This window comes from Vibrio neptunius (assembly GCF_000967495.1).
GTDB classification, from domain to species: Bacteria; Pseudomonadota; Gammaproteobacteria; order Enterobacterales; family Vibrionaceae; genus Vibrio; species Vibrio neptunius.
Genome location: NZ_JXXU01000028.1, coordinates 1 through 57,671 on the forward strand (window position 1 = coordinate 1; position 57,671 = coordinate 57,671).

Annotated in this window: 45 protein-coding genes (1 of these 45 running past the window's edge); 19 read left to right on the plus strand and 26 right to left on the minus strand. The window is 44.9% G+C overall.

From position 1 onward, the window contains the following. Positions 1-156: 156 nt before the first annotated feature. Positions 157-303: a hypothetical protein gene (locus TW84_RS24385; RefSeq protein WP_157634032.1), complete on the minus strand. Its 147-nt coding sequence runs from the start codon at positions 301-303 to the stop codon at positions 157-159. Between the two features lie 111 nt (positions 304-414). Beyond that, on the minus strand, positions 415-867 hold the full coding sequence (gene yfbV / locus TW84_RS10415; RefSeq protein ID WP_045975594.1) for a terminus macrodomain insulation protein YfbV: 453 nt from the start codon (positions 865-867) through the stop codon (positions 415-417). Positions 868-1,216: 349 nt separating this feature from the next. Here yfbV and TW84_RS10420 point away from each other — a divergent pair, with 349 nt between their 5' ends. The 3 genes from TW84_RS10420 to TW84_RS10430 all read left to right on the plus strand — a co-directional run bounded on the left by TW84_RS10420 (position 1,217) and on the right by TW84_RS10430 (position 5,781). After that, positions 1,217-2,413 (plus strand): acetate kinase, encoded by a 1,197-nt coding sequence (locus TW84_RS10420; RefSeq protein WP_045975595.1) that lies wholly within the window; start codon positions 1,217-1,219, stop codon positions 2,411-2,413. A 120-nt stretch (positions 2,414-2,533) separates the two neighbouring features. Next, positions 2,534-4,678 carry a phosphate acetyltransferase gene (gene pta, locus TW84_RS10425; RefSeq protein WP_045975596.1) on the plus strand — a complete coding sequence of 715 codons (2,145 nt, stop codon included), beginning with the start codon at positions 2,534-2,536 and terminating at the stop codon, positions 4,676-4,678. Positions 4,679-4,773: 95 nt separating this feature from the next. Then, complete coding sequence (locus TW84_RS10430; protein ID WP_045975597.1) at positions 4,774-5,781, plus strand: GGDEF domain-containing protein; 1,008 nt, start codon at positions 4,774-4,776, stop codon at positions 5,779-5,781. On the opposite strand, the gene TW84_RS10435 is transcribed toward TW84_RS10430, so the two are convergent. From TW84_RS10435 to TW84_RS10460, 6 genes are all read right to left on the minus strand, one after another. After that, positions 5,778-6,722, minus strand: coding sequence for a glutathione S-transferase family protein (locus TW84_RS10435; protein ID WP_045975598.1), 945 nt, complete (start codon positions 6,720-6,722; stop codon positions 5,778-5,780). The two genes, TW84_RS10430 and TW84_RS10435, sit on opposite strands and share 4 nt — an antisense overlap. A gap of 158 nt (positions 6,723-6,880) precedes the next feature. Continuing rightward, the gene (gene oppF, locus TW84_RS10440) at positions 6,881-7,873 is read right to left on the minus strand and encodes a murein tripeptide/oligopeptide ABC transporter ATP binding protein OppF (RefSeq protein WP_006959108.1); all 993 of its coding nucleotides are present in this window, start codon (positions 7,871-7,873) and stop codon (positions 6,881-6,883) included. Then, positions 7,870-8,841, minus strand: a complete 972-nt coding sequence (gene oppD / locus TW84_RS10445; protein WP_045975599.1) for an ABC transporter ATP-binding protein — start codon at positions 8,839-8,841, stop codon at positions 7,870-7,872. Before oppD ends, oppF begins: the two co-directional genes overlap by 4 nt. A gap of 47 nt (positions 8,842-8,888) precedes the next feature. Then, positions 8,889-9,791 (minus strand): oligopeptide ABC transporter permease OppC, encoded by a 903-nt coding sequence (oppC, locus tag TW84_RS10450; protein ID WP_004747469.1) that lies wholly within the window; start codon positions 9,789-9,791, stop codon positions 8,889-8,891. 15 nt (positions 9,792-9,806) lie between these two features. Then, positions 9,807-10,727 carry an oligopeptide ABC transporter permease OppB gene (oppB, locus tag TW84_RS10455; protein ID WP_045975600.1) on the minus strand — a complete coding sequence of 307 codons (921 nt, stop codon included), beginning with the start codon at positions 10,725-10,727 and terminating at the stop codon, positions 9,807-9,809. A 135-nt stretch (positions 10,728-10,862) separates the two neighbouring features. Continuing rightward, positions 10,863-12,533, minus strand: coding sequence for an ABC transporter substrate-binding protein (locus tag TW84_RS10460; protein ID WP_045975632.1), 1,671 nt, complete (start codon positions 12,531-12,533; stop codon positions 10,863-10,865). Between the two features lie 629 nt (positions 12,534-13,162). Here TW84_RS10460 and TW84_RS10465 point away from each other — a divergent pair. The 3 genes from TW84_RS10465 (at position 13,163) to TW84_RS10475 (ending at position 18,698) form a co-directional block, all read left to right on the plus strand. After that, the gene (locus tag TW84_RS10465) at positions 13,163-15,466 is read left to right on the plus strand and encodes an Ig-like domain-containing protein (protein WP_240478162.1); all 2,304 of its coding nucleotides are present in this window, start codon (positions 13,163-13,165) and stop codon (positions 15,464-15,466) included. Further along, positions 15,463-16,662, plus strand: a complete 1,200-nt coding sequence (locus TW84_RS10470) for an outer membrane protein transport protein (protein ID WP_045975601.1) — start codon at positions 15,463-15,465, stop codon at positions 16,660-16,662. Before TW84_RS10465 ends, TW84_RS10470 begins: the two co-directional genes overlap by 4 nt. 146 nt (positions 16,663-16,808) lie before the next feature. After that, complete coding sequence (locus TW84_RS10475; protein ID WP_240478163.1) at positions 16,809-18,698, plus strand: tetratricopeptide repeat-containing diguanylate cyclase; 1,890 nt, start codon at positions 16,809-16,811, stop codon at positions 18,696-18,698. A 13-nt stretch (positions 18,699-18,711) separates the two neighbouring features. On the opposite strand, the gene TW84_RS10480 is transcribed toward TW84_RS10475, so the two are convergent. The 6 genes from TW84_RS10480 to TW84_RS10505 form a co-directional block, all read right to left on the minus strand. After that, positions 18,712-19,647 carry an ABC transporter substrate-binding protein gene (locus TW84_RS10480; protein WP_240478164.1) on the minus strand — a complete coding sequence of 312 codons (936 nt, stop codon included), beginning with the start codon at positions 19,645-19,647 and terminating at the stop codon, positions 18,712-18,714. Between the two features lie 82 nt (positions 19,648-19,729). Next, complete coding sequence (locus TW84_RS10485; RefSeq protein WP_045975604.1) at positions 19,730-21,400, minus strand: pyridoxal phosphate-dependent decarboxylase family protein; 1,671 nt, start codon at positions 21,398-21,400, stop codon at positions 19,730-19,732. Positions 21,401-21,427: 27 nt separating this feature from the next. Then, complete coding sequence (locus TW84_RS10490; protein WP_045975605.1) at positions 21,428-23,323, minus strand: methyl-accepting chemotaxis protein; 1,896 nt, start codon at positions 23,321-23,323, stop codon at positions 21,428-21,430. Between the two features lie 327 nt (positions 23,324-23,650). Next, positions 23,651-25,171, minus strand: a complete 1,521-nt coding sequence (locus TW84_RS10495; protein WP_045975606.1) for a M28 family metallopeptidase — start codon at positions 25,169-25,171, stop codon at positions 23,651-23,653. 163 nt (positions 25,172-25,334) lie between these two features. Beyond that, on the minus strand, positions 25,335-26,777 hold the full coding sequence (locus TW84_RS10500) for a serine protease (protein ID WP_045975607.1): 1,443 nt from the start codon (positions 26,775-26,777) through the stop codon (positions 25,335-25,337). A gap of 179 nt (positions 26,778-26,956) precedes the next feature. Further along, positions 26,957-28,840, minus strand: a complete 1,884-nt coding sequence (locus TW84_RS10505) for a methyl-accepting chemotaxis protein (RefSeq protein WP_045975608.1) — start codon at positions 28,838-28,840, stop codon at positions 26,957-26,959. A 434-nt stretch (positions 28,841-29,274) separates the two neighbouring features. Here TW84_RS10505 and TW84_RS10510 point away from each other — a divergent pair, with 434 nt between their 5' ends. The 3 genes from TW84_RS10510 (at position 29,275) to TW84_RS10520 (ending at position 33,111) form a co-directional block, all read left to right on the plus strand. Continuing rightward, positions 29,275-30,456: a lytic polysaccharide monooxygenase gene (locus tag TW84_RS10510; protein ID WP_045975609.1), complete on the plus strand. Its 1,182-nt coding sequence runs from the start codon at positions 29,275-29,277 to the stop codon at positions 30,454-30,456. A 368-nt stretch (positions 30,457-30,824) separates the two neighbouring features. Continuing rightward, a complete protein-coding gene (locus TW84_RS10515) occupies positions 30,825-32,867 on the plus strand; it encodes an NHL repeat-containing protein (RefSeq protein WP_045975610.1) in 2,043 nt (680 codons plus the stop codon). Positions 32,868-32,877: 10 nt separating this feature from the next. Next, the gene (locus TW84_RS10520) at positions 32,878-33,111 is read left to right on the plus strand and encodes a hypothetical protein (RefSeq protein ID WP_045975611.1); all 234 of its coding nucleotides are present in this window, start codon (positions 32,878-32,880) and stop codon (positions 33,109-33,111) included. Positions 33,112-33,138: 27 nt separating this feature from the next. Here TW84_RS10520 and TW84_RS10525 read toward each other — a convergent pair whose 3' ends face one another. Genes TW84_RS10525 through TW84_RS10545 form a run of 5 tightly spaced genes read right to left on the minus strand, consistent with a single transcriptional unit; the run spans position 33,139 to position 38,764 of the window. Further along, on the minus strand, positions 33,139-33,843 hold the full coding sequence (locus TW84_RS10525; protein ID WP_045975634.1) for an ABC transporter ATP-binding protein: 705 nt from the start codon (positions 33,841-33,843) through the stop codon (positions 33,139-33,141). 25 nt (positions 33,844-33,868) lie between these two features. Next, positions 33,869-35,152, minus strand: coding sequence for an ABC transporter permease (locus TW84_RS10530; RefSeq protein WP_045975612.1), 1,284 nt, complete (start codon positions 35,150-35,152; stop codon positions 33,869-33,871). Between the two features lie 3 nt (positions 35,153-35,155). After that, positions 35,156-36,370, minus strand: coding sequence for an ABC transporter permease (locus TW84_RS10535; RefSeq protein WP_045975613.1), 1,215 nt, complete (start codon positions 36,368-36,370; stop codon positions 35,156-35,158). Beyond that, positions 36,367-37,638 carry a TolC family protein gene (locus tag TW84_RS10540; protein ID WP_045975614.1) on the minus strand — a complete coding sequence of 424 codons (1,272 nt, stop codon included), beginning with the start codon at positions 37,636-37,638 and terminating at the stop codon, positions 36,367-36,369. The genes TW84_RS10535 and TW84_RS10540 overlap by 4 nt, the downstream gene beginning before the upstream one ends. Then, on the minus strand, positions 37,631-38,764 hold the full coding sequence (locus TW84_RS10545; RefSeq protein WP_045975615.1) for an efflux RND transporter periplasmic adaptor subunit: 1,134 nt from the start codon (positions 38,762-38,764) through the stop codon (positions 37,631-37,633). The genes TW84_RS10540 and TW84_RS10545 overlap by 8 nt, the downstream gene beginning before the upstream one ends. Before the next feature lie 765 nt (positions 38,765-39,529). Between TW84_RS10545 and TW84_RS10550 the strand changes: the two genes are divergently transcribed. After that, positions 39,530-41,533 carry a M4 family metallopeptidase gene (locus TW84_RS10550; RefSeq protein ID WP_045975616.1) on the plus strand — a complete coding sequence of 668 codons (2,004 nt, stop codon included), beginning with the start codon at positions 39,530-39,532 and terminating at the stop codon, positions 41,531-41,533. Between the two features lie 66 nt (positions 41,534-41,599). On the opposite strand, the gene TW84_RS10555 is transcribed toward TW84_RS10550, so the two are convergent. Together TW84_RS10555 and TW84_RS10560 are read right to left on the minus strand one after the other, a co-directional pair. Then, positions 41,600-43,414: a ricin-type beta-trefoil lectin domain protein gene (locus TW84_RS10555; RefSeq protein WP_045975617.1), complete on the minus strand. Its 1,815-nt coding sequence runs from the start codon at positions 43,412-43,414 to the stop codon at positions 41,600-41,602. Positions 43,415-43,704: 290 nt separating this feature from the next. Further along, positions 43,705-45,870, minus strand: coding sequence for a S9 family peptidase (locus TW84_RS10560; RefSeq protein WP_084720213.1), 2,166 nt, complete (start codon positions 45,868-45,870; stop codon positions 43,705-43,707). 385 nt (positions 45,871-46,255) lie between these two features. On the opposite strand from TW84_RS10560, the gene TW84_RS24390 reads away from it, so the two are divergent. The 5 genes from TW84_RS24390 (at position 46,256) to TW84_RS10580 (ending at position 49,026) form a co-directional block, all read left to right on the plus strand. Next, entirely contained in the window at positions 46,256-46,396 is a 141-nt protein-coding gene (locus TW84_RS24390) for a hypothetical protein (RefSeq protein WP_157634033.1), read from the plus strand. Positions 46,397-46,520: 124 nt separating this feature from the next. Continuing rightward, positions 46,521-47,078: an imm11 family protein gene (locus TW84_RS10565; RefSeq protein ID WP_045975619.1), complete on the plus strand. Its 558-nt coding sequence runs from the start codon at positions 46,521-46,523 to the stop codon at positions 47,076-47,078. Beyond that, positions 47,075-47,431 (plus strand): hypothetical protein, encoded by a 357-nt coding sequence (locus tag TW84_RS10570; RefSeq protein ID WP_045975620.1) that lies wholly within the window; start codon positions 47,075-47,077, stop codon positions 47,429-47,431. Before TW84_RS10565 ends, TW84_RS10570 begins: the two co-directional genes overlap by 4 nt. A 314-nt stretch (positions 47,432-47,745) precedes the next feature. Continuing rightward, a complete protein-coding gene (locus TW84_RS10575; protein ID WP_157634034.1) occupies positions 47,746-48,312 on the plus strand; it encodes an imm11 family protein in 567 nt (188 codons plus the stop codon). Between the two features lie 222 nt (positions 48,313-48,534). Continuing rightward, complete coding sequence (locus TW84_RS10580) at positions 48,535-49,026, plus strand: hypothetical protein (protein ID WP_045975621.1); 492 nt, start codon at positions 48,535-48,537, stop codon at positions 49,024-49,026. A 130-nt stretch (positions 49,027-49,156) separates the two neighbouring features. On the opposite strand, the gene TW84_RS10585 is transcribed toward TW84_RS10580, so the two are convergent. Next, positions 49,157-49,624 carry a hypothetical protein gene (locus TW84_RS10585; protein WP_045975622.1) on the minus strand — a complete coding sequence of 156 codons (468 nt, stop codon included), beginning with the start codon at positions 49,622-49,624 and terminating at the stop codon, positions 49,157-49,159. Positions 49,625-49,979: 355 nt separating this feature from the next. Further along, positions 49,980-50,276, minus strand: coding sequence for a YciI family protein (locus TW84_RS10590; protein ID WP_045975623.1), 297 nt, complete (start codon positions 50,274-50,276; stop codon positions 49,980-49,982). Between the two features lie 146 nt (positions 50,277-50,422). On the opposite strand from TW84_RS10590, the gene TW84_RS10595 reads away from it, so the two are divergent. Continuing rightward, positions 50,423-50,695 (plus strand): winged helix-turn-helix transcriptional regulator, encoded by a 273-nt coding sequence (locus TW84_RS10595; RefSeq protein WP_205622484.1) that lies wholly within the window; start codon positions 50,423-50,425, stop codon positions 50,693-50,695. An 81-nt stretch (positions 50,696-50,776) separates the two neighbouring features. Here the strand turns inward: TW84_RS10595 and TW84_RS10600 are convergent, their stop codons facing one another. Beyond that, a complete protein-coding gene (locus TW84_RS10600) occupies positions 50,777-51,694 on the minus strand; it encodes a LysR family transcriptional regulator (RefSeq protein WP_045975625.1) in 918 nt (305 codons plus the stop codon). A 93-nt stretch (positions 51,695-51,787) separates the two neighbouring features. Between TW84_RS10600 and TW84_RS10605 the strand changes: the two genes are divergently transcribed. The 3 genes from TW84_RS10605 to TW84_RS10615 all read left to right on the plus strand — a co-directional run bounded on the left by TW84_RS10605 (position 51,788) and on the right by TW84_RS10615 (position 56,774). Next, positions 51,788-52,675: an NmrA family NAD(P)-binding protein gene (locus TW84_RS10605; RefSeq protein ID WP_045975626.1), complete on the plus strand. Its 888-nt coding sequence runs from the start codon at positions 51,788-51,790 to the stop codon at positions 52,673-52,675. A 1,065-nt stretch (positions 52,676-53,740) separates the two neighbouring features. Beyond that, a complete protein-coding gene (locus TW84_RS23745) occupies positions 53,741-56,173 on the plus strand; it encodes an RICIN domain-containing protein (RefSeq protein ID WP_052707914.1) in 2,433 nt (810 codons plus the stop codon). A 262-nt stretch (positions 56,174-56,435) separates the two neighbouring features. Further along, complete coding sequence (locus tag TW84_RS10615) at positions 56,436-56,774, plus strand: hypothetical protein (RefSeq protein ID WP_045975627.1); 339 nt, start codon at positions 56,436-56,438, stop codon at positions 56,772-56,774. A gap of 161 nt (positions 56,775-56,935) precedes the next feature. Here the strand turns inward: TW84_RS10615 and TW84_RS10620 are convergent, their stop codons facing one another. Both TW84_RS10620 and TW84_RS10625 read right to left on the minus strand, forming a co-directional pair. Next, entirely contained in the window at positions 56,936-57,574 is a 639-nt protein-coding gene (locus TW84_RS10620; protein ID WP_045975628.1) for a DsbA family protein, read from the minus strand. Between the two features lie 33 nt (positions 57,575-57,607). Next, a protein-coding gene (locus tag TW84_RS10625) for an SDR family oxidoreductase (protein ID WP_045975629.1) crosses the window boundary here: on the minus strand, positions 57,608-57,671 show its end. It continues 830 nt past the right edge of the window; only the last 64 of its 894 coding nucleotides appear in the window; its start codon lies off the right edge, out of view — the gene reads right to left on this strand; the stop codon is at positions 57,608-57,610.

Consider the following 57,671-nt stretch of genomic DNA (forward strand, 5'->3'; position numbering starts at 1 on the left):
GGATGCGGGATGCGGGAAAACTATGCAGGGTTGGTACGTCGTTCAACTCTTTATTTCAATAAATTAAACTGTCATCCCCGAGAGGGAGGCACGACCGAGTTGGGGATCTTCTAACGAAAGTCGCAAGCTTATGGAGATTCCCTACTCCCTCCTTCGTCAGTCTAGGGAATGACGGCATATTGCATCGTTCTTCTCTAGAACAGCGAAGTCCGTTCCCGATTCTCGAAGCAGAGCGTTCCATAGGGCGTAGCCCGTTCCAAAATCCCGAAGGATGAAGTCCATTCCCGAAACGAAGTGTTCCATAGGGCGTAGCCCGTTCCAGAATCCCGAAGGACGAAGTTTATTCCCGAAACGAAGTGTTCCATAGGGCGTAGCCCGTTCCAAAATCCCGCAGGGCGCAGTCCGTTCCCTCCCCTAAAACCACCGCTCTAGAGCATGCTTATCCAGTTGACGAAAAGCACGGTTTAGGATCTGAGCGAGCTCTTTATAACGAGGGCGAGATTTCATAGGTTCTAACGCGCATCCACTCTCAACAATTTTTTGGTGAAGTTCACGGTACCAACCCGCTAACGCTGGAGGAAGCTGGGTGTTCGCACGATTACCGAGCCACCACATACCATGAATCGGCATGCTAATAGCAAACAAGGCAATAATCACCGCCTGAGGCATCGCTGTATAGTTATTGAAGGCCATTTGGGTCAGGACACTAATCGCGGCGATCGCGGGCATCACTTTTACACCAAATTTGGTGGCTTTGATAATGCGTTGCTCTGGGAACATCAAATTGAGTTCTTTGCGCGTAGGCCAAATTTCCATGTACTTTTGCCCATCACGAAGGTTGTGAACTAAACCGACTTTATTACTCATAGGACTCTCTCACTCCAGTCTCAGGCCTGTAAAACTAAAAATAAGTTGAAAGATTCAAATTTCAGCGTAAAAAATTGATGAAAGTTAATATTCTTTCAAATTTTTTTGTTATTATTACCTATTATCGCTATCCTCTGCGGGCCCACAATCTCATTGTTGCTGTTATTTACAATTTAAGCAACTTTCGGGACCTTTCTGCAGCGGATGCATAAGCAGTGATTGGGAATCGCTGCTGTCTTTTCATACGGAATTTGAAGCTTTTTTGACCAAGACTAGTACGCAGCCTGTGAGCTTCGTCTATTCTTGTGATTAATTTTTTATCCTAATTGATTATTACAGGTAGTCACTCATGTCTAAGCTAGTTTTAGTTTTAAACTGCGGTAGTTCTTCTCTTAAATTTGCTGTTGTCGACGCAGAAAGCGGTGATGAGCATCTAACAGGCCTTGCAGAATGTCTGCACCTTCCTGAAGCTCGTATCAAGTGGAAACTTGACGGTAAGCACGAAGCTCAACTAGGCAACGGCGCAGCTCACGAAGAAGCTCTAGCGTTCATGGTAGAAACTATTCTTGCTTCTAAGCCAGAGCTTTCTGAGAACCTAGCAGCAATCGGTCACCGTGTTGTACACGGCGGGGAGAAGTTCACTCAGTCGGCACTTATTACTGACGACGTTCTTAAAGGTATCGAAGACTGTGCAACTCTAGCACCTCTTCACAATCCTGCTCACATCATCGGCATCAAAGCAGCGCAAAAATCTTTCCCAGCACTGAAAAACGTTGCTGTGTTTGACACTGCTTTCCACCAAACAATGCCTGAAGAGTCTTACCTATACGCTCTTCCATACAACCTGTACAAAGAGCACGGTATCCGTCGTTACGGCATGCACGGTACTTCACACCTATTCATCACTCGTGAAGTTGCTAATATACTAGGTAAGCCAGTTGAAGAAGTTAACATCATCAACTGTCACCTAGGTAACGGTGCATCTGTATGTGCGGTTAAAAACGGTAAATCTGTAGACACTTCAATGGGTCTGACTCCTCTAGAAGGTCTGGTAATGGGTACGCGTTGTGGCGACATTGACCCTGCGATCATCTTCCACCTACACGATACTCTTGGTTACTCAGTTGAGAAAATCAACAACATGCTAACCAAAGAATCTGGCCTTGCTGGTCTGACTGAAGTGACCTCTGACTGTCGTTTCGTTGAAGACAACTACGGTGAGAAAGAAGAAGCAACTCGCGCCATGGATGTATTCTGCCATCGCCTAGCGAAATACGTTGCTGGTTACACGGCGACTCTAGAAGGCCGTCTTGATGCGATCGTATTCACTGGTGGTATCGGTGAAAACTCTGGTCCAATCCGCGAGATGGTTCTTAACCGTCTGGGCGTATTCGGTATCGAAGTTGACGGTGAAGCTAACCTGAAAGCACGTTTCGGCGGCGAAGGTACTATCACTACCGCTGATAGCCGCGTCCCAGCGATGGTTATCTCTACTAACGAAGAGCTCGTTATCGCAGAAGACACTGCGCGCCTAGCAGGTCTTTAACTGACTCAACCGGCTGACTTGTAAGTCAGCCGGTGTTCTTACTAAGGGGCGTAACTCCTATTCCATTTCAGGGAATACGAAGTTGGGCTTTTATCTAAAATAGCTAAAGGTACTCTACGAATGTCTCGTACTATTATGCTTATCCCTGCCAGCGCTGGTGTTGGTCTTACTAGTGTAAGCATGGGTGTTCTTCGCGCTATGGAGCGCAAAGGCGTTAAGGTTTCTTTTTACAAACCGATTTGTCAGCCACGTTCAGGTGGCGATCAGCCCGATCTGACTTCAACGATCGTTGGTCATAACAGCGATATGAAGATCGGTGAACCTTTGGCGATGTCCGTCGCTGAAAGCCTTATCGGTAATGACAACATGGATGAGCTGCTGGAAACAGTAGTAGAGCGTTACAATCAGATCAATAAAGACGCAGACGTTACATTGATTGAAGGTCTTGTACCTACTCGTAAACACCCATTTGCGAACCAAGTGAACGCAGAAATCGCGGCAACACTTGGCGCAGAGATCGTGCTTGTTGCGACACCAGGTACAGATAACCCTGCACAGCTTAAAGAGCGTATCGAAGTCGCATGTTCGAACTTCGGCGGTACTAAGAACAAGAATATCTCAGGCGTTATCATCAACAAGCTTAACGCTCCAGTTGATGAAGCAGGTCGAACTCGCCCAGACCTGTCAGAAATCTTTGATGATGCAGACAGCGCGAAGCAAAACGAAATGAAAGTGATGGAGATCTTTAACACATCTCCAATCCGCGTTCTTGGTTGTGTGCCATGGAGCATCGACCTGATTGCAACTCGTGCAATCGATATGGCGAAGCACCTTAATGCTGACATCATCAACGAAGGTGATATCGACACTCGTCGTATCAAGAGCATCACGTTCTGTGCACGTTCACTACCAAACATGATTGAGCACTTTAAGCATGGCTCTTTGTTGGTAACCTCTGCGGACCGTCCAGACGTCATCGTTGCAGCAGCACTTGCAGCAATGAATGGTGTCGATATTGGTGCGGTACTTCTGACTGGCGGTTACGACATTCCTGAAGAAATCGTTGGTCTGTGTAAGCCAGCGTTCGATACTGGCCTTCCAATCTTCAAAGCACAGGGCAACACTTGGCAGACATCTCTGAACTTACAGAGCTTCAGCCTTGAAGTACCTGAAGATGATAAAGAGCGTATCGAGTTCATCAACGAACACGTTGCTGGCCACATCGATGGCAACTGGATTGAGTCTATGACGGAAGGCACTCAAAAATCACGCCGTCTAAGCCCACCAGCATTCCGTTACCAGCTTACTGAGTTCGCTCGTCGTGCAGGTAAACGTATCGTTCTGCCTGAAGGTGATGAACCTCGCACAGTAAAAGCGGCGGCTATCTGTGCCGAGCGCGGTATTGCAGAATGTGTACTTCTGGGTAACCCAGAAGAGATCAAACGTGTTGCCGCACAGCAAGGTGTTGAACTTGGCGCAGGTGTTCAGATCATTGATTCTGACGCTATCCGCGAAAACTACGTTGCTCGTTTAGTTGAACTACGTGGCGCGAAAGGCATGACTGAAGTTGTGGCTCGTGAGAAGCTACAAGACTCTGTATTCCTAGGCACTATGATGCTTGAGAACAACGAAGTTGACGGTCTGGTCTCTGGTGCTGTCCATACAACAGCAAACACGATTGTCCCGCCATTCCAGATCATCAAGACTGCACCGAACGCGTCTATTGTATCTTCAGTATTCTTCATGCTTCTGCCTGATCAAGTACTGGTTTACGGCGACTGTGCAATCAACCCAGATCCAACGGCTGAACAGCTTGCTGAAATCGCTATCCAATCAGCGGATTCTGCAGCCGCATTTGGTATCGACCCACGTGTTGCAATGATCTCATACTCTACCGGTGAATCTGGTAAGGGTGCAGACGTTGATAAGGTACGTGAAGCGACGAAACTGGCTCAAGAGAAGCGTCCTGATCTTGTCATCGATGGTCCTCTTCAGTACGACGCGGCTATCATGGAAAACGTGGCAGCCTCTAAAGCACCAAACTCTCCAGTTGCAGGTAAAGCAACCGTATTTGTATTCCCAGACCTAAACACGGGCAACACAACATACAAAGCGGTACAACGTTCAGCAGACCTAGTCTCTATTGGTCCAATGCTGCAAGGTATGCGCAAGCCTGTAAACGACTTGTCTCGCGGTGCACTAGTCGACGATATTGTTTACACAATCGCACTGACCGCCATTCAGGCGGACCAAGAGCAAAACTAAGCGTTATTGGTTTATGTTAATGAAAAAGCAGCAGTATTTTACTGCTGCTTTTTTTTATTGCTACACTTACCCCAAACGTCATACTTGGGTTTCAAATGTCAGTAAAGCTATTTTCATCACAAGCCTCACTCGAACAAAATGTTCTGAAGATCACCAGCTTTTTTCTGGCGTTCACCGGCACAGGCTTTACGATTGTTAACTTTTTTTTCTGGGACTTACCAAAGTTCGGTGTTATCGACTCTATCTATACTGCTATTTGCATCTATGTGTATTTGAGAATCGAGTTCGGCCATTACAGGCCTTGGCACTCTGCGTTAGTAATTTCAGGCCTCACTGCCCTACTTATCTACAGCATGGCAGTGGCAGATGGCTACTCTGTTTTGGTTTTTTGGGCATTTTGTTTTCCCGCTTTGTACCATATATTTTTTAACCGTTATGTCGCTTCAGCCATCACATTCGGCTTCTATTTAGTTGCGATTTCTATCCTTGCCTCTTACCCACCTTTAATCAACTCGACACCCTATACCTTGGTCAACTTCACCATTCCTTATTTTCTAATTTGGGCAATCTCTTTTGTTCATGAAGATATGCAAACCAAGATCAAAGGCAAGCTTAGTGATGCTGCCCTCCTCGATCCATTGACCGGCGCAAAAAATCGCTTGGCGCTTGAGGCTGATACGTCAAACAATCCGGATTTAGCTCACAATCACTACCTTGTGCACTTTGATCTCGACCACTTTAAACGAGTCAACGACAACTATGGCCATGCAGCAGGTGACACTGTATTAAAAGTGGTCGCTCAAATCGTCGGTCAGCAAGTCCACCAAGATGCGTTTTATCGAGTCGGCGGCGAAGAGTTTTGCACCATTTTTTCAGCGCCCGATAAAACAAGCGCGTTTAGCGTTGCCAATGCACTGAGAGAAAAGTTAAGTAAAACACCCATATCGATTGGAGATCAAACTCTAAAAGTGACGCTGAGTGGAGGATTATGCGAATTGGTGGTCGAGGAAGGAATCGTCCGAATTGACGAAACAATGAAGATAACAGATGCGGCCCTGTACCAAGCGAAATCACAGGGCCGTGATCAGGTTATTGCTATTTAAATGTGCCCACGGCCATGAGCAGATTCTAGGTCAAGCTCGGGGCCTTTGGGCACCACTTGCGTTGGATTGATTCCTGTGTGGCTAAAGTAGTAATGACGTTTGATGTGATAAAAATCGGTCGTTTCTGCAATCCCTTCGACCTGATATAACTCTTTCATATATCCGTGCAAGTTTGGAAAATCGACGATGCGTTTCTTATTGCATTTGAAGTGGCCGACATACACAGCATCAAATCGAATCAATGTTGTAAACAATCGCCAATCCGCTTCCGTGATAGTATCACCTGCAAGATAACGGTGGCTTGCTAGGTGTGTATCGATCCGATCAAGCGCTTCAAACAAGTTATCGTAAGCTTCTTCGTAGGCGTCTTGAGCCGTCGCAAACCCACAACGATATACGCCATTGTTGACATTGGGATAGATGTAATCGTTCCACTCGTCCACCAACGCTCTCAATTCATTGGGGTAATAATCATCTTGGTTGCCCGTAAGTTCATTAAACTCTGAGTTAAACATGCGGATAATCTCAGAAGACTCGTTGCTCACTATCGTATTGTGCTTTTTATCCCACAACACTGGCACCGTAACGCGACCTGTATAATCTGGCTTAGCTTGAGTGTAAATTTGGTGCATCCGAGTGTGCCCAAATAAAGGCTCAGGCAAGCCCATTTGCCATCCCTCTCCCATCATATCCGGACATACCACAGTCACATCAATATGCGCGTCTAACTTTTTCAGTTTTCGGAATATGAGGGTGCGATGGGCCCAAGGACAAGCGAGCGATACGTACAAATGATAGCGGCCTGATTCAGGCTGAAATTTCGCATCAGGCTTGTTTTCTACCCATTGTCGAAACCCAGCATCTTCTCGGACAAACTTGCCGCCACTGGTTTTCGTGTCATACCAAACGTCTTGCCATTTACCTTCTACTAACTTGCCCATATCACACTCTCAACTGATTAATATCTATAGACGAAGTATAAAAAAAGCCAGCTTACTCTAAAGCAGAATAAGTTGGCTTTGTTGTTCGAAATATTTGAAGTAAAAAAAGCGCGACTCCCGAAGGACGCCGCGCTTAAGCCCGTCACAGGCTGAATCGGCTAGACACTGACATGCAGGCAAGATACGGCATGAACATCACTGCCCTGTATAGACGGTTTCGTATTAGCACACGCTTCTGTTGCCTGAGGGCAACGAGTACGGAATACACAACCAGACGGCGGGCTGATTGGAGATGGTAGATCACCTTCCAGCATTTCGATCTGCTTATTGCGTTCAAGATGCGGATCAGGAATTGGCACCGCTGACATCAAAGCCCGTGTATATGGGTGTTTAGGATCAGCGAATAGCGATTCGGCTTCACCCAGTTCAACAGCATTACCCAAATACATTACCAATACGCGGTCAGAGATATGTTTAACTACTGATAAATCGTGTGCAATAAAGACCAGAGATAACCCTAGCTCTTTTTGCAACTCTTTCAGAAGGTTGACAACCTGAGCCTGAATCGACACATCCAAAGCAGAAACCGGCTCATCACAGATGATCATCTTAGGCTTGAGGATAAGTGCACGAGCGATACCAATTCGTTGACACTGACCACCTGAGAACTCATGAGGGTAGCGATTGATTACGTTAGGCAGAAGACCAACTTTAGCCATCATCTCTTTAACGCGGTCTTTTACTTCTTCTTTTGACAACTCAGGATAGAAAGTCTCCAGAGGTTCGGCGATGATGTCCCCAACCGTCATGCGTGGGTTAAGTGATGCTAACGGATCTTGAAAGATCATCTGAATTTCTTTACGTGTTTCACGGCGCTGCACGTCTTGCATCTTAGTCAGGTCTTGACCCAGCCAAACCACTTCACCATCGGTCGCTTCAACTAGACCGATAATGGCGCGTGCAAACGTCGATTTACCACAGCCCGATTCACCTACCACACCTAATGTTTCACCTTCATAAAGGCGCACATTAACACCGTCAACAGCTTTCAGGTTAGATGGCTTAGACCAAGGCCAAGCGGACTTAGACGCAATGCTGAAATGAACTTTAAGATCCGATACATCCAGAATTAATTTTTTATCTGCACTCATTTTCCCCAAGCCTCCCATTCTGAAAAACATGCACGCTGACGACCATCACCAAATGGTGTCAGGATTGGCGCTTCACGCTTACAACGAGCCATAACACGGTGACAACGCTCTTGATATGGACAGCCAGTTGGCAGGCGTAGTAAGTTTGGCGGGTTACCCGGAATCGTCGGCAAAATCTCACCTTCCGTATCTAAACGAGGGATAGCTTTGAGTAGGCCTTCAGCATAAGGGTGGCTTGGTTTGTAGAAGATTTCATCGACAGTACCGTATTCCATGGTACGGCCAGCATACATAACAAGAACTTTGTCACATGACCCAGCAACCACACCCAGATCGTGAGTGATCATGATGATGGCTGTATTGAATTCATGTTTCAGCTCATTAAGCAAATCCATGATCTGCGCTTGAACGGTAACATCCAGTGCGGTTGTCGGTTCATCGGCAATCAGTAGTTTAGGTCGACATAGTAGTGCCATCGCGATCATTACACGTTGGCGCATACCGCCTGAAAACTCATGCGGGTACATAGTGATACGCTTACGTGCTTCCGGAATCTTCACGGCTTCAAGCATGCGTACCGACTCTTCAAACGCTTCCGCTTTGCCCATACCTTTATGAAGCATCAGTACTTCCATAAGCTGATCGCTGACTTTCATGTATGGGTTCAAAGACGTCATTGGGTCCTGAAAGATCATCGCGATCTGCTCAGCACGCACTTTATTCAGTTCTTTTTCTGGAAGGTTAAGGATTTCCTTACCTTCAAACTTGGCACTACCTGAGATAATGCCGTTTTTCGCCAATAAACCCATGATAGAGAATACTGTTTGCGATTTTCCTGAACCAGACTCACCCACGATACCGAGAGTTTCGCCTTGGTTCAGAGAAAAGTTTAGATCGTTGACTGCGGTAACAATACCGTCTTGAGTGGTAAATTCGACACGCAGATCTTTGACATCTAATAAGCTCATCATTGCTTCCTTAATCTTTATAGATTTTATAATTTATTGCTTTTTACTTATCTGTCTTTTGGATCCAGCGCATCGCGCAGGCCGTCACCAACGTAGTTGAAGCAGAATAGAGTCACAACCATGAACGCTGCAGGGAATGCTAGCTGCCAGATTGCTACTTCCATTGTCTGTGCACCTTCTTGAAGAAGTGCGCCCCAACTTGTCATTGGTTCCTGAACACCAAGACCAAGGAATGATAGGAATGATTCAGTCAGAATCATGCTTGGGATTAGAAGCGTTGAGTAAACCGCTACGATACCCAGTACGTTTGGAACGATGTGACGAGTGATGATCTTCCACTTACTCACACCACAAACGTGTGCAGCTTCGATGAACTCTTTACTGCGTAAGCTAAGGGTTTGACCACGAACAATACGTGCCATATCTAGCCATGCAATCGCACCGATAGCGACGAAGATAAGAATGATATTACGACCAAAGAATGTAACTAGTACGATAACTAGGAACATAAACGGCACTGCGTAAAGGATCTCAAGGATACGCATCATGATTCGGTCTACTTTACCGCCGATGAAGCCAGAAGCTGCACCGTAAAGCGTACCAATCAATACCGCGACAAACGCACCCATCACGCCGACCATGAGTGAGATTCGGCCACCAATTAAGGTACGAACATAAAGGTCACGACCTAAGCTATCGGTACCAAACCAGTGCTCTGCGTTCGGACCAACGTGCATTGCGTACCAGTCAGTATCATCGTAAGTGAATGGCGCAATAGTCGGTAAAACGATTACCGCTAGCGTCATTAAGAATAGGATAAACAAGCTCACCATCGCCGCTTTGTTGCGCATAAAGCGGATACGAGCGTCTTGCCATAGACTGCGACCTTCGATCTCTAAATTTTCAGAGAACTTTTCAATCGCTTCTAGGTTTTCTTTTTTCGTTAACATAACCAAACGTCCCTGTTAGTAGCGAATTTTCGGGTCAATCATTGCAAGTAAGATATCTACAATCGCGTTGAATAAGATGAATAGGAAACCAATTAAGATGGTTACACCCATTACTAGCGAGTAGTCACGGTTAAATGCAGCGTTAACGAAAAGCTTACCGATACCTGGCAGGCCGAAGATAGTTTCAATAACTACCGAACCTGTGATGATACCTACGAATGCTGGGCCCATGTAAGACACAACAGGGAGAAGTGCTGGTTTAAGAGCATGCTTTACAATGATGTAGCGGTAACTTAGACCTTTCGCACGAGCGGTACGGATAAAGTTACTGTTCAGTGTTTCAATCATCGAACCACGGGTGATACGAGCGAATGTCGCTACGTAGAGCAGTGACATGCCAATGACTGGTAGCACTAGATATTTCAAGCTGCCGTCTTGCCAGCCTCCTGCAGGAAATAGGTTCCAATGAAGTGAGAACAAATAGATAAGTGCTGGTGCTAACACAAATGAAGGCATCACGACACCCAACATGGCGGTCGACATGATGGTGTAGTCTACCCAAGTATTCTGCTTAAGCGCTGCGATAGTCCCGACGGTGACTCCCATAATAACGGTAAAAATAAAGGCAATAAAACCTACCTTTGCCGATACTGGTAGCGCGACCGAGATGAGCTCGTTTACAGAGTAATCTAGGTACTTAAACGACGGACCAAAATCACCTTGGACAACGTTAGTCAAGTACGTGGTGTATTGCTCAAATACAGGCTTATCTAGACCGTATTTAGCTTCAATGTTTGCCATAACTTCTGGCGGTAATGGACGTTCACTCGAGAATGGGTTACCCGGTGCGAAACGCATAAGAAAGAAAGATATAGTGATCAGAACCAACATGGTTGGGATCGCCTCAAATATCCTTTTCGCGATGAATTTAAGCATAAACTCACTCTTTCAGTCTGTGACAGTTAAAAATGAAGAAACAACCGAATTTCTACGAATTCAGATTGCAGAAAGGCACTGCATGTCATTTCTCACATGCAGGCCTATATTTTTATAGTTCGATCAGTTCAAGAGTTACTTGACGATGTAGAGATCTTTAGAGTAGATCTTCTCTTCTGGGTTGTTTGCTGGGAAGCCACCAACCTTAGGAGAAAGTAGACGTGATTTCACGTACTGGTAGATAGGGGCGATAGGCATATCTTTCGCTAGTAGCTTTTCCGCTTCTAGGTAAAGTGCTTGACGCTCTTCTTCTGAAGTCGATGCAATCGCTTTAGCCATGATTTCATCATACTCTTTGCTGCCGTAGTGAACACCACCCGTGGTGTTGTTACTCTTCATAAGTGTTAGGAATGAAGACGCTTCATTGTAGTCACCACACCATCCGGCACGAGCAACTTCAAAGTCTCCTGAGTCCTTGGAAGATAGGTAAGTTTTCCACTCTTGGTTTTCTAGAGTAACTTCTAGACCCAGTGTTTTCTTCCACATTGAACCCAGTGCTACCGCGATTTTCTTGTGGTTTTCAGAAGTGTTGTAAAGCAGATTGAATTTCAGTGGGTTGTCTTTACCATAGCCCGCTTCAGCGAGAAGACGTGCCGCTTCTGCATCACGTTCTGCTTGAGTCATTTGACCATATGCTGGCATTTCTGGGTTGAATCCAGCGGTGATCTCAGGCGTTAGGAAGTAAGCAGGTTTTTGGCCTTGCGCTAAGATCGCGTCAGTTACAATGTTACGGTCAATAGCATAAGAGATGGCTTTACGAACGCGAACATCGTCAAATGGTGGTTTCTTAGTATTGAAGCTGTAGTAATAAGTACATAGGTTGCCCGTCACCGATACTTCTTCTGGGTGCTCCTTCTTAAGACGCTTGAAGTGTTCAACAGGTAATTCGTAAGAGACATCAATTTCGCCAGCAAGGAAGCGGTTCATTTCAGCTACCTGGTTTTCGATAGGTAGGAAAGTTACTTTATTTAGCTTGGTGTTTGCGTTATCCCAGTATTGTTCATTGCGCTTAAGTACCAAGCGCTCGTTAACAACCCAGTTGTCAACAACAAACGCACCGTTACCAACAAAGTGTTCTGGTTTCGTCCACTGATCACCATACTTCTCTACTGTTGCTTTATGAACAGGTTTCACTGTTGTGTGACCCATCATCATTACAAAGTAAGGAACAGCGGTATCTAGTTCAACAACCAGCGTGTGGTCATCGACTGCTTTAACACCTAATTCGCTCTTATCTTTTTTGCCTGCAACGATGTCTTTTGCGTTCAACATCTTGGTGTATTCCATGTACCAAGCGTATGGAGAAGCTGTGTTTGGATCAACTGCGCGCTGGAAGCTGTAAACAAAATCGCCAGCCGTAACAGGATCGCCATTCGACCATTGTGCGTCTTTACGTAGGTGGAAAGTGAAAGTTTTGTTGTCTGCTGTTTCCCAAGATTCTGCAACACCAGGAACCGTATTACCATCAGCATCTTGGTTCACTAAGCCCTCTAGAAGATCACGAATGACGTGAGATTCTGGTACACCTTGAGATTTGTGTGGGTCGATTGTCGCCACTTCGGTACCGTTACCACGGACAATTTCTTGTACGTCAGCAAGTTCAGCTTTCTGAGAGTCTGATTTCGCTTCAGGAGTAGGTACTGGCTGTGCAGCTTGCTTTTCTTCTGGCTTGTCGCCACAACCAGTTAAAGCTAAAGAGAGGCCCGCGCCAACAAATAGAGCGCGCGTAATTTTGTTCTTATACATGTGTAAAACTCCAAGTTTTTCATTTGCATCCATGACTTCTTTGCACGGTACTAGAACGGACAGTGATTTAGATCTGTTTAGCTCAAAATTTAAGCATAAAAATCTAAAATCGCACAAAGATTGCGGCACACATTATCAATCATTGGATTAATTTGCCATAAAAATGTAGCGAAAAATCGTTTAATTCTCCGATCAGTGCGACATTTTGGTAAAAAACACTACTAAAGAAATGATTACCAGTGTATTTGAATAAGAAATTCTTTAGGTTCAGATTGAAGTGCCTATTTATCTGATAAGCTGCAACTTTTTAGCATCTTATTCTGAATATTTTGCAGAAATTTTAACAAAAGTTATGCAAGCAACCTAACATTTAGCTACATTGCCCTTACAAAAATAGCATTCTGTGAGGTTAATCACTCTGTTGCACAAGCAATGTGCTCTATGCCCCATTTTGGACTCAGCCCCTCAACCAACCTCCCCAAATAATTAACACACCGACAACATAAGCCAACCAAATGAAAAATATGGTTTTTTAGTTTTTTCTTAGCTTTTTTTAAGCTTAATCATTTGTGAGCGAGCCGTATGCACATTGATATACCGCTACCCCCCACAACTGTATAGGCACCTCTATGATGAGAAAGCTCCATATACTAGCAGCATTACTCTCTGCCGTATTTGTACTCACTGGTTGCGATGGTGAAGAAAGCACCACAGAAAACATTGCGGTAGAAATTCCTTTTGCATTAAATCGCATTCCAATGCCAAATGATGGCTATGGATACGATGACGATAGTTCCCTCTCTCTACCCGATGAACCTGCATCTCCTCTGAGCTATTCGAGCAACGAAGAATACGAGGCCTACTACCAGAGTTTTGAGACCAGTCTTGCTGCGGTTGATGGTTGGGGGCTATGTATTGAACCTATCGTGATTCCACTTGATAGCGTCAATTCGGGTCAAGTACCTGCCATAGATTCGTCTTCGCTGGAGGGTAACATACTACTACTGGATGGTTCGGGAAATGAAATCAACGACACAAAACTGACAAGTGATGGCCGTCAGTTGACTATCCAGTGTCGTGCCGCACTGCAACCTAGTACTCCCTATTACCTCGCGGTAACCAATGGAGTAAAAACCACTCAAGGCAAACCATTGCAACCTTCGAGTGGATTCACTCAACTGCTTACTGCGGATCCAAGTGAGCTAGATGAGCATGAAAAGTGGCTGCAAAGCACAACCCAAGAGGCTGTCGATATTTACCACGCAAGGAACAATCACCACGACCTCGTTTATGCCGCTAAATTTACCACTCAAAATAGCTACTCGGTTATAGACAACGTCATTACTCAAACACTAATAGATAAACCCTCTATTGATTGGAGCGCAGTCGAATATGAAAAGAAAGGACTTCCTACCGCAGATCCGAAGGATCGATATGTTGTAGTCCGAGCTCACTTGATTGCTAACTATTATTTGCCATTGACGCAGGATACAGCCGTTGATAAAAGCTGCACACTCGACCGCTATGACCCTATATCTAACTGCCCATCAATGTACAAATGGATGACAGGAGTCAATGGCGAACACCTAACAGAGCAATACTTTTCCAAGACTAGCTGGACAGAGAAGATTGCCATACACAACGACAACTCTACCATCATAGCTGTTGACTTTTATTTACCTTTCATTACAGGTAAAACGACGACCAAAGCTGATGCGATCGATTACATTGAAAATACATCGAATCCAACCGTACTTTTTATTCACGGTATAACGGGCAGTAAAGACGATGCATCCCTAGTAAGTAAAAAATATGTCAAGGACGGCCAAGAATACATTTTTGCCGCGATAGATATGCCTTATCACGGAAAGAGGGTGGTATGTGATGCCTCTGACTACATAGACCCAGAAGATGCATACTGCCCAACGGGGGGAAAACCTATTAGCGCCCGTGCAGACAAATCCTATTTTATCAATATAACCTCCCCTTTAACTTTACGTTCTAACCTGCACCAATCGGTTAGCGATTTTATTGGCCTAAGATGGGCGATGAACTTCGGCAACCCAAACGCTAATCGCGAGGCACACCTCGTAGGCGTTTCTCTGGGTGGAATTATGTCGGTGATGACCACTGAGGCGACATATGATCAAGATAGCCGTCAAATCAGAGGTTTAGAATTAGAAACCTCAAACTATGCAGTGCCGGGCCAAGGCCTAGTTAACCTGACTCTGTCATCTTTAACACTTGGATCGGAAATGGAAGCGTCCGTGAAAAAATCAGCGGATGTTCAACGCGCCATCGCGGAAACCTTGATACCTAATTTATGTACGGCTGATACAAGCAATGAAGAATGTATTACTCAACTCAATAATCACAGTGGCCCGTTAAGCGACAGCATTGAAATGTTGGAAGACGAGATCTTTGACGCTTTAATTCCAGTTTTAAAACATGGCGTCCAGCAAACAATTGATGGTTCCGATCCCGCTGGAAAGGTCGCTCGCCAACGCAAAGCTAAACAGCCAACCTTACTTATTGAAGCCGTTGGTGATTGTGGTACCCAGTGTGAAGTCGGAGAGTACATGCCAGATACCGTCGTTCCGAACAATGCCGATAACAATGTCATGACGGGTACTGACCCTTTGATTATCGCTCTTGGACTCAACTCGATCTTGGATACCACAAGCGATTCAAATGGAATACGGGGGGTCATTAAGGCAACGGTCGGAGGTCACGGCACGTTCCTATTCCCATATGAAGGCCCAATGGATGAAACTGGGCTGCCATCTTTCTCAGAGATAGAAGCAGTAGAGGACTCTCGTCAAACACAACAAGATGCCGTTTTAGAAATGATTCAAACAAAGGGCAAAGTTATAACACTCGATGATAGTGATTTTATCAATATTGTAGATAACAACGACGAGGCTGAAGAATGAAAAAAATCATATTTGGCTTCACAGCTCTATCTGCAACATTACAAGCACATGCCGCAGGCTTTCAACTTAATGCTCAATCGGCAACCGGTTTAGGGCGCGCATTCGCGGGTGATGCAATCATTGCGGATAATGCATCGATTGTAGCGAAAAACGCGGCGGCGATGAGTTTAATCGATAAGCCGATGTTCTCTATTGGTGCAGTGAATATTGCCAGCCAAGTAGACTTCAGCAATATCCGCTACACTACGCCTAGTTCCTCCACACAGGCAATTGGCGATACAGGGCTGGACAACAACACCTTTATTCCTAATGCTCATCTGGTGTACCCACTAGAGGGTACAGACTGGACACTAGGTGCGACGATTCATTCAAACTTCGGTACCGACGTTGAATTTGAAGATAGCTTTGAGGCCCCTATTTTTGGCGGTAAGACTTACCTTAGCAGCATTAATGGAGGCTTTTCTGCAGCCTACCAGTTGAATGAATCTTGGTCCCTTGGTGGCGGTATCGATCTTATATACGGACAGGGCGAGATATCTCGGACACCGAACAGTGCTACCCCTCTTCGGATTGATGCAAATGGTGTAGGACTTGGCTTTAATCTAGGTGTTGCCTATCTTGTTGATGAAGACAACCGATTTGGATTGTCGTATCGATGCAGTCCTGAGCTAACAGCCGATGGAGATGTGTATGCCTGGGAGCAAGGGAAAACGAATAGTGTCGATATTCCTCTCCCTGACACCATTGAGTTCTCCGGCTACCACAAACTCAACGCAAAATGGGCCGCACACTACAGCCTACAGTACGTTGCGTGGTCTGAATTTGATAATCTGACCTCGGAACATTACAGCGCATCAATTAAAGATTATGCATGGAAAAATGCAGGTCATGTTTCTGTTGGTATTACACACCAACTAAACAAAGATATTGAGTTGCGGGCAGGTTATATGTATGACCTTTCACCTGTCGATCAGATCAGTTCACTGTCAATACCTGACACTGATCGACACTGGTTTACATTCGGAGGGTCATACGCAGCGACGGATCAGCTAAAGTTAGATTTGTCTATCGGGTATTTAACCGGAATGCAGACAGCAATCAATGAATCGCAAACCGTTGTTGATGAGTACAATATCGAAGCGACGGTCAATACCCATGCTTGGTTGGTTGGTGCTCAGTTAAACTACACTTTTTAAGCTGCTAGTTTTACATCAACACCTCAAGCCAGCTCAAAAGAGTTGGCTTTTTCTTTTCTGTGGTTAGGCAGACTATATAGATAGTGATAAACTTAATCATGAGCTATTGGTATCTTTTGACTCGGTGAATAATGCCCACGAACCTTGTGTTAATTATCACAATTCTTATTTTCACTTTCCCCTTGCCCGCTTTGGCCGCGTGTCATATCCAAACGGATAGCGATTATCTTTACTTACACACGAATACTGAACATAAAGCGCTGTTGACCTTTTATTACGACTCACTTTGCAAACCAGGAGAAGTCGAGCTTTCACATATTGAATTGCCACCGAACGCATCAGTATCTGAACAAGCCCTTTATTATTTCGGCCTCAAAAATCTCCGTAAATACGAGGGATTAAGAACACCCAAGATTCCTGAACTGCTTAAACTCGGTGAAAACAGCCAAATTGAGTGGATTAGTGCAGAAGCGACGCTAAACAAAGCCATTCACTTGATTGAGTCAGATCTACTTTTAGAAGGTGAATTTCTGCTCCACGAAGTGATTCCAATTGCTAGGGATATTGGCTACAAGAGGTTACTGGGTCGCACTTATCGTTGGCTGGGAAACGTTAAGGCTCAGCGCTCAAATCTTAAATCCAGCCTCAATTATTATAAAACCGCCTATGAGATCATGACAGAAATCGGAGATGACTTTCAAACGACCATGACACTCAACAATATCGCGACTGTCTACATGCAGTCAGACGAGTGGAAGCGTGCCAACACATACATCACACGCGCACTAGAGCTGTATCAGAAACAAGGTTATGACAACAGCTTGTTTGAAGCCATTATGTACTCCAATGTCAGTGCCATTGATTTTGCTATGGGCAAAAAAGAGCGCTCTGAACAATACATGCTAATGGCACTCAAAGAAGCAGAAAATACAGGGTCAGACAAGATTAAGTTTTCTACGTTATCAAATATGTCACAGCGATACAGTGACGTCGGAAATTCACAAGAAGCACTCACACTCGCCAAGCAATGCATTGAAGAAAGTCAGGCTCTCGATACCCAGTCAAACCTCACCTTAGCGATTTGCTACGAAGCCTATTCAGAGGCAAGTTTCGTTGCTCAAGACTACCAAAACAGTATCGATTACGCCAAACGGGTTCTTGACGCATTGCACACCTCAGAAAGCAGCGAAGTTGTTTGGGAAATTCAAACTCTCAACACATTAGTCAAAGCCTATGAGGCACAGGGGAATTATCAACAAGCTTTGGCTTACATGAAATTGCTATCACAGGTACGTCAAAACTTCTACCGTCAGACGTACGATGCTGAAATCTTGAGTGAAAAAAACGCACTTGAAAGGCAATTAAACAAAAGTGAAATACAGTTACTAGAAGCACAAAATGAATTGCAGCAAACCAATCTGCGTTCTCAACGTACTCGTGAAGTTTTGTTTATTATCTTTTTCTTCGCATTAGCTTACCTCGTTAGTCGACGTCTGTGGAAGATGAAACGGATTACCAAAGAGCTAAAAAATCAAAACACGACGGACTCACTGACTGGTTTAGCCAATCGACGTTATATTGAATACTGGTTATCTCAACCTGATAGCGTAAAAAAGAGTGACTATTACGCTCTGAGTGTTATCGACATTGACCACTTCAAGCAATTCAATGACACTCACGGCCATGATGTGGGTGATACGGTACTCAAGGCCACAGCACAACAGTTAAAGAAAAATACCCGTGGCCACGATATTGTCGCTCGCTGGGGCGGAGAGGAGTTTGTCCTAATCATTCCTATCGATAGCGCACATAGCGTTGAAGAAACCTTAGAGAGAGTCAGGAAAAGTGTTGAAGATCATAGCGTTAATGTAGGAGAGGAAAATCTTGCGGTGACTATTTCGATCGGAACTCAGCTTTGCCATTACCAAGACATTCAAGCAGACTGGGATGGTATGTTCAGAAGCGCCGATAAAGCACTCTACCAAGCGAAGCTAAGTGGGCGCAATCGATGTATCACATTTGATTGCCAACACTGATGCAAACAAACACTTATTGGCAATTAACTGACCCCAGCAGCTGTTGAACATACTCTGAGTTGCGTTCGATCCAAGCCTTCGCAGCCCCTTGAACATCAAGATTCTCAACATCCACTAATGTGGCTGCCATCGCGATATCTCTATTGTTAAGTTGAAAGCGTTGCACCACTTCGTAAGCGCACTGAGAACGACTTTTAAGCTGATTAGAGATGGCGATTTTCAGCCAACCACCGGATGGATTACCACAATCCCACAAATATTTAGGATTTGTCCCCCAAGAAGGATCTTCTTCACATTCATATGTATAGGCAGGGAACTCAATAAAGCTTCCTGCGTAGACAAACTCTACCCAGTTGGGTGTCCAATTGAAAATAAGCAGAGGCTTTTTTTGTGCCACATACTGATGAATTTTCTCATTTATCGCTTGCCCGCTGGGTAGCACAATCACTTTGAAATTGAGGTCAAGAGCTCGGATCCTCGCGTTATCGGGTTTCTCCCAAGGCCCTGAATAAAAGGTTCCTACCTGCTCGCCATTTTCTGCGAACAGGGAAAAGCATGACTCCAGAGCCTTCCAGTCCGGTAGCCCTGGGCACAAGGTTTCAACATAATCTGGATACCACCATTCCTCTCGTGTCTTTGCTTGATGGGTGGTACCTTCTTCAATCAAAGATTTGTCTCGCAATTCTCGGTATTGAGGCCCCATTGACCCTTCCCAAACTTCCACCTGAATATCCGCTTTACCTGTACTCAAATACATCCATTGTGGCGTTGAAGAAATGGCAATGACTTCAGTATCGACGTGCTTTGACTGTAAGATCTCTGCCAATACGTGCGTAAGCACTCGCTGGCTAGACCAATCCAGCTCAAGAAGCCGAACGGTTTCAGCAATCACACTGGAGGAAAAACAGCAGGTTAAGCCAATAATTACTTTTGCAGTATTTATCTTCATAACAACAGACGAACAAATCTTCATAAATAAAGATTAGTTCATCTGTTAGCCGCAGTGTGCAAATCATTCATTCTCTAAATTTCTATCCAAATAAACGGCAATACTCATCAATATGCTTGCGGGAGGTATACGGGTTAAGAAACACCGCCTTCTCGCCAGGTAACGCTATGCAGTGTCCTTGGTAATCGTAATCGGTATGAGCGATTGACTCGACCCAGTTTGTATTCAACCCTTGCCCTTGTCGTTTAAGAAAGTGATTTCTGTGGTAAAGCGTGTTCTTAACTAAATCATCTACGGCAGAGTCGCTTTGCTTAATCGCGAGCTCTGTTTCATAAAGGTGTAGGACTGAGGTCGTATCTTTGGGGTAAAGTCGCAACGCGACTGAGGGTCCATGATTACCAGAACAAACAACCTTACACCCCGGCATCTGCCTCAATTTCATACGCAAATAGTTGGCATTTTGTAGCCCATGGGCAAGCACGACCTGATAGCCTTCTTTCCCCAAAAACTGTAATGCCGAGTAGGCAGAAAACACGCCTACCGCACCACGTGAACACTCTATCGTAGACTGAAGATGCGTCTTTTGTTGAAGTTGGGTTTCAAAGTAAGAAAAGTAGCTTGGCTCCTGTCTTAAATCTTCAAAATCATTTTTGTTTCGCACCATCAATAGACTAGAGGTGTAGGGCGCATAGCCCCACTTTTGAAAATCAACGGTAAATGAATCAGCTTCTTTTAGGCCTGCCATCATCTTCTTTAAATAGCGTAGACTGGTGAGAGTCGCTTCATTTATTGCCAAGGGATTTCCTTGAAGATCGTAGTCAAGAAAAAACAGCAAACTCCAGCCAACTGCTGCATCCACGTGGATATGGGGTTTGCGAATAATTTCGTACTTACGACACAGGCGTTCAGACAACTGGCGCACCTGCTGAACATCATCAATCGCAAACGTGTCAGTCGTACCGCAGGTGAGCATAATTGTAGGGACAGCAATGCCCTGCTTAAAGCACGTTTCTAACTGTCGCTCTAAGTCGTTGAGGCAGATCTGGTTGTTACGATTAATACGAACCCGAATTACCTGCCTTTCGAGATCAATCCCTAGAAGAGACAAGTTAGTCATGTTCGAGTAATGACCTGATTCAGAGTTGACCATACAAAATCGCCGACCCGCCACCCCTTCAGATTTCGATTTTGGGAATGCTTTACGCATGCCAAACAGGTAACCATATAGGTTGCAAAAAGTACCGCCTTGGGTAAACAAACCGCCAGCAGTCTGGGGGTCATAGCCTGCTAGTTGAGCAATCTGACGCACAACCATTCTCTCCAACTCTATAGCCATACCGGCGTATTCGCTATAGACCAAATTGGGGTTTTTGATTGTTGCCAACATCGCTCCGTGAATCGCTGGGTCACAGGGGGTAGAGATAACATTTTCCACTGACCTTGGATCTTGCCAATCTTTACTATGATGGGCGACAAACAAAGCAAGCGGGTCAAATGCTTCCGTCGGGGCATTCATTAGCTCGGGAATATCTTGTCGTTGACACAAAGCTTTTACCAGCTGACGGTAATCTTCATTAGAAAATGGCGACTTTCTACTCGCCAGCATACTCACTTCCGGACAAGAAAACAGAGGCCATAACTGTTTATCGCGACTAAAGAAACGGCGTATCACCTCATTATACTTCTCCACATAATAAGGCGATAACGCGTTCGCTTTTAAGCCATCTTTTTCGAGTGTTGCTGCATGATTCATACATCACCTCCTGGTGGCTTAAAAGTGTCATCGTAATTTAAAGTTGGCGACTAACCTTTCTAGTTCATGATTGGATTCACTGAGCGACTCCGTTGCTGAGACAGTTTGTTGACCGCTGGTCACTAGCGATTCAACAATCTCTCTGATGGAGAGCATATTGCGACTTAGCTCTTCAGCAACCGTGCTTTGCTCTTCGGTTGCCGCTGAGATCTGTGTACTGACATCGTCAATCTCTTTGACGGATACCGTCATCATACCGAGGCTTTCAGATACCTCTGACGTTTTCTCCGCGGTGGTCTCACACTGCTCCTTCGTTGCCTCCATGGCGCGAACGACGCTTTCAGTACCATCAAGTAGTTGGCTCAACATATCGGAAATTTCAGTCGTACTGTTCTGTGTCCTAGCTGCGAGCGCCCTCACCTCATCGGCAACGACAGCAAAGCCACGACCTTGTTCGCCTGCTCGTGCCGCTTCGATAGCCGCATTCAATGCCAGCAAATTGGTCTGTTCTGAGATTTCACCGATCACTGTCAATACGTCGCTGATACGATTGGCATCCTGCTTCATACTGACAATTCGGTTTGACATATCATCAACTTCCGTGACTAAAGCACTGACCGTCGACACTGCATTATTGACGATATTCAAGGAAGACTGTGCCTCGCCGCTCGCCGCTTCAGTAATACGATTGGACTGATGAACGTTTTCAGCCACACTGCGTGCACTTTCACTCATCTCGGTGATAGCAGTCACAACCTGCTCTGTTTCACTAGAATGATTGAGAAGCTTCGACTCGTTCTCTCTCGCCGTTTGACCAAGCTGAACGAGGCTAGACGAAATACTTTCACTAGCATTTGAAATTTGCAACATCATCTGCTGAAGGTTTTCTACAAACTGATTGAAACCCAGACTAATCTGTCCAAGATCATCATTACTGGCTATCTCAAGACGCTGGGTCAAGTCCCCATTACCCTGAGACAAATCCAATACCGCTGACTTTAGGCCGAGCAGTGGTTTATAGGCGTAGTGAAGAATGACAAAAATTGCGCCAAAACTGACAAGAAACAGTAGGAAACCGGTAATGATCGATTCTTGCTCAGCTTTGTCAACGTGTGCCAATGCGGTCGCTTGGTCAACGAACACCATCAGAGTCCAGTACATATTATCTGTCAGATTCACTCGCTGGAAATAGCCATCAAACTGAATGCCAAGGTACGGGAAGTTTAGATGGCCATTTTGCCGAGAGCTAAACATCCGCTCCATGGCAATAAAGTTCGGGCTAACCTGAGATGGTGTCCGACCAATATCATTGGGATCATCACTAGCAAAAAACACCGCATTTTGGTCGGTCAGCGTTGCTGCACCACCAGCAAAACGCATGTTACTCACTGTACTGATGATTTCACCTAACTGGATATCACCGAGCAAAACGCCTACAACTTGACCGCCTTGTTTCACTGGCATAGTGGCACTGACGACTTTTTCTCCGGTGACTTTATCTTGATAAATATCGCTCAACGCCACAGAAGAAGCTGTTTTGGCGGCTTTGTACCAATCACGGGTCCTGAAGTCGAATCGATTACTACTCTCGACAGACATATAGTTCCGTCCGTCCTCATAGGTCATGATGACATTGGAAATCCCAGTGCTTTTGGCAAGTAAATTGACCAATTTCTGGTTTTCAGAGTCAGAGAGGTCAGGAGTAAATTGCTCTGCTCCAGTGGCTATTGCATTGATACGGAACTGCATCAACTGTTCGAGTTCGGTCACATGAAAACTCAGTTTGTTTTCAGTCTCATTGACCAAAGACGTGACCATTTTTTCTTTCATGGATAGAATATTGAGCGTGCCAAGGACAATCAGAGAAATCGTCACTAGCAACCCAACACCAAGATAGATACGCGTTTTAAAACCTATATTCATTACGCCTCCTCACTGCTTGAACGAGCGATATAAAGAACGTAAGGATGAATTCCGGTTTGCATTTTAATTCGTATATGGCTTGCCGAATAATCGGCAAATCGTGAGCTTGTGCCCACCTTCAAACCGTCTTTACACCCAGCCAACTTAATTACCTTAGCTTGATATCACAAATATATACAACCATTATTATATAAATTTATTATATTGTTAGCGGAGAAAAAGAGGATTAAAGCGGGAGAATTCGCACTATTTACCTCATATATTCAAAACCTTAACAATAAATATTGGACAAGAATGGCTCAACAGCGAGCCATTCATTATTTGCGCTTAGCGAGTAGAAGCTTCAAGCGTGACACCATTAAATGAAGAATATCCGTTTAACAACACATGATACGTCCCCGGAGTCGCGTTACTAAATGTACAAGTTTCGCTATTTCCATAGCGGTATGGTCGGCAATCCCAATTCTGTTTACTGGCTGCTGAGCCAAACTTGACATACAAATCCACATCCCCCGAACCACCCGATGTTTTGATGTCGAGTGTTTTCGTCGATGTCAGCTCAAAACGGTAAGCAACTTCACTACCTGTTGATCCCGATAGACCAGCAACTGGAACGCCATCCTTTAGAATGTTATCGGTCGGAGGGGGCGGTGTGCCGCCAGAAGCACTGCCCATCTCAACTGCGTAAGCTAGGCCCAGCTTGGTAAACTTGGTTGCATGAGCACCCGTTGGATCCGAATTTTCCAGAGTATCATGAGGCGTATGAATCTTAGGGTTGTAGTCATTGAATTTGGACTCGAAAGGCATCGCGGCAGAATACCCTGCGTTGTGCCAAGAAGCGTGATCAGAACAAGCATAACCACAACGATCATAGCCATAACTCAGTGATGGAAGGTATTCATCGAGTAGATTGGCCAAGAACTGAGTCAAACTACTATCGGTATAATCGTTAATAAAGACAATATCTTGTGCAGAACCTTGATAGTTCGTCATATCCAATTGCAAGACAGACACAACATTTTTGCCCTGAGACTTATAGGCGTTGGCAATATCCTGAGAACCACGCAGCCCAACCTCCTCAGCGGCGTATGCCATAAAGGCCATTGAGCGTTTAGGCTTGAAGTTGTTTTCGGCTAATACACGAATGATTTCCGTCACACTTGCAATGCCCGAAGCGTCATCGTCGGCACCTGGGGCAATCGTATGTTCATCCGTTCGTGAGCCAATCGTCGAGTCTAGATGACCGCCAAGTACCACCCATTCATCAGGGTTTTCTGAGCCCTGAATAGTCAAAATCACAGACTTCTGGTTATAACCTGCGTGAGAAACCTGCTCAACACTGGCATTGGAAATCCCTGAAACCAAAGAACGCCATTCATTGGCAATCCAATCAGAAGCCTGAGCACCAGAAGTAGTGGTATAAAAACGGTTGTTGAAGCTCGTCAACGAATTGATGGTACCAGTGATTTGTGCTGGGTTAACCTGAGGTAGCCAAGCATTAACAGTAGCTTGCTGAGAAATAGCGGGCGCTGAAAAAGTATTGAGGACTAAGGGCATTGCACTCGCAGCCATCGCACTCTGCGCTGAAGCATGAACCATGTATCCGCCACAACGATGATGTTCTTCATGCATGTTGTGAGATAATTCAGCCAGTTCGGTTTCATCGACCTGACCGACCCAAACCTCACCACCGCTAGCCAGTGAATGCGGTAGTACAGCTTGTGCTCCTGATTTCGCTACCGTTTTAGAGGCATCAGCACCAATTGATATCCATACTTTATCTTCTGCATGTACTTGGATGACAACCGTAGAAAGTGTCATCGCCAAAAGCGTTTTAGTGCAGTTCATTTTCTCCTCCATGGAGTTTTATAAAATCACCAAAACTTAGGATATTTATTTACATTTTGAGAATTATTCGTCTTATACCAAAGCGTAACAATAGGTTGTCATCTTTTTATCAATACATGGATTAGTTAATAGGGGCAAAGAACTGCCCCTATCTTGACTCAGACTATTTTGCCGTGACTGACAAAGTCAAACCCGAAAAATTGCTGTAAGCATTGAGCATGATATAGAGGTCTTCACCTGCCTTCACTGCATCACACGACTCCGTGTTACCTGAGCGATATGGTCTGCAATCGTAGGCACTTCTGGTTGGTTGAAGTCCTGAACGAACATAAAGATCGGCATCACCAGTTCCCGAGGCAATCGACACAGTAACATCAGACGCTCTCTTATCTGAGCGCAGGACATACATTTTCTGCTCACCTTTTGCTAGTGTCAGGCCTGACAACGGAGTATCTAAACTCAGCTCAGTAATATCACTTCCAGGTTGCTCAACCATGCCATCGGGCAGAGTGTTGTTAAAGTGACTCGCGACTTTCGGCCAGATTTTACTGATTTTCACTCCTTGATTTTCACAGCCACCAAAGTGATGCAGCGCAATCGCTTTATTGCTGCTGGCTTTGAGCACAGGGGAACCTGAAGAGCCACCTATGGTGTCACAAAAGTAACCTGTATCGGTATTGGCTCCACGGCCATTGGCTGAAGCGACATCGATTTGACAAAGTCCAGACCCATTTTGATCGCTTTCAATAGCAAGTTCTTTCGGGTTACCTGAACCGTGTTGAGGAATATAGATACCATCGCCATAGGTCGGCTCAGAAGCGTCTAGACCTAGGTAACCAAACGAAGCAATTTTGGCGAAATCAGCAACGGTAAACAGCGTATAATCCAGCTCATAATCTGTACTAAGTATCTGATCACCCATAACTTTAACAGTGGTCGACATCGCACCATTACACGTTGTGCGTTGGTAGTTAAACCAGACCTCGGTGTTTTTCAGTTCCGTTTCACTATCCACACAATGGTTGTTGGTAAACATCCGGTTGTCTGGGCCTACCCGCCATGCAGTACATAGACTACGGCCATTGATCAACAATCGTGCGACTGGGGTTGTCCATGCGACTTTTTCTGGATGCGAGTCCTGCCAGCACGCCACATCTCTTCGTTCGTTAACTCCGCAAGTGGATAGGGTCGACATTTCCTGCTCAGCCGAGTCTTTACCCGCCATGTAATAATCGAGTTCAAACTGTCCTTGCAGGCCTTGTTCATTCGCTATCAGTTCAATAACAAGTGCATCGCCTGAGATAGATTGTGCAAACCAATCTAGCTGACTGTCACTATACTCAACGGCTTCATCCGTAGTGGCAGATGTAAGTCGTAGAATCGCCCCTTTCGGAAGTGAGAGTTTTTTGAAGTGCAATTTAATGAATTCAGCCCCTTCATGTTTCACTATCTGACTCAAGTGCTGACTCGAGATACCCGTCAATTCTGCATCTGACATAGTGAACTTCACTTCATCAGCAATGACGGGCAACGCTGTATCTGCCATCACGATGGGAGTGAAGAAACATGCGATAGCCAACCCAACGTTGCATAAATTTGTCTTCATTGTTTATTCCTTTTTTTGTTTATTTGTGTGGTCCCAAAAACAAACATATGCCGAAAAAACAAATAAGCAATCAATTGCATAACAATTTTAGAGTAAAGAAAATTGAACAGGTCGCGTTGTAGATGTGAATAAAAAGGCACTCAATGAGTGCCTTAGTCAAGATGTAATTTATTGATATATCAGAGCTTAAATGTCGAAACCTTAGCCATTAACTCGCCAGACAGCCCCTTCACTGTGCCCGCTTCTTGAGAGCTTTCCTGAGCACTATTCACTAACTGATCAGCGACATCTTTAATCGAGGTGATATTTTGCGTGATCTCGTTTGTTACATGGGTTTGCTCTTCTGCCGCCGTCGCGATTTGTGTCGCCATGTCACTAATGGTCCGCACTGCCGTATTGATTTCTTCCAGAGCCACACTCGCTTTATCGGCATCTTCGACAGAATGTGTGGCCAGAGCAGAACTGTTTTCCATCAATTTAACCGCGCTACCGGTTGTGACTTGCAATGTATCGATCGTTGCTTTAATTTCTTCGGTTGAATCATGTGTTCGTTGTGAAAGCACTCGCACTTCGTCAGCGACAACCGCGAAGCCTCGCCCTTGCTCACCAGCACGTGCAGCCTCAATAGCCGCATTCAATGCCAGTAAGTTGGTTTGTTCAGCAATACCCTGAATAGTTGCCAGAACCGTAGAAATATCCTGAGAGTGGCGGTTTAACTCTCCGACGACATTACTCGCTTCCTGCAGCTCGTTAGCAAGACGGTTAATCGAGTTTTTGTTCTCAAGCACAACCGTACGTCCATTTTCCGTACTTTTCGCCGAACCTTGTGCAGATTGTGCGGTTTGCTCTGCGTGGGAAGCAATTTCGGCAGTAGCAGACGCCATCTCAGTAACAGCCGTTGCCACCATAGTGATTTCCTGCTGTTGGTGGTTTATCTCATCGACATTTCGATTCGCACGCTGGTTACTGACTTCTGATTGCTGTGATAACTGCTGTGATTGTTCACGGATATGCGCAATGAGCTGGTGCATACTACCAACAAAAGTGTTGAAATTACTGGCGAGCTGGCCAACTTCATCGTTACTGTCCACTTTTAGTCTCTGCGTAAGATCGCCACTGCCATGCGCAATCTGTTCGAGCGCGTTTGAGACATTGGTTAGTGGGCGGAACAAGATGCCACACAGCATGTTAAATAGGAAAGTACAGACAATCACCACCACAATAGTCACTGCGATTTGCCCCCACACTGCGCTGTATAAAGGCGCCACTAACGACTCGCGGTTCAACACGGTGACTGTGATAAGCGGAGTCCCTTGAATTTGCGCAGCGTAAACAACACTTAACTCGCCATTCACGTCTGTATAAACATCACTGCCAGAGCTCATCGCTTGCTGGATAACACCGAAGTCTAAACCAAGCTGCTGAACAGGTTGGTTAAGTAATTTAGTCTCTTTGTGAGTAAAGACATTGCCTTGCTGATTGGCAATAAACATGTACCCTTCACCTGGTAGGATTACCTTATCTAGCCCGGAGATAATATCGGTAATTTCAACATCCGCTCCTAACACCACGTTTTCACCACCTAGGCTGACAACACTACCTAAAGAGACAACATTAGCCCCCGTTGCCGCTGCTACCGTTGGGTTGTCCATAAAGACCTTTGATGGATTTTTCATCGCATTGATATACCATCCCCATTTGCGCGGATCATCGTTCCCTGGAGGGAGGACGACACCATTAGCATTGTCCTGAGAGCCGTCAGGGTAGGCGAGAAACACATTGTCTAAACCTGCAGAGTTTTTCACCTGTTTGAGATTGCTTACTATCGACGCCATATTGGCATCCGGTACGATTGAGGTGAGTGCTCGTTCTTTAGATTCAATCCAATCCGACACATACTGGTTGTAAGAAGCAGTAGAACTTTCTAGTCGTTGAGTCACTTCGATATCTAAGCGTTGTAATGACGCCCGAAAGGACAGCAGCTCTACCAACAAACCACCCACGATGATGGCAACACTGGCTGACAACGCCAGTTTATTTTTTAAAGACAAGTTTTTAAACATAGAACAACCTTGTTTGATTATTTTTATCACCATGCAGTACTAAGCTTTAGTTGCTCACCTACACAAATGCAAAGATAACTCACCTGCTTTGTGCGCCCTACTTCAAGAGCCATTCTTTGTATGCTTATCACGGATTTATTTCACACTTTAAAATAAAACAATATACGGTCTGTCGTCATTGAAGCAATAACGGTTTAATGCTCAGCGACGATTCATGATTCAAAACAACAACATTGTTTGAAGTGACTCGAAAAGAAAACCTACGTTCAACAACACATTACTTATCCATGCGAACAATACGGCAATTTGACCTCAAAGCGCCCAATGATTAGCCACTTTACATCACTAATTTATAAATTACTTGCTAGGTTGAGATCGCTGTTAGCGCGCTACTAGTGCTTTCAATTGTTCTACCACTATTACAAGGAAAAGTTATGAAATCCTGTTTGAATGTCAGTTTAGCTACCTTGGGTTGTCTGACGGCCCTCTCTTCTGTCAATGTCGCCGCTCATGGCTGGGTTGAGTACCCAAACGCGCGTCAAAATATTTGCTATCTTGATGGTGGGTTCTGGGATGATCGTATCCCAAATTCAGCCTGTCAGGCCGCGTTCGACCAGTCTGGTGCTTATCCCTTTGTTCAGAGAAATGAGGTGGCTGCAAATGTCGCCAACTACCGAGATATGGCCCATGTACAAGCCATCGTTAGAGACGGAACACTTTGTAGTGGCGGAGATAATGCGAAAGCTGGACTCGATGTTGCTTCACCGCATTGGCAGAAAACAGCGCTGTCATTAGATGCCAGCAATCAATTTGAATTGGTGTTTAACGCAACAGCGCCACACAACCCGTCGTACTGGGAGTTTTATCTGAGCAAGCCCGAATACGACAACAGCCAGCCACTCACATGGGCAGACTTAGATTTGGTTGATACTGCAGGTAATGTCGCCGTCGATGCAAATCAAAAGTACCGCATTACGGTTACTCTACCCGCTGATAGAAACGGGCATGCCGTTCTCTATACCCGCTGGCAACGTGAAGACCCCGCAGGTGAGGGATTCTACAATTGTAGCGACATTACCTTCAGTGGCGATGGCAGCACACCGACTGAGCCAACCGACCCCACCGCTCCGGGTAACGATCTTTCCGCACTAGGGTATTTCGTTCCACAAGGGTTTGGACCTCTGGAGTCTGGCGACACTGTGCGTTTTCGTACTTTTGATAAAAACGGCAGTGAGCAGCAAGACATCTCGTTGGCAATCACGGCTAACAATACCAGTGAAGAGATTTGGTCAGCAGAACTGGCTGGTCAATTTAACAGCGTCACCAATGGATCTTGGTTTATTGGAATCTGGCATGCTGAAATGAACCACTACATGTTCGACTCATCCAATATCTACAGGAATCAAGTTCATGCTCCAGCGGCGAACTTCAACTATCAGTTATCTTTAGTCAAAGGGGATACGCCTCCTCCAACACAGCCCGATAACGCTTGGTCAGCTCAGCGGGCTTATTCTGAGGGAGAGAAAGTGACTCACAAAGGCCGCGCATGGACCGCACAGTGGTGGACACGTGGTGAAGAGCCCGGGACAACAGGCGACTGGGGAGTCTGGCGCTAGGCTAACCTTACTCTTTTTTGGTACTCATTTTCATCCCCGAGGACGCCTCGGGGACGCTGGCTTATCGAGGAGCCACAGAGAGCTGAGTACCACCCCACTGCGCTTCATCCTCTCTTTCTCCGCTGATAATTGTTTGCAACGTCGCCATCGCGACGGATACCTGATGTAAAGGTAACAACCATGAGTGTTATAGCAACTTATTCCGCAACCAATATGCAACACTCTGAGCACAATTTAACCTAACCTGCAAAAACATTACTCCAATTACAAGACCATTCGGTAATGTAAATCATAATGTGGAACTGTCATTTTTGACTGCTAGAGTTATTAATTTGATTACATAACAATCACGTCAAAAGGCTAGAATCATGGGAATCGCGTATCATACCTATATTGGCAAGCAGGTCACCCACTTGCCCAATCTTCCCTGCCGAACGGCAGGCAATGTTTCTCTTAGTACGCCAGTAGGCAATTGCATCGATCGCTTCGGCCGCATCTGGCTAGCAGACACGGCACACAATCGTGTGTTGGTGTTTGATAGAAAAATGAAAAAGTTACTCGCCAGTTTCGGCTCGGTAGGAAGTGGCAGCCAACAGTTTAATATGCCTTTTCGCCTTCTTCCTCATCCAGAAAAACCATGGATTTATGTCAGTGACATCGCCAACAAACGCATCCATATCCTCGAATACAATCAAGCGCTCAACATTCATTCCATTCACCGCTTCGGTGCTGGTGATCCCGTTCACCTCGAAGGGCCTAATGGACTAGCGTTTTATGAAGGGAAACTATGTGTCGCTGATGAATTTTACGAAGGGCCTGACAACGAAAGTCGTTTGGTCGTGTTCGACGAAAATGGCAACTGGCTAAAAAATATTGACGTCGTCAATGCACAGCAACCAGTGCATTTCCTGTGGCCACAGGGCCTTAGCTGCGATAACAATGGATACTTATATGTTGCGAATACTGGGTTCTCTACTGTGGTTCGCTGTGACTGGGATGGAAACCCAATCCCATTTTCCAGCGGAAAAACGTACCTAGACGATATCGACCTTGCTCGTGATGTGTCAATCATCGACAACCGCATACTCATACCGGGGGCGAAGCAGTACTCCGTTGCGGTTTACGATATTGATGGGCACTTCTCAGGCAGTTTGAGTGGATTCTTCTCACCGATTCAGGTCACCAAGATGCATCAGGACGTATTGCTGATCACAGAGCCCATTCTCGCTTCACTCCAAATTCATAAAGTGAATTGGTCGGACTTATCACCAGAACAGCCAACAACAACGTTAGTAATCGACCAGTTAGGTGATGAGCGGGATCGAAAAGGCCAGCTTCATTTTGTGACTTCGGTTGCTGGTGACACCTCACCAATCGCTCAAGGGGGCTACACTAGCCAGTATCCTATAGTCAGTGAATGGTGGGATCAACACTTCCAGCAGCAAGATAAATGGCTCAACTCAATCCATCAACTCGATGCACCATCCTGGGTGTCGATGACATTGAGCACGCAGATCGAATGGACGCAAAGATGGCAGCAAACCTGGGTACGTATCTTCCTTGGCGACAAATTCGATGACCCAAACCAACTGCTTTGGTTAGTAGATGCCGGTAACTATCAACTTCAGGCTACTGAGCGCAGCCAACCCGATGCGGCAAGACCGGGCAGCTTACCTCTTCTTCCTGGTTCTTTGGGTATCTGCTCGCTTACGCCCGCCAAACCCTTAATTGGACAGCTTAACCCTGAGCTACCTTTATTGGTTGTAAGTAACTATATCAGCGGTATTATTACCATTTACCAATACAACGAATTGATCGGCGAATTGGTGCCTTTCAGCTACTTTGGGGGGTTAGGTCACGCCGACTGGCAACTGTTTAAACCTCAAGGGATCGCGGTGGATCCGATCAGCCGAGATATATACGTCGCCGATTCTGGCAACAACCGTATTTGCCGTTGGCGATTAAACGCTCAGGGAATTGCTGGCCTAGTGAGTACCTTTGGTCAAAAAGGACATGGTGACCACGATTTCTTTACTCCAACCGACATCACTATCACGGCAGACGGACAAAAATACATTACTGATCAGAACAACAATCGAGTCGTCATTTATGACCGTCATGACAAATACGTAGGCAGTTTTGGCCAACAAGGTTACGGCACAGATAACGACAACTTCTTGCTGCCAACCAGCATCGATTTTGATGAGGGTAAATTGTTTGTATCAGATTTGGTCAACCGCGCGATTAAAGTCTTCGATCAACAAGGTCAGTTTATCGATAGCTTTAGTGGATTTGGCGCTGACCCAAGTAAAGGCGAACTGTGGATGCCCTACCTTCTTCATGCGCACAATCAAACCCTTTACCTACCTGACTGCGCTTTGAATCGCGTCAACGTGTATAAAATCAGCTAAGGAGAGCACCATGACATCAGTATTCGACAAAGCGAAGACCAAACGTCTGAAGCAAGCGACAATCGACATTTCTGAACAATCAGTGCAAGCCAATGACAAGCTCATTCAGCAGTATCAGTGTGTGACTGAGCACTGCCTCAATCAGCCTTCCTCGAAGGAAACTCGTAAAAAGCTTGAGGAATGGCACAGCGCTCATCAGGCTCATGCCATTAATCACACCTTATCTCCACCACATGAAAATTAAGCAAAGCGAGCCAAATGGCTCGCTTTTTTATGCAACGTCTGAAACTGGCAGCCTATCTGATATGACCTTACCATCCTTAATCGTAATAATGCGTTTGGTGCGTTCAGCAAGCGCATTGTCATGCGTAACGATAATCAAGGTTCGTCCTTCCGCATGTAACTGGTTAAACAAAGCTTCGATTTCAGCACCTGACTTGGAATCGAGAGCACCGGTTGGCTCGTCTGCCAAAATAATCTGCGGATCGTTCACCAGTGCTCGCGCAATCGCAACACGCTGTTTTTGACCACCGGATAACTGATTCGGTTTATGATCGAGGCGATCGCCCAGCCCAACCTGCTCAAGCAGTTTGGCCGCGCGCTGACGACGTTCTTTGGCTTTTATACCTGAATAGACTAAAGGCAACGCGACATTATCAAGCGCCGTAGCGTATTCAAGCAGGTTGAAGCTTTGAAAAACAAACCCGATTTTCTGGTTGCGTATTCCAGCTAACTCATTGGCACTCAGTGCTGCTACGTTCTGCCCATCAAGCAAATAGTCGCCATCGGTTGGTTTATCTAAGCAGCCGAGCATATTCATCAGAGTCGACTTTCCCGAACCTGAAGGGCCGAGAATGGAGAGGAATTCCCCTTGCTCAATCGTCAGTTCTACGCCATCTAATGCACGAACTTCGACCTCACCGCTTGAGTAATACTTACAAAGATTCGTCAGTTGAACCAATGCATTATCTGACATAATGACTCCTGATTTTTTGCTCACATCATTCACTTTGTAACGCCTCCATAGGTGTCACCTTAGCGGCGCGATTCGCTGGCAACCACGCTGACGCCACGCCTATGACAACCAGAGTAGCAATCACAATTGCCACCACAATCCAAGAAAGCTCTGGAACAGGTTTGCCTAAACGTTCATAAAAAACATTGCCTTCTAGACTGACAGAACCAATCGCCGATACCAATGCGTAAGTGACGACAAGCCCCAGCGCTCCCCCCATCACCATCGTCATCAGCGACTGAACTAAATAGTGGAGCCGAATCGCCGTCGGTGTCGCGCCCACAGCCATTCGCACACCAATATCTCGGGTAGAACGTTTCACAGTCGCGTACATCACATTGGCAATACCGACTCCCGCTACCGCGAGTGTGACAAAACCAATGATGCCAAGAAAGCTCTGCAAGCCAACAAGAAACTGCTGCATGCTTTTCTGCTTTAAAAACATATCTTCTACTTGAACAATCTGTTGATCAGTCACACTAGCCCCATGCTTGCGTGCAATGACCTGACGAATCGTTTCCGCTAACTTAACTCTATCGACACCACTTTTGGGTTGAACATTGATGCCAGCTATGTCGCCAGTCATATGGAAGCGCTGCCAGGTGGAGAGCGGGACAAAACTGGAGTAATTGATTGGCTCATCCTGCTCGATATCTGCACTATTTTTTTTCAGTACACCCACTACGGTAAACTCTTCACTGCCAATTTTAACCTTTTGCCCAACCGGATTGACTTTCAGTGTCACGGTCGCAAACCAATTAAAGTCATCTTCAGGGTTAAACAAATCAGCCGCCAATAAGTACCCGAGCACCACGACTTTGCGTTGTTCTTTTTGGTCAAGCGAATTGAGCCAGCGCCCCCCTGGAAGTGGGACAAGATTGGTCATAGTTTGAAAATCTGTGGTGACGGCAAGTGGCTCTCGCCATGTACCGCGATCGCCGACCGTAATACGCTCGTCCCATAATGCCGTCGGCGCTACAGCATTAACTTCTGGTAGCGCGCTAACCACATCGGAATCATCGATTTTGAGCGTTAGTGGCTTACCTTGATGGAACACGCCATGATCTACCGTTGCCATACCGCCCGTCAGGTATATCAGATTGCCATTACCATTTTGCGCAGTTTTTAACACTCCTTGGCGAATGCCCTCTCCCACAGCCAACATAGCAGCAATACACAAAGTCGCCCAAGCAACTGCTAGGATTGTTAGCCCCAGTCTCAGCTTCTCTGCTGCCATTTCCTGAAAAATTTGTCTCATTGGAAGCAACATTATTTAAGCCCTCGCACTCAGCGCTAACACCGGCGTTAGACGCGATGCTCTTCTTGCGGGAAAGTAGGACGCCATCAGCGCCAAAATCACAGTGACCAGTAACGATAATGCAATCGAATCGGGAGTAATCACTGGTGAGCCAATCCACTCTGGTAAAGTCACTGTGCCCAACAGCGCAACCAATGCAAACGACATGGTTAAGCCTATAGCCGTTCCAACGGCGACCAGTATTAACCCTTCGATAATAAACTGGCTCAGTACTGATGCTTGAGTAGCCCCTATCGCCAATCGCACACCGATTTCTCGGGTGCGCTCGGTAACAGACAAAAACATAATATTCGCCACGCCAAGCGCTCCCACCGCCATCGTCATCGCACCGCTAGCGCCAAGAAATATTTGAATCCCACGAAGAATGCCGCTGATTACGGCCGCCCCTTCACTAAAATCAGGCAAGTACACGGCATCTTTATCACTTGGGTCAAAGTGAAGCTGCTTAGCGTAAAAGCGCACAATACGCTCTCGAAATGTGGCAGAGTCCATACCATCAACCGGTTTCATCAACAGCATCCAAGGTTTAGCGTTCCATAGATCGCGATAGGTGGTTTGCGGGATGAAAACTCTGCGACTATCACCAAAAGAAATGCCGGAGTCCTCATCACTGAGTACACCAATGACCAAGAATGGAATGCCATTAACTTTGACCTCCTCACCAATCCCAATACCACCCATTTGAGCAATCTGATCGCCCAAAACAGCAACACGAGTGTGACTTGCAATGTCACTCGGTGAAATATTGCGAGAGCCCGTCTGAAGCTTACGCTGCGCAAGAGTAAAGTAAGAAGGGTCAATCCCACTCACGGCGCGAGCTAAGTTTTGCCCTTTGATGTTGGTGACACTGGCATCCCACTTGGCATACACAGATGCGACGTCGTGAACAAAGCCCGATTGCTTAATCATTTCGACTTTATCCTGTGGAATAGCGATTGCACGACGCGCTGGTAACCCTTGCCAAGGTTTACTGGTTTGAGACGGGAAAACCACCTGCACGTTATTGACCATAAATGAAAAAGACTGGCTTTGATGGCGGTAGAAGCCTTCACCAAGTGCTATCAACACCACCACAGAGATCACACCCCAAGCTATGGCAATGATCGCCAGAATACTTTTCATCCGATGCGCGATCAGCGTCTGCCAGGTTTGCTGGAGCAAGCTACTCATGAATGAAAGGCCTGCGATATGAGCGCCATCGTATTATCATCGAGCTTACCAGCCGTTTGCAGCAAACTCACTCGTTGACGCCAGTAGTTATACAGGTTGTTTTGCAAACGGTTTTTCGCATCGAACAGATTGTTATGAGCCGTAATCACTTCCGACGCATCCAAAAGTCCCGCATCGTAGAGTTTTTCTTTACTTTTCAGCACCTTAGCAAGAGACGCAACCACCTCATTGGCCATCAGAACCTGATTCCAGTTGATATCAACCTGAGTAAACTGCTGAACAATGCGTTTCTGAATATCAATTTCAACCTTGCGCAAGTCCTGCTTAGCACTCAATATATTCAGAGACGCTTGGTCGACCTTAGCGCGCGTCGCACCGTTGAGATCAATCGGTACACTCAAGGTGAGCCCGGCACTAAACTCTCCGTTAGAATATTTGTCATCATCACTGTAGCCCACATTTCCTTTTACCGTTGGGTAATAACCGCCTCGCGCTGATTGGCGCGCAAATTCGCTCGCCTTGACTTTTTGCGCAGCGACTAACAACTCTGGGCTACTGTCTTTCGCCAACTTGAGCCATTGCTCCTTGGAATCCACTAACATTGGAGGCTGAATCAGGTTGTCGGTGCGAATTTGATCAACACGCTCGGGCATCTGATTGATGAGTGCCCCCAGCTCTGCTCTTTTCTCTTCTAACTGTGCCTGCGCGCTGAGGATACCGGCTTTATCCGTCACCAGAGTGGCACGAATTTCCTCAACATCAATCGATTTTACCTTACCGGCCTGATAGCGTTTTTCTATAATCTTCAGCAGCTTATTACCTTCTTCTAGCTTATTTCTCGCCAATTGAAGATCGCCTTGCGCACTCGCCAGATCAAGATAGGTAGCCAATAGCTTCTGAGCTAATTCATTGTGAGCCTGAGATAACTCCAACTCTGTTCTCAGGTAGTTAGCTTGTGCTTCATCTAAGTCAGACCAAAGGCTGCTGTCCCATAATGTTTGAGATAACGTTGCTCCGTAGGTGTTCGTGTTGTCACTGTCTTCATTCCAGTTTGATGACGCGGTCGCACTCAAAGAAGGCAGTAACGAACTGCGGCTGGAAGTAACCCCGACCTCACCGATTTGAACACCAATCTTGGCTTTCTCGTAATCGGGATCGCTCTGTTTCGCTTGCTTCCACGCTTGTTCAATCGAAATAGCAGAGCTAGGGAAGCTCAAGGTCGTCAACAGTAAACTGCAACCAATCAATGACAGGTGACGTTTAACCATGAGAGGCTCCCACCATACTGCTATCGAGAATAGCTTCTCCAAGTTCAACACCTTGCAAAACTTCAACATTGATACCGTCAGATAAGCCAAGCTTGACCTGCTGTTTGTGGTACCCGCGCTCAGAGTCATCAGGGATTAATACATTTGGCATGTCACCTTCAAACTGCAGTGCTCGCTCAGGCAAAGTCAGCACGTTTTCAGATCTCTTCAACGTAATTTTTGCGGTTGAAGAAAACCCGGAGCGCAACATAACGTCTTGGGGAATGTTTAACTCACCCACCTCAACTTCAAAGCCGTTATCAAAACTTTTGGCAGTCGACGTGTCCTGTGGGGAGTTTAGGTTTTCCGACTGAATGGCCACCTTAGTCAGTACCCCTTCAATTTGAAGATCAGGGTAAGGCGCTACGGTGATCAGAACCGGCATACCCGAGGTCAGTTGCGCAGCGTCATGCTCACTGACACTACCTTTAAAGATCAAGCTATTCATGTCCGCGATAGACATCATTTCCGTTGCAGCCTGACTCGACTCAGTCGAAATAATTGGCTCGCCTACTTCTACTTTTCGGTTTAACACCGTGCCATCAATCGGCGCATAAATGGTCGAAGTCAGACGAGCATCACCTATCGATGCTTCACCACTTTGAATCAGCTCTAGGTTTTGACGTTTTTGTAGCACCGTTGCTTGTGCCGATTTGACTTCTGATCGTGCACTGACGTAATCATCGTAGTTGCTCGGAATAATATTTTGCTTAACCAGACTTTCTAAGTTAACCAACTTTTGTTTCGCTGACTCCAACGCCGCCTCACTGCTCATCAACTCTGTAGACGCATCGGTAAGTGCTTTTGGCGTAGGGTTTGGGCGCACTTTAATAAGCGCCTGTCCCTGCTTGACGTTCTCTCCGACCTGAGCGTAAATCTCTCCAACAATACCGTCGATCTGCGATTTAATGGACACTGAATGTGCTGGAACAATTTTACCTACCGCCACGGCTTCCTTCTCGATAGTACCTTTCTCCACAACCAAGGTAGGTATCACCTCTGGCTGAGCAGAAGATTGCAGATAAAAATACGTGCCACCAGCGAGCAGTGCGATGCTCGCAACAGGCAACAGCCAACGTTTAGCCATGCTTTATTTCCAATGATTATTATGTGTAGCCGTCTGACTACGCTGAGGTTATTAAGTTCCGAAAATCATACAACGTACTGACTCACCAAAGACAGCCGCAGATTGTATGACTTTGTCGGCTTGTACTGACAATAAAACGCAGCCTAAGTAATACACCTAGGCTGAGCGACAAGAAAGTAAATTAATCTAAATCTATTCTGACAAATCATGAACGACATTTTATGTCATTGCCCAACGATGCTCTTAACCTTGTTGTACCAGATCGGATTGCTAAAGTGATTGCTAGGTAGACCGCCTGAACGAACCTATCTGCTAAATCACCCGATCTGTCACTCCCCAGATCATCGCCAGTACATTGAACAATATCAGTCCTCCACTTATCTCCTTGCCTCATTCATTAATTGCATACCCTGAACAACAAAGTGAGTCTGTGAGTAACCTGAAACAGGGATGAGTAGCCAATCGACACAAAACAAAAAGGAGGATTATTTTAAGATTAAGGTGCTGAATTTAAAGGGTTAAGTATGAATTTCTTGATTGGGATATTTGTTTTTGGAACCTGCCATACACGACCAAATAACACCCAACATAAAATGGAAATGATCATTTCTCGAATCGGCATCTCATTTACCTAGGAAACGTTTAAATGTTTTGCATGCAAGCATCATATAAAATCAATTGCATTTACGTTTTTAGCGAACTGTCACTACTCTAAGCACGCACTTTTTACCCCAATCAATTAAAAAACAATTCCAAAGGTGAAGTATGCGTAACGCTAATTTACTTATGCTGTTTCCAATGGCATTCGCTTCTCAAGCTGCCAACGTTGTTGACTACTCGCAAGTTGACCTTTCTCAGGTCCTCAATCCGCCAACTGCTCGGGCATTTTCAGCACCTAACCAGCCTCTGGCTTATCAGGATGCCAGTCGTGTTAAAGCGGGCCCACAAACATTACTTCGCAAACAACAACTGCATTATGGTGTACCAGTTTACGGCCAGTCTTTAGTTGCTCAGGTTTCCGCTCAAGGTACAGTGACACCGGTTGATGGCTCAGTCCTGACCGACATTGACGCCGATATTGGTTCTACCTTACCCATGCTCAACGCGAAGCAAGCGATAGAGCTGGCAAAAGGCAATAGCAAAGGTTTTGCCTCTCAAGCGATTCGCGACCCAAACGCAGAACTCATGATCTGGCAAGATGAGCAAGATATCGCTCGTTTGGTCTACAAAGTGGACTTTATTCAAATGAGTGGAATGGGCCCTTCAAGGCCGATTACACTTGTCGATGCCAAATCTGGTGACGTGCTTGATCGATGGGAAGGGATTGCTTTCATTGAAGCCGAAGGACCGGGCGGCAATAGGAAAAGTGGCCGTTACTACTTCGGACCCAAAACCCAATATGGCGGCTTTGAAGTCAACCAATACTGCCAAATGGATAGCCCAAATGTCATCACACTCAACATGAACAACCAGCAATACGGTGGGCAAGTTCATCAGTTTGACTGTAACGTCAACAACTACCGTAGCGTAAACGGTGCCTATGCGCCGATGAATGACGCACACTACTTCGGTCAGCGCGTTTTCGATATGTACATGGATTGGCTCAACACCCGACCTATTCACCAGAAACTGACCATGCGTGTGCACTATGGCTCCAACTACGGCAACGCGTTCTGGGATGGTCGCCAAATGACCTTTGGTGATGGTAACCAATCAATGTATCCACTCGCCACCTGGGATGTGATTGCGCATGAAGTCAGCCATGGTTTTACCGAGCAAAACTCTGGGCTGGAATACCGTGGGATGTCGGGTGGGATGAATGAGTCCTTTTCTGATGTCGCTGCGGCCGCACTCAGCCAGTACGTACACGGTAGCTTCAACTGGAAAATGGGCGAACATGTCATGAAGTACTCTGATGCCATGCGTTACTTTATTCAGCCAAGCAAAGACGGCGTCTCCATTGACCATATCAACCAGTATTACAATGGTATCGACGTCCACCACAGCTCTGGTGTCTTCAACAAGGCATTTTATCATCTTGCCACCAGCTCAAACTGGGACATCAAAAAAGCGTTTATTGCCTATGCCACAGCTAACCAACTTTACTGGCGACCAAACTCTGATTTTCAGCAAGGTGCAGAAGGGGTTTGTAAAGCAGCTAATGAGCTGGGGTACGACACTTCGGCGGTAAACCATGCGTTCGCTCAGGTGGGGATTCAGGTGACACAATGTTCGGCTGGACAGCCAGATCCTGAACCGACACCAAATCCCGATATCGTTAGTCTACAAATCAATACGCCAAGTGCGATTCAATCAGCGGGTAATGACGTGCAACACTTCGTACTGAAGAATGCCCCATCTGAAGATATCTGGGTACAAACCTATAACGGTTATGGCAATGTTGATATGTATGTCGCGATAAATCGTCCTGCTTCACTGTCGGATCATGATTGTGCGTCCACCAACCGTGATAACAACGAATATTGTGGTTTCAGCGGTGTCGCGAATGCCGATGTTTATGTGATGGTCACAGGTGCGCGTAGCGCTTCAGATGCTTATGTTGGCGTTAGTGCCTATCTCGAACAACCGACACCAGAACCACAGGACTTGTGTGCTAACTTAGAAGAATGGTCACCGTATTACTATTACCCACAAGGCACTCAGGTGCAGTCCTACGGGAACCGCTTTATCGCTACCCAAACCAACTGGGGCGCCGATCCTTACAGTAACTATTGGTACTGGTCATTTGAAGGCAGCTGCCTACAATAATCGGATAAAAAAAGAGCCCGCAAGCGGGCTCTTTAGTCAGGAGAACATAGTTACTGTTTTAGTATCTTATTTCCAAGACCACTGACTGCCGTCAACATCAGCTTGGACCAACCAGCTATTGGAATTCCATTTCAAAGCGTTATCAACACTATTTTTCAGCTGGCCATTTTCCATTCTCCATGTCTGATTCGGGCGCTGGCTACAAGTTTCCATAGTGATACTTGTCCCTTGCTGATCCAGACACAAACCTGGTGCTACCTTGCTGATCATCTTGCCTTCAGCTGTCAGCTGCCATAATTGGTTGTCACCGCTGTGACAGCTCCAGCCATACACTCGTGCTCCTGGTGTCGCAGAACTTCCTTCAACGTCCAGACACTGGCTACCCTGAGTAGCAATTTGCTTCCATTGCTCGGCTGGTTGTTCGTCGCCTGAAGCCGCGCTAAACAAAGCTGAAACCACAGAAGTCATAGGTTGAGTGTAACGAGACGCTTTAGGCGCTCGGTCTTGCCAGCTCTGTGGAATTGGCTGAGTCACATCCCATTCACCACTGCCGTCATAATAAGACTTCGCTACCGCTTCAGGGGTCGGTGTCCAAAGGAAATCAGGATGACGATTCTGATACCACTCGCCTCCGATGACATTGCCTTGCGCGTCAATTTCTAGGTCGTAGTAATACGTCACTCGCGAGACACCATCAAGCTTAGGCTTGTCGTAGTTTCGATGAGTTGGATTCGTCTCTACCATGTAATCAACTACCATCTGTACACCAACGACTGAGACAGCACGTGATGCACGATACTGGGTGAACTTATCTTTTTTGTAGTCCGCCATCGCGATAGTCACATCGGCTGGATTGCCTGATGAACGGTTTGTCTCTGGGTTAAAGTATTTAACCTGATAACCAAGAATAGGCTGGTTCCATACTTGGTAATCGTATGTCGCATCCATAATCATACTACGACCAGTAATACCGATCTGGTTTAGTACGGATAAGTGCCAGCTTGCAGGGTTGTTGTCGACACAGTCAGGTTCGATAACACGGCCATTTTCGTCTTTTTCAGGATCCTTAATATTACAGCGACCACCAATGAAACGTGTATTGAACGGCGCTTCTGCCCAAAGCAGTGTGCCCAGAGCTTTGACGTCTGACGGATAGAATTTGAGCATCTCTCCGTTTGCATCAGGCACTGTAATCGACTTTTCAGGACGAGGAAGCATGTAAGCCGCGGCTGCCCAGCCATGACAAAGCCCCATCCAGCGCTCTACTTTGCCCTGAGACTCATAGTAACCTTTACCTGAATCCCACGAACGCTTGGTCAGCGTAAAGTTTTTATCGCCAACCAACAAATCATACTTTTCTGCTGGAGATAGTAAGTGGCGCTGCTCATTCGAGTAACTCTCTAGCGGTTTGATAGTGTGTGAAAAGTCGTAGTATTCCTGCCAATCTGACGCATAAAGTTCACGGTCAGAGTAGCGCCAAGCCGCTGCACCAGAGTACAGAGGCCAGTAAGTATCAGACCAAGGCTGAACATCCAGATACTTCGAATCTGGTGCAGCGTTATCCAATTCAACCAGATTACGAATCAGCGCATTACCGACATCAACCAAACGAGCTGGGTTGTCGTTGTTGAGGTTTGCAGAGAATCGAGGAGCAATAACTGGCTCCGCTCTTTCCATAACCGTTTCGCGCATTTGATCTCTGAAACGCTCAAGATCCTCAGCGCTCATGGTTTGATATTCGTCTCCTTCTTTCTCTGGTAACGCATCCATGACTTTTTGCGGATTGGCGTGAAAATCCGTCATAAACGCATCTATGCCTGTATTGTCCGCAATAGCAGTCAAAGGCACCGAGATAGACAACAAGGTGATGATTTTTTTCATTATATAACTCTACGTTGTTAGTTTTCGTGTTTTATCAGCCAGAGTGATACCTCTACTCTTGGCGGCAGGTAGAGTGGTGATCTTTGTTCCGCAAATCAATCGAGAAAATCAACCAAACATCAGAACCGTGAATAATTCCAACAAAAAACAGGCTGGGTAATTCAGTGTTTATCTAGAACTATTTTTGTTTATATATGAGAAGGTTAGTTGCAAGGCCCTATTTTTGTTAACTTTGCTGTGCGAACAAAAATGCCCGCGTAGCGCGGGCATTTCGATGACTTGGTCAATTTTTACTCTTCGCTGAGCAAATCTAAGAAAAACGCGTATTCTAATGCGTCTTCTCGTAAACGCTTAAAGCGACCAGATGCACCACCATGACCTGCCTCCATGTCTGTTTTAAACAGCAGCACGTTGTCATCCGTTTTCAATTCACGCAATTTCGCCACCCATTTCATTGGCTCAAAATACTGAACTTGCGAATCATGCAGGCCTGTTGTCACTAACATGTTCGGGTAGCTCTGCGCTTTGACATTGTCGTAAGGTGAGTAGCTCAGCATGTAATCGTAGTATTGCTTGTCGTTCGGGTTACCCCATTCGTCGTATTCATTGGTTGTCAGTGGAATAGACTCGTCCAGCATGGTTGTGACCACGTCGACAAACGGAACATGAGCAGCGATACCTCGATACAGCTCAGGCGCCTGATTGATAACCGCCCCCATCAGTAGGCCTCCCGCGGAGCCACCGACAGCAAACACTTTATCTTCTGCACCATAGCCAGCTTCCGTTAAACCTTTGGTGACATCGATAAAGTCATTAAACGTATTCTGCTTGGTTAACTTTTTACCGTCTTCATACCAAGGTCTTCCTAACATCTCTGAACCACGGATATGGGCAATGGCATAGACGAATCCGCGATCCAACAAACTCAGCCGCGCTGAGCGAAACGTAGGATCTATGGTGTGACCGTATGAACCATAACCGTATTGATAGATAGGATTCGTGCCGTCTTTTTTGAATTTATCTTTGCGGTAAACCAGCGAAACCGGCACTTGCTGACCATCTCGAGCGGTGATCATAATACGTTCTGATTGATAGTCATCAGCATCAAAATCACCCAGCACTGGCGTTTGCTTCATGATTGCAGATTCACCGGAGTTAAGGTCAAAATCATAATAAGTGCCTGGCGTGGTAAGGCTACTGTAATAAATCCGAACTTTTGAATTATCGAGCTCTAGGTTGCCAGTCATATAAGCGGCAAAGGCTGTGTCGTTAAACACTAATGGAAACTCCTTGCCCGTGGAAAGCTGACGCACCTTAACCGTGGTTAAGCCCTCTTTGCGCTGCTCATACACTAAATGGTCTTTAAACAAGGTGAAATCGACCAGTTGAGTTTGATTATCTGCGGCAATAACATCCTGCCATTTTGAACGGTCATTAACCTGATCTTTATGTACCTTCATTAAACGAAAGTTCACAGCCTGATAATTGGTGTAGATATAGTACCAGTCGCCGAGCTTGGCGATACTGTATTCAATGCCTTCTTCTCTTGGGTAGAAAGGTTGTGCCTTAGCTTCGGGGTCATTGGCATCAATAACAGAAACCCCGCTTGTCTCCGTACTTGAGTGGAAGATATAGACTTGGTCGCCATCTTTACTCTTGCCTAACGACATGTAATACGCACTATCATCTTCTTGATAAATCAACACATCGCTGCTTTGTGGCGTTCCTAACACATGTCGATAAACTTGGTAACCCAGCAATGTCTGAGGGTCTTTCTTAATATAGTAAAACGCTTGGTTGTCATTTTGCCAAGCCACACCGCTCGATGCCCCTTCCACTTCATCATTGAGATACTCGCCTGTGGCAATATCTTTGACTCGAATAGTGTAAATACGGCGGCTTAAGGTATCTTCTCCATACGCCAGCAAATTCTCATTCGGGCTAACATACAAACCGCCAGTGCTGAAAAACTCATGCTCTTTCGCCAACTCGTTAACGTCTAAAATGACGGTCTTATCTGTCCCTGAGAAATCTTTGGCACGCTGGTAGATAGGGTACTCATTGTCGCCAGATACTTGGTTCGAATAGAAATAACTTCCTTCTCTTACAGGCACTGAACTGTCATCTTTTGCGATACGCCCTTTAATCTCTTGGAATAACTTTTCCTGCCGCTGTTCAGTGTGCTTTAACACCGAATCCGTGTATTGATTTTCTTTTTCGAGATGCGCCAATATCTCGGCATCTTTTCGTTCATCGTCACGCATCCAGTAGTAATTATCTATACGACGCTCACCGTGATGATTAAGCACATAAGGTTCTTTTTTAGCAACGGGAGCCGGAACTTGCTGTACTGCAAATTCTAATTGAGAAGGTTGAGCCACAGTTTGCACTCCTTGGGAACTGCACCCGGCAACAAGCGCCACAGATACAGCTACTATAGTTAGGGGAAAACGCATCTATCGATCCTTTAAACGTCCATTAAGCTGACTTATCCCACTCAGTGAACACATCGGTAAAACAGCTTAGATAGTGAAGCGCTACTGTTATAAAACTCAGCAAAAGAACTCCAATATCTTATATTTAACAGTCGGTTACGCTATCAAACATACATTCAAGGTTCAAATAGTATTAAGGGTTATTGTGTCGAAGGTGAGCAATCACTGACAAGCTACAAAACTGATATGCATACTATTGAACTTCATTACTCCTCTCTTTCAATAACTTCAAGTGCATCATGGGGGTAAAAGTTAACGCAAATGGACTTAGCGTAATTGGCGGACCGCCCGCAGAGCCTGATAAGCGCGCTTCTCTTATTGACGCATGGCACCTGATGTTTTGCCAATGATTTCTACAGCGGTGAAACAAGTACCAGAATACCAAGACCTTCATCAACTCCAGTTGATACCTGCTATGTATACCCATGCAGACAACTCGAAGTATTTTTATCCGGTAATGGTGCTTGGCAACATACTTACGGTTTAAGTAATAATGGCGTTGCCTAACTATCAAATAGTTCATCGAGACAAAGAGTGTGGAAAACGGGTATTAACAACGAAAATTTAAGGTATCTTTTTATGGTGTTGAATATCCAAACTAGGCTCTCAAAGTGAATTACTACTTATTATTCGAAAAATTCGAGGATGGCGAAGGAATTTTCACTATTCAACAGCCGTGGTGTCAAGTGCTTAATTTTTATACCCCACAAAGCAAATTATTTAAGAAACGCCCGTACCTAGCCATCAATGAAGGCTACAAAGAACGAGGTATGTCTGATTTTCTGAAAGTTGGCGTAGGCATGCTAGCAAGTAAAAAAGTACAGCAAATCTTTTTTGAAAATGGGTTCAGTGGTATTCAGTTTCTCCCTGTTGATATTAGAAATGACGGTGATTCAAGTGAGTATGCATTTATCAATGCAACGGCACATTATGATTTTCTCGATCCCGTTGCTTCTGAGGCAGAGGACTTAAGTAAAACATTAGGCGGATATACCAGTGTTTTGGAAGAAGTTCTAGATATTGAAAAATTTAGATCGACAATTATCGAGCATGACTGTTTTACTCTATCAACATACAAAGACCCTTACTATGTTAGCGAAAAGGTCAAAAACGCATTGGTAGTCGCTGGCGTTACTGGAATAGAATTTATACCGATGGAATTTTCATGATAGAACAAAAATTTCAGCAACCTGGCTTGTTAGCAGAAACAGAGGCAAACCCTTTATTCCCTAGAATGGCTGATTTGGTGTTGGTGTTTTTCCCATCTCCTGGAGTCTTTGTAAGAAATACACTCACGATACCTGATGAATTCAAAGCAGAAGCAACAGTATATTATGAAGCTGACGCGGAGCCTTTTGCAGAAATGTACGTTTTCTTGCCTGCGGTTTTACAAAGTCAATACGATGCTGGAAGTAATCAATCTGGCATTGTCTATCGCAAAAATGAACTGCAGTTCGAGCCAGCATTAATTCATGCATTAGTAGACCAAGTGGCAGGGCCTATTGAACATCGCTCTGGTTAAGCTAAATTAACGATTTCGATAAAATATACTCATTGTCAGTAATTTATGATCTGATAAGGTTCAAAATAGATTGAGCACACCAGCCAGACCAACGGCCCTAATCTAACGGTATCAATCATAGTAACGGCTTTCAGAAATAGCTTTGACCAGATAATTGGCTTGGTAATATCGCTGCACAATACGAAAATAATGCCTCCCCAAAACAGAAGCGAACTTAGAAGCGAAAAATGCGAAAAGCGAAAAGCGAAAAGCGAAAAGCGAAAAGCGAAAAGCGAAAATAATCAAAGTATGTATTGTTTGGAGATAGAAGACATATGGATATAGCGTACATAAATGAAGATTTTAATGAGGGTGAATCATTTTTTAGAACCGTTGACGTTCGTTCATCATTTTATGATGACAATGATTATACTCCTACTTCTTGTATCAACGAGCTAATTTGGTCAGACAGTGATATCTCTGATTTGGAAGCATTAGATTTAATCAAATGTGGCGCTTTCAATGTAACTAGGCCTATAGCAGAGTTGATTATGAGCTTTGATCCCTATGGTGTGGAATTTTATCCTGCAAAGTTAACATGTGCTGGAAATGAGGTACAAACAGAACGCTACATATTAGCAGTAGATAATCTGGTTGATGTAGTTGACTTTGACAAGAGCATTAAAGTAACGGACGTAACCACTCGTTTTTACTTATCTGATGAAAAAATCAAAAAACTTCCAGAATGTAAAAGGCATGTTTTTAAACCAATTGGAATGACTAAAACTTTCTTTTCAATAGAATTGTTTAATGCTCTTGTACGTTTAGGTATGGAGGGTAAGATAAATACTAGTATTATAGCTTATTCATTTGATACATCAGAAGAAACACCAAGAATCTAGACATACTGCCTTAATAGCCCTAATTTGGCGAGTATCCTATCTATAAATAATAGCAAAAATCACTGAATACCACTCATAAGAGAGTGTAGTTCAGAGTAAAAGGTGTAGAAACTGCAACGATCTGTATTAACTAAATGTATGATCTTACGAGTGAAAACTCACTATTTTAAGATATTCAAATGTTCAAGTTGAACTGTGACGAAGAAGTACTAGAAAACGGATATGAAAGAACAATACTTGATACTCACCAAACAAACCTTAGATAGCTTTCCTTTTCAACCAACCTCGATAGCTATGTTTTCAGGGGAACCAGACTTACTATTGGAACTGACCTTTTCACCAAAGCTATTTATTGTTAAAGATATCGCCTCAAAAATAGAGCAATGGGTGCAACATGGTGTGGAATGGGTAGATGCTCGTGTTGATTGCTCCCCAAGTCAACCCTCGGATGACCAACTAAAAGTTTACGAAAACTTCCGTATGCCATATATCCATCAAACCTACAGGTTAACGGACAAAGAAAAGCAGTATGGTAAGTTGAACTGGTTAAACGCGACTTCCATACAGTTTGACTTCTCCAAACTTGAAAGTGTTCCTCTAGAGGAACGATTGATATTTAAACTAGAGGAAGATTTTGGGTTAGTTTTTATTCACCAGAGTGTTATTGATCTTCTTATGAAGTATGTCAAAAGCGTTTGGATTAGAGACGTGTAGATAAAGTCTCTTTTGCCATGTTTTTCATTTATATTAATGAGAAACTATGCTTACGCCTTCATAACGTCTTGCTAAAAAATTGAGCTAGATATCTTTGATGTAAACTCAAACTTATTAGATTGACTAAATATTATATCAACCTGTTAACAACACTTTCTTTAATTCTCATAGATATGCTTGAATCAACATCTACACAATGTATTAATGATGGAGCGTTAATATCAGTAAATGCTCCCTCAATTATATATTTATAATCACCATCACCTTGATGATATACTAGCGTTGCGTCATCAAACTCAACTTGGCAAGATGGAGCAAAATCAATAGTAAAAGTCAAATAAAATGACAATTCATCTCCAGAATTTTTAACATCACAATCGACTACATTAAAACAATCATTAATATATCCTTCAACCATATCCTCTGCATCAAAATTGGGTATACTTTCGCTAATTGATGTAAAGTTTAAATATGGTGTGACAACTCTACTATCCTTTAAAGTTATATCCAAGTACTGTTCTTCTAAGACGTAGCTTGAAATTATTTCTTTTCTCACTATAAAATCAACATTGAAAGTAAAACGCTTGACATTAATCATAAAAACTTCGCTCTTAGAGCATTCCCAATTTACACCATTCGTTGACATGATATTAATATCAATCTTGATTGCAAGATAAAGTTATTCGTTCAAATTTAGCCTGAATCAATTGAGTATTAATTTGTATCTTTCTCTAATTTGCTCATTCCACATTAAAGTCGAGCATACCCGACTTAGTCCATAGAGCATCTACAATATAGATACCTAATGCCCGACCTACGCTATACAAGGGATAGCTTAGTAGGCACAATCAAGCTTAATCGTTGACGATGTTGATCCTAGCTGTGATTGTGATGGCTTAGCACATGAGTACCAAGCCATACACGCAATAATAGAAGGCGTCATTACGGCCTTGCTATCCCACCTGCTCAACGATATCGGCGTATCTTTCACTGGCCATTACAGGAATAAACTCCGTAATAACGTAACTGGCTGCACCACTTTGGATAAATGGGTCTGACGCTAATATGTCGACCAGTTCTTCCTTGGTTGGATGGGCCGAAATCAATAAACCACCAGTTCTTGGCACTTTTCTACCACCAAACATCAGTAGGTTCGACTGATACTGCTGCTCCAAGTATTTTTTATGCTGTTCCGTCAACGCTGGAGTAATCTTGCTCATGTCTGTGAAATTTAGATCAACCAAATACATCTCTGCCTCGCTTTACGATGAGTTAAATTGTAAAATGCTACTTATTTCGTAGCAAACTATAGCGCTACTAATTTAGAAGCACAAGAGAAATGAAGACACCAATACCAAACACACCGGTTCGAGGCTCCACATCTGGTATAGCGATTATGGCTGTATTTGATTTGCTCGGAAGGAAGTGGAATATGAGAATTCTATGGGAACTCAACGCAAAGCCCTTAACCTTTAGAGCGTTGCAAAGCCAGTGCGAAGGAATGTCTCCTTCTGTTTTGAACAGTAGAATTAAGCAGCTTTCAGAAGCAAAGCTCGTCTGCAAAACAGAACAAGGCTACACACTGACACCACTCGGCTACTCTCTGATGCAAACACTCGACCCTTTGAGAGATTGGGCAGCCGCGTGGGAAGACGAACTGAAGCATTAACCGCCATAACAAGCCTGACCATTGCCTGCAATTAACCTAGGTGGCTGTAGATTTGATCAAGGATGTGTGCCAGCTTAACGGCTAACCCTGAACCGTTTGCTGACAGAGCTCTAAGACTTTGTTGCGCAACCAAACATGGGCAGGATCATAGTGCAGTTTTTCATGCCATATCATTGTAGGGCTAAATGAAGGTAGGTTTATCGGTAATTCAAGTAGTTCAATTGGCATTGTTGTGGCCATTTTGTTGGCTAGCTGACGGGGGGTTGTCAATATCAAGTCACTTTCGGCCACGATGTTAAAAGCCACTAGAAAATGGGGGACTTTAGCAACCACCCTTCGATTCAGTCCATGCTGCTTTAACGCTACATCTACAGCACTGTGTCCGTGTCCCGTAATAATTACCGACACATGGGACATATCCACGTAGTTATCTAGCGTCAGTGGCTGGCTAGCAACAGTATGCCCCTGACGAACAACACATACGTAGTCTTCATCATACAGTCGTCGGCTATAAAACCTTGCAGGCAAATTTTCAAACAGACCGATTGCCAGATCGGCCGCTCCTTGAGCAATAAGATCAACATTATCACGCGTTGATGGAGGGACAATTAAATCCATTTTCGGTGCTAAACAAGCAAGCATTTTTATCACTTCTGGCATCCACAGAAATGCCAAGTGATCAGCCGTGGCGATGCTAAATTGGCCAGATGTTGTTTCTGGTGAAAACTCTGCAGGGACAACAATTGCACGTGCGTCGTCTAGCAACTTAGCCACCTGAGACGATAAGGCTAAAGCTCTTGGTGTCAGTTCCCACCCTTTCGCCGTTCGTACGATAATCCTGTCATTTAAAACATGGCGTAAACGTCCTAAACCCCGGCTCGCTGCAGGTTGACTCAAACCAAGTCGAGCACCAGCCTGAGTTACGCTGCCTTCTTTGATCAGGGCATCAAACAATTTGAGTAAATTCAAATCGACCTGGTATACATCCGATTTTTGCATACTGAATATATCCTATATGCATTTTAATTATGTTGAGCAAATCTATACCATTCCTATATCAAAGTCTACGTTACACTGAATAGGAAAAAGTCTATGAATACGAGTAAGTTATATGTGGTCACGGGTGCGACTGGACGCACAGGTTCGGCCGCTGCCAAAACATTGCTAAACGCCAATCATCGAGTGAGAGTCATAGTACGCGATGCCTCCAAAGCACAAGAATGGATAAGCCTAGGAGCCGAAGTCGCTGTCGCTGATCTTAGTAACTCATCGGATCTCGCGCAGGCATTTACCGGCGCTGACGGAGCTTATATTGTCAGTCCGCCACAATACCAGTCACACACACTGTTTACGCAGGCTGAACTGATGGCGCAGTGTATTGCACAAGCCGTGAACAAGGCCAAGTTGCCAAAATTGGTCGTATTATCTTCAATCGGTGCAGACCAACCGACCAATACTGGCTGGATCGCGATGAATCGCCTCCTCGAGACGGCGTTAAAAGATTGCGGCGCAGCGGTAGCATTCTTGCGTGCGGCCTACTTCATGGAAAACTGGGCACCGCTCTTAACCGTCGCTTTAGAACAAGGCCAACTGCCTAGTTTTCTCTCTCCTACAGATCGCAAGTTGCCTATGATCGCGACCTCTGACATTGGCAAAATAGCCGCCTGCACGCTTTGCGAAGATTGGAATGGTATCCGATTGATCAATCTTGAAGGCCCTAGCAGCTATTCACCAAATGACGTCGCAGCGCATTTAACCACCAAAACGAGCGTGCCGATTGAGGCAACCACCATTGCCGAATCCGATTGGCCACAAGCGGTGTCACAGAACAAATTTTCCCCCCAAGCCTTAGCTGGATTCGTTGAGATGACACAAGGGCTGAATTCAGGCCACATTGCTTTTGCAGAAGATTCACAACTGGAGCACATCTCCGGGACCATCAGTCTCCATCAAGTGATTGACTCACTGGTTGGCCGCTGATCACTATCAAAGCGAGCTTGATGCTCGCTTTTTTCATGTCCCCATACTGAGTTGAATTGTCTCCAAAATTCATGATTCTGTCGGTAAAACGGCAACGATGGAGCACCAAACGTCTTTATTACAACGATAACTGTAATCGAAGCATCGGGTATTTTAAGCTCATCGGGCAATGAACATCTTGAACAATAATCTGAGTACTGATCGGGAATAGCCTAGTCATCCAACGCGACTTGATCAATTTGCTTTCAGCCAATTACAAAAATACATGTTCAATGCGGCAGCATTCAAGACAGACAATATCATTAAAACAATTGATGACATCATGGCTTGCCATATTAAGAATCTCATTCTTATGCTACAAAAAATAAAGTGTTCTGTCGTCTCGCGATGAGATGAATGTGCGTGTATTGTTCCGCGCCCACCCTCGGTACACGACTGTGACGCTATTAATCCGCTATTATCTTAGACATAAATTCTATCTTACTTATTGATTAGCCAAATAAAGTAAAACCATTAGTCGCTATACATTAGAGCACATGCAGCGCCTTCAAGAGTCGACAATAATGGCCTCTTATTATTAACCTGGCGATGCTTTTTCAATACTCATGACAATAATCAACACTTCATCCCATTTAATAAAACCCAGTTAAAAACAATTACTAATTTAACACCTACTAATATTTTGGACCGACCAGTGACTGAAATTGGCAAATAAAGAAAACAACATATCATTCCAATTTATAAAATGTGATGTTAGATAGATTATGGCTATTTCAAGTTGAATTTAGATTTAATTAACCACAGTCTTATTACTGAGAATAAATTAATAACTCTAAAGCTTTTCGCATAGACAACATACTAAATGACGCACCCTAACTTTAAATTTTAAAGCCGCCGACATGAGTATCTATCGATAACTCATTCACACCCTAGGTACTGGTATGTCGTCATACTACTGATGTTTTTCTCATCTAAAAAAAGGAGGCAAATATTAATTAAACAAATGAAATTTAAGAAGTAAACGAGCAGTCTCATCAGAAAAATACAATATCAAGGAACATAACTTTGAATAAAAAAAATATAAATGCGCTTAGCTTAACAGCGCTAGCCTTGAGCATGTCTACGCCAGCAATGGCTCAGCTATCAGATAAATGCGGTGCCTACGTCAATCGCCAAGCTGGCTCTAACCCCACAACGGGATATGACGGCGGTGGTGTCGCGATACTGACCGCCAACCAGATTATTACCACCAGTTTATCCCTGCTACAGCTTTCGACCGCTGAAAAGGTTTTTCCTTTTGCTTCGCTGTGGCTTAGAGGTTTTACCGAAGAGAAAACCAACGCACCGGATGCCGAGTTGGTTGGATGTTTGCAGGAGTTTGATCAAAGAGTATCGACACTTGAAGAGTACAACTTGTTTGGTGAAGCAAAAATTGAAATCAATAACAATAGAAACTACATCAAAACTAAGATCATTGATCAAAGCGACTATTCTGCACATAAAGAAGGATATAGAAAATACGATGCGGTTGCTGAAAAGCTTGGTGGGACGATCAACTACTTTTTGAATGCTACTTCTGGTCGTTCTGGCAACAAATACAGAGCGATTAAAAATGACGCTGTCGTGGCCATGCTCCATTCTAAGATACTCGCATTTGCCCACAACTTAGAATACAACGCCTATTGTGCACAACGAGGCGGTTATGCGTGGAATAATAACGCGATCAACATGATGGCGACTCCGTCAGCCGCGAACTATGGCCAAATGGATTACGCTGCAATGAAAGTCGCCGCAGACCAATCATGGGCGAGTGAAGACTTGATGACGTGGCGTAATAATAGATCAGGATGCGAACTGGGCCGAGATGCCTACTCTAGATTCAAGAATCTATTAGCTGAGCGAGTTGGCACTAGCACAGTGGCTGAAGCACTTGCCAATCTCGGTTTAACCATCACCCTACGGCCAGACAGTAACTTCCTTTCCGTATCGATTGACAATGTTGGGGCCTCAAAGCTTTACCAATACCGCAAAAGTGTCGTTGGACAGTGCCACACTCGATTCAGACATTTTCAATCAGGCAAGAATCGACACGGAAGTTTCATCATAGGGACTCGTGTGTGGGCAAGCGCTGAAGACTATGGACCAGCCAGTTCCGTTAAGTTTAATGTCTCTGATATGGAAGGCACGGGGCGTTATAAGTCAAAAGTTGATCAGCTGCGCCGAGAATGTGAATCATGGCGAAATCAACGTTTTAATGTCGCCTATGGTGAAGTTCGAGCTTATCTCAACTCTATCAAGACTATGCTTGAGTCCATCTCTCTAGTGGATTACATCAGACCGGTCAATGAACTTGCGGGTAAAGCCACCCCTTTCAAAACCTACAATATCAACTCGATACACCCCGAGTTCCCTCAGGGTTACATGTTAGTACCACAATACACTGCCGACTTATCCGGAGACATTTCAGGTAATTTTAATACCTATCAGATAAAACACACACCAAGCAATCAATACCTAAAGCACAGTTACGCTATGGGTGTTACCACCAGTACTGACGGCTCGAGCACCGACAGCCATTGGGTGTTCTCACAAGCGTGGCCTGGGGGAGCGAAGCAGATCAAAAACCGCAGCACTGGCCAGTGTTTAAAGGTCAATGACAAACAATTTAGCGCCACAGACTGTGGAAACCAGTCTGCACAATGGGATAATCGCAGCTTGGTTGGTGACCCGACAGCGACTCAAGTATTGTTGAGTTCAACCAACCATAACAATCGATGTTTAGCGCTGGATGGCCCGATAAGCAATTTAAGCCGCCTGATCGCGACCAATTGCGACTCAAACAATGTCACTCAGCAATTAGAAGCTGGCCCAAATGATGCGATAAAAGTCGGTAACTTATGCCTAGATGTATATAAATTTAATGCAGTCGCGGGCGAGAAAGTCATCTCTTATAATTGCCATGGCGGTGACAACCAGAAGTGGATATTGAAGAACAATGGTTTAGTTCAGAGCTTTATGAACAACTCCAAAGGAGAGGCACTCTGTCTGGAAGTGGATGGCAGTGGTAATAACCTCACATTGCAGATATGTAATTCCAACCAGGTGAGACAGAAGTTTACGCGGCCAGCCACTCCATTAAAGTCACAACTGGTTCTGCACAAATCGACGTTTGAAGGCCAATGCATAGTCGCAAATGGCGGCACGGTTACCACTGGTAGTTGTAGCAAAACGAATTCAAACCAGCAATTTACCCTCGCTCAACACAACAGCATTAAGATAAATGGACAATGTTTAGAGTACTCAAATGGCAATCTCAGCGCACAAAATTGCCACTATGGCTCTAGCCAAGCATGGGAGTTAAATAATGATGGCGGTATACAAGCTCAAGGCACAGCACAATGTTTAGAGCCAACTAAAATCAATAATGTGATTTCCTTTGATTTACAAACATGTAGTAGCACCAATCCTGCGCAAAGGATTATTCGAAAAGCCATCTAGTGACCATATTGAACCCAATGAGATGGCGTAGTTGGTGTTTGGATACGTTCCAGTCAAACGACTACCGATTGATCTAAATAGCAAACGCCGCTAATACAGCGGCGTTTTATTGGTCACGTTTATAATGTCTACCTGCATGTTTGACATCGGCACTTAACTATCCTCGAATCGCGCATAATCAACGCCTTTTAGCGCCTCATCTCTGCTACCTTCTCTCGCTGATAGTGATACAATCCCCGCATTAGAATGACCGAGATACTCTATGTTTATCCATCACGTTAACGGCATCGACTGGTTGGTGATTACCGCTTTTGAAGAACTGAAACCTCTATTTATCGAAGACGCTGGCACGATCCCCTCATGTTTCTCTGCTGCGAGTGAACTGAGCCTGATTGATCAAGCCAAGCGTAATTATGGATATTTGCCCACATTCAGCGGCATTATTACTGATACTGGCACCTTTCAACGCCAAGGTGACCAAGAAGACTTGAATCCACAGCTTGCCTGCTTAGTCGAGGGGCGTGGTCGAGTGTTTATCTATCACGGCGGCTTTGTCGCTTTTGTCGATGACGAGCAAACCTTTATTACTCAAATGGACTGAGGATTCGTCGGTGAGTTGAAGTCAGCGGATGGACATCCTTAACCCACCTAGCGAAACGAGTGGCTAAAAAATCTGTGAAACAAAAACAGCGTTGTGTTATTCGTAGTGAATCGTTTTGTTAACAGGTACCCCTCGTATTGTGGAGAGGCACCTTACGCTGGCTAAGCTAGTGCTGTTGCCTTGAACTTTTGCACTTCCCTAATAAACGGTTCTACCTGATAAACCCCATCAATACTGCCAATGATTCGGTTGTAATCATCGGCGATCAGTATCGTCGGATACCCATTGACACCCAGCTCTCTAGCTCTCTGATAACTGTTTGCTACAGACACATCTAGTTTATCCGCCGCTACAATTGCTGTGGTATCCAGCTTAGGCCAACCATGTTGAGAGCAAATTTGATCGTAAGTTTCTGGTAAGTTGAGATCTCTCCCTTCAGTGTAATGCGCTTCTTGCAGTTGATGGGCAAATTCTAAAACCACGTCTGGATTCAATGACTTCATCTCCAATATTGCTTTTGCTGGAGGCGAAGAGGCTAAAGCAGGGCTATCACTGGCTGAAATCATTTGATGAAAGGCTTGTGAAGGCTTTTGCCCCGTTACCTGTTCCAAACTCATTTCAGCTGAACGTATATGGCTCACTAAGGTTGAATACGGTTTGCTGGGTATATCGGCAAAAAGCCCTCCCGGAATGACTTCTACCTCAATATCCGGTTCAACCTTTTTCAGCTGACGAAGCGCAGGAATCAAACCAAAGCACCAGCCGCAAAGCGTATCTTGTATATAAAGAATTTTTATCATTTCTCTCTCCAATCACTTTCCCACAATGGATAACTATGCTTGCTTCCAAGACGCTAAATGAGACTCGACCGAACCCAATTGCACATCAAAAATGGAT

What these genes read in the sequence shown, in the direction of transcription:
- pta (WP_045975596.1), top strand. Translation starts at nt 2,534, where the DNA reads ATGTCTCGTACTATTATGCTTATCCCTGCCAGCGCTGGTGTTGGTCTT.
- TW84_RS10535 (WP_045975613.1), bottom strand. Translation starts at nt 36,370, where the DNA reads ATGAGTAGCTTGCTCCAGCAAACCTGGCAGACGCTGATCGCGCATCGG.
- TW84_RS10420 (WP_045975595.1), top strand. Translation starts at nt 1,217, where the DNA reads ATGTCTAAGCTAGTTTTAGTTTTAAACTGCGGTAGTTCTTCTCTTAAA.
- TW84_RS10570 (WP_045975620.1), top strand. Translation starts at nt 47,075, where the DNA reads ATGATAGAACAAAAATTTCAGCAACCTGGCTTGTTAGCAGAAACAGAG.
- TW84_RS10585 (WP_045975622.1), bottom strand. Translation starts at nt 49,624, where the DNA reads ATGATTAATGTCAAGCGTTTTACTTTCAATGTTGATTTTATAGTGAGA.
- TW84_RS24385 (WP_157634032.1), bottom strand. Translation starts at nt 303, where the DNA reads ATGGAACACTTCGTTTCGGGAATGGACTTCATCCTTCGGGATTTTGGA.
- TW84_RS10530 (WP_045975612.1), bottom strand. Translation starts at nt 35,152, where the DNA reads ATGTTGCTTCCAATGAGACAAATTTTTCAGGAAATGGCAGCAGAGAAG.
- TW84_RS10620 (WP_045975628.1), bottom strand. Translation starts at nt 57,574, where the DNA reads ATGATAAAAATTCTTTATATACAAGATACGCTTTGCGGCTGGTGCTTT.
- TW84_RS10555 (WP_045975617.1), bottom strand. Translation starts at nt 43,414, where the DNA reads ATGAAAAAAATCATCACCTTGTTGTCTATCTCGGTGCCTTTGACTGCT.
- oppF (WP_006959108.1), bottom strand. Translation starts at nt 7,873, where the DNA reads ATGAGTGCAGATAAAAAATTAATTCTGGATGTATCGGATCTTAAAGTT.
- TW84_RS10460 (WP_045975632.1), bottom strand. Translation starts at nt 12,533, where the DNA reads ATGTATAAGAACAAAATTACGCGCGCTCTATTTGTTGGCGCGGGCCTC.
- TW84_RS10595 (WP_205622484.1), top strand. Translation starts at nt 50,423, where the DNA reads ATGGCTGTATTTGATTTGCTCGGAAGGAAGTGGAATATGAGAATTCTA.
- oppD (WP_045975599.1), bottom strand. Translation starts at nt 8,841, where the DNA reads ATGAGCTTATTAGATGTCAAAGATCTGCGTGTCGAATTTACCACTCAA.
- TW84_RS10485 (WP_045975604.1), bottom strand. Translation starts at nt 21,400, where the DNA reads ATGAATCATGCAGCAACACTCGAAAAAGATGGCTTAAAAGCGAACGCG.
- TW84_RS10505 (WP_045975608.1), bottom strand. Translation starts at nt 28,840, where the DNA reads ATGTTTAAAAACTTGTCTTTAAAAAATAAACTGGCGTTGTCAGCCAGT.
- oppB (WP_045975600.1), bottom strand. Translation starts at nt 10,727, where the DNA reads ATGCTTAAATTCATCGCGAAAAGGATATTTGAGGCGATCCCAACCATG.
- TW84_RS10590 (WP_045975623.1), bottom strand. Translation starts at nt 50,276, where the DNA reads ATGTATTTGGTTGATCTAAATTTCACAGACATGAGCAAGATTACTCCA.
- TW84_RS10500 (WP_045975607.1), bottom strand. Translation starts at nt 26,777, where the DNA reads ATGAAGACAAATTTATGCAACGTTGGGTTGGCTATCGCATGTTTCTTC.
- TW84_RS10560 (WP_084720213.1), bottom strand. Translation starts at nt 45,870, where the DNA reads ATGCGTTTTCCCCTAACTATAGTAGCTGTATCTGTGGCGCTTGTTGCC.
- TW84_RS10575 (WP_157634034.1), top strand. Translation starts at nt 47,746, where the DNA reads ATGGATATAGCGTACATAAATGAAGATTTTAATGAGGGTGAATCATTT.
- TW84_RS10490 (WP_045975605.1), bottom strand. Translation starts at nt 23,323, where the DNA reads ATGAATATAGGTTTTAAAACGCGTATCTATCTTGGTGTTGGGTTGCTA.
- TW84_RS10520 (WP_045975611.1), top strand. Translation starts at nt 32,878, where the DNA reads ATGACATCAGTATTCGACAAAGCGAAGACCAAACGTCTGAAGCAAGCG.
- TW84_RS10510 (WP_045975609.1), top strand. Translation starts at nt 29,275, where the DNA reads ATGAAATCCTGTTTGAATGTCAGTTTAGCTACCTTGGGTTGTCTGACG.
- TW84_RS10545 (WP_045975615.1), bottom strand. Translation starts at nt 38,764, where the DNA reads ATGGCTAAACGTTGGCTGTTGCCTGTTGCGAGCATCGCACTGCTCGCT.
- oppC (WP_004747469.1), bottom strand. Translation starts at nt 9,791, where the DNA reads ATGTTAACGAAAAAAGAAAACCTAGAAGCGATTGAAAAGTTCTCTGAA.
- TW84_RS10515 (WP_045975610.1), top strand. Translation starts at nt 30,825, where the DNA reads ATGGGAATCGCGTATCATACCTATATTGGCAAGCAGGTCACCCACTTG.
- TW84_RS10605 (WP_045975626.1), top strand. Translation starts at nt 51,788, where the DNA reads ATGAATACGAGTAAGTTATATGTGGTCACGGGTGCGACTGGACGCACA.
- TW84_RS10480 (WP_240478164.1), bottom strand. Translation starts at nt 19,647, where the DNA reads ATGAAGATAAATACTGCAAAAGTAATTATTGGCTTAACCTGCTGTTTT.
- TW84_RS10615 (WP_045975627.1), top strand. Translation starts at nt 56,436, where the DNA reads ATGTTTATCCATCACGTTAACGGCATCGACTGGTTGGTGATTACCGCT.
- TW84_RS10435 (WP_045975598.1), bottom strand. Translation starts at nt 6,722, where the DNA reads ATGGGCAAGTTAGTAGAAGGTAAATGGCAAGACGTTTGGTATGACACG.
- TW84_RS10465 (WP_240478162.1), top strand. Translation starts at nt 13,163, where the DNA reads ATGATGAGAAAGCTCCATATACTAGCAGCATTACTCTCTGCCGTATTT.
- TW84_RS10540 (WP_045975614.1), bottom strand. Translation starts at nt 37,638, where the DNA reads ATGGTTAAACGTCACCTGTCATTGATTGGTTGCAGTTTACTGTTGACG.
- TW84_RS10580 (WP_045975621.1), top strand. Translation starts at nt 48,535, where the DNA reads ATGAAAGAACAATACTTGATACTCACCAAACAAACCTTAGATAGCTTT.
- TW84_RS10550 (WP_045975616.1), top strand. Translation starts at nt 39,530, where the DNA reads ATGCGTAACGCTAATTTACTTATGCTGTTTCCAATGGCATTCGCTTCT.
- TW84_RS10600 (WP_045975625.1), bottom strand. Translation starts at nt 51,694, where the DNA reads ATGCAAAAATCGGATGTATACCAGGTCGATTTGAATTTACTCAAATTG.
- yfbV (WP_045975594.1), bottom strand. Translation starts at nt 867, where the DNA reads ATGAGTAATAAAGTCGGTTTAGTTCACAACCTTCGTGATGGGCAAAAG.
- TW84_RS10525 (WP_045975634.1), bottom strand. Translation starts at nt 33,843, where the DNA reads ATGTCAGATAATGCATTGGTTCAACTGACGAATCTTTGTAAGTATTAC.
- TW84_RS10430 (WP_045975597.1), top strand. Translation starts at nt 4,774, where the DNA reads ATGTCAGTAAAGCTATTTTCATCACAAGCCTCACTCGAACAAAATGTT.
- TW84_RS10470 (WP_045975601.1), top strand. Translation starts at nt 15,463, where the DNA reads ATGAAAAAAATCATATTTGGCTTCACAGCTCTATCTGCAACATTACAA.
- TW84_RS10495 (WP_045975606.1), bottom strand. Translation starts at nt 25,171, where the DNA reads ATGAACTGCACTAAAACGCTTTTGGCGATGACACTTTCTACGGTTGTC.
- TW84_RS24390 (WP_157634033.1), top strand. Translation starts at nt 46,256, where the DNA reads ATGATTTCTACAGCGGTGAAACAAGTACCAGAATACCAAGACCTTCAT.